The 55,944-nt window shown below is 69.6% G+C and carries 48 protein-coding genes and 10 pseudogenes (1 of these 58 cut by a window edge); 23 read left to right on the plus strand and 35 right to left on the minus strand.

What is annotated here, in order from left to right; translation table 11 throughout:
* Nucleotides 1–523 precede the first annotated feature (523 nt).
* The 3 genes and pseudogenes from ACIGDI_RS33880 to ACIGDI_RS33890 form a co-directional block, all read left to right on the plus strand.
* Nucleotides 524–1,257 (plus strand): annotated as a pseudogene (locus tag ACIGDI_RS33880) (transposase); the annotation flags it as partial.
* Nucleotides 1,258–1,378: 121 nt separating this feature from the next.
* Entirely contained in the window at nucleotides 1,379–1,732 is a 354-nt protein-coding gene (locus tag ACIGDI_RS33885; RefSeq protein WP_399904839.1) for a hypothetical protein, read from the plus strand.
* Nucleotides 1,733–2,204: 472 nt separating this feature from the next.
* Nucleotides 2,205–2,399 (plus strand): hypothetical protein, encoded by a 195-nt coding sequence (locus tag ACIGDI_RS33890; RefSeq protein ID WP_399904842.1) that lies wholly within the window; start codon nucleotides 2,205–2,207, stop codon nucleotides 2,397–2,399.
* On the opposite strand, the gene ACIGDI_RS33895 is transcribed toward ACIGDI_RS33890, so the two are convergent.
* The 3 genes from ACIGDI_RS33895 to ACIGDI_RS33905 are packed head-to-tail and all read right to left on the minus strand — an operon-like array spanning nucleotide 2,389 to nucleotide 4,678.
* Nucleotides 2,389–3,597: an alpha/beta hydrolase family protein gene (locus ACIGDI_RS33895; protein ID WP_399904845.1), complete on the minus strand. Its 1,209-nt coding sequence runs from the start codon at nucleotides 3,595–3,597 to the stop codon at nucleotides 2,389–2,391. The two genes, ACIGDI_RS33890 and ACIGDI_RS33895, sit on opposite strands and share 11 nt — an antisense overlap.
* Nucleotides 3,594–3,938 carry a winged helix-turn-helix domain-containing protein gene (locus ACIGDI_RS33900; protein WP_399368499.1) on the minus strand — a complete coding sequence of 115 codons (345 nt, stop codon included), beginning with the start codon at nucleotides 3,936–3,938 and terminating at the stop codon, nucleotides 3,594–3,596. The genes ACIGDI_RS33895 and ACIGDI_RS33900 overlap by 4 nt, the downstream gene beginning before the upstream one ends.
* The gene (locus tag ACIGDI_RS33905; RefSeq protein WP_399904848.1) at nucleotides 3,935–4,678 is read right to left on the minus strand and encodes a hypothetical protein; all 744 of its coding nucleotides are present in this window, start codon (nucleotides 4,676–4,678) and stop codon (nucleotides 3,935–3,937) included. Before ACIGDI_RS33905 ends, ACIGDI_RS33900 begins: the two co-directional genes overlap by 4 nt.
* Nucleotides 4,679–4,824: 146 nt before the next feature.
* Here ACIGDI_RS33905 and ACIGDI_RS33910 point away from each other — a divergent pair, with 146 nt between their 5' ends.
* Entirely contained in the window at nucleotides 4,825–5,175 is a 351-nt protein-coding gene (locus ACIGDI_RS33910) for a recombinase family protein (protein ID WP_399904851.1), read from the plus strand.
* Between the two features lie 128 nt (nucleotides 5,176–5,303).
* Here the strand turns inward: ACIGDI_RS33910 and ACIGDI_RS33915 are convergent, their stop codons facing one another.
* Nucleotides 5,304–5,525 carry a hypothetical protein gene (locus tag ACIGDI_RS33915; RefSeq protein ID WP_399904852.1) on the minus strand — a complete coding sequence of 74 codons (222 nt, stop codon included), beginning with the start codon at nucleotides 5,523–5,525 and terminating at the stop codon, nucleotides 5,304–5,306.
* Between the two features lie 101 nt (nucleotides 5,526–5,626).
* On the opposite strand from ACIGDI_RS33915, the gene ACIGDI_RS33920 reads away from it, so the two are divergent.
* The gene (locus ACIGDI_RS33920) at nucleotides 5,627–6,085 is read left to right on the plus strand and encodes a hypothetical protein (RefSeq protein ID WP_399904855.1); all 459 of its coding nucleotides are present in this window, start codon (nucleotides 5,627–5,629) and stop codon (nucleotides 6,083–6,085) included.
* A 186-nt stretch (nucleotides 6,086–6,271) separates the two neighbouring features.
* On the opposite strand, the gene ACIGDI_RS33925 is transcribed toward ACIGDI_RS33920, so the two are convergent.
* The 3 genes from ACIGDI_RS33925 to ACIGDI_RS33935 form a co-directional block, all read right to left on the minus strand.
* Nucleotides 6,272–6,592, minus strand: a complete 321-nt coding sequence (locus ACIGDI_RS33925) for a hypothetical protein (RefSeq protein ID WP_399904857.1) — start codon at nucleotides 6,590–6,592, stop codon at nucleotides 6,272–6,274.
* 199 nt (nucleotides 6,593–6,791) lie between these two features.
* Entirely contained in the window at nucleotides 6,792–7,652 is an 861-nt protein-coding gene (locus ACIGDI_RS33930; protein WP_399904859.1) for a hypothetical protein, read from the minus strand.
* Between the two features lie 144 nt (nucleotides 7,653–7,796).
* Complete coding sequence (locus tag ACIGDI_RS33935; RefSeq protein WP_399904861.1) at nucleotides 7,797–8,567, minus strand: transposase; 771 nt, start codon at nucleotides 8,565–8,567, stop codon at nucleotides 7,797–7,799.
* Nucleotides 8,568–8,647: 80 nt separating this feature from the next.
* Between ACIGDI_RS33935 and ACIGDI_RS33940 the strand changes: the two genes are divergently transcribed.
* Complete coding sequence (locus ACIGDI_RS33940; RefSeq protein WP_399904864.1) at nucleotides 8,648–9,151, plus strand: hypothetical protein; 504 nt, start codon at nucleotides 8,648–8,650, stop codon at nucleotides 9,149–9,151.
* 228 nt (nucleotides 9,152–9,379) lie between these two features.
* Here the strand turns inward: ACIGDI_RS33940 and ACIGDI_RS33945 are convergent.
* The 4 genes and pseudogenes from ACIGDI_RS33945 to ACIGDI_RS33960 form a co-directional block, all read right to left on the minus strand.
* Nucleotides 9,380–9,936, minus strand: a pseudogene (locus ACIGDI_RS33945) (ATP-binding protein); the annotation flags it as partial.
* A gap of 136 nt (nucleotides 9,937–10,072) precedes the next feature.
* Nucleotides 10,073–10,660: pseudogene (locus ACIGDI_RS33950) on the minus strand (Mu transposase domain-containing protein); the annotation flags it as partial.
* A gap of 202 nt (nucleotides 10,661–10,862) precedes the next feature.
* Nucleotides 10,863–11,429 carry a hypothetical protein gene (locus tag ACIGDI_RS33955; RefSeq protein WP_399904867.1) on the minus strand — a complete coding sequence of 189 codons (567 nt, stop codon included), beginning with the start codon at nucleotides 11,427–11,429 and terminating at the stop codon, nucleotides 10,863–10,865.
* A 58-nt stretch (nucleotides 11,430–11,487) separates the two neighbouring features.
* Nucleotides 11,488–12,456, minus strand: a pseudogene (locus tag ACIGDI_RS33960) (hypothetical protein).
* A 97-nt stretch (nucleotides 12,457–12,553) separates the two neighbouring features.
* Between ACIGDI_RS33960 and ACIGDI_RS33965 the strand changes: the two are divergent.
* From ACIGDI_RS33965 to ACIGDI_RS33975, 3 genes are all read left to right on the plus strand, one after another.
* Nucleotides 12,554–12,964 (plus strand): DUF6233 domain-containing protein, encoded by a 411-nt coding sequence (locus tag ACIGDI_RS33965; protein ID WP_399904870.1) that lies wholly within the window; start codon nucleotides 12,554–12,556, stop codon nucleotides 12,962–12,964.
* 25 nt (nucleotides 12,965–12,989) lie between these two features.
* Nucleotides 12,990–13,184, plus strand: a complete 195-nt coding sequence (locus tag ACIGDI_RS33970; RefSeq protein WP_399904873.1) for a hypothetical protein — start codon at nucleotides 12,990–12,992, stop codon at nucleotides 13,182–13,184.
* 81 nt (nucleotides 13,185–13,265) lie between these two features.
* Nucleotides 13,266–13,475, plus strand: coding sequence for a DUF6207 family protein (locus ACIGDI_RS33975; RefSeq protein WP_399904876.1), 210 nt, complete (start codon nucleotides 13,266–13,268; stop codon nucleotides 13,473–13,475).
* Nucleotides 13,476–13,730: 255 nt separating this feature from the next.
* On the opposite strand, the gene ACIGDI_RS33980 is transcribed toward ACIGDI_RS33975, so the two are convergent.
* The gene (locus ACIGDI_RS33980; protein ID WP_399904879.1) at nucleotides 13,731–14,216 is read right to left on the minus strand and encodes a Ku protein; all 486 of its coding nucleotides are present in this window, start codon (nucleotides 14,214–14,216) and stop codon (nucleotides 13,731–13,733) included.
* Between the two features lie 332 nt (nucleotides 14,217–14,548).
* On the opposite strand from ACIGDI_RS33980, the gene ACIGDI_RS33985 reads away from it, so the two are divergent.
* Complete coding sequence (locus ACIGDI_RS33985) at nucleotides 14,549–15,133, plus strand: GNAT family N-acetyltransferase (protein WP_399904882.1); 585 nt, start codon at nucleotides 14,549–14,551, stop codon at nucleotides 15,131–15,133.
* Between the two features lie 27 nt (nucleotides 15,134–15,160).
* Here the strand turns inward: ACIGDI_RS33985 and ACIGDI_RS33990 are convergent, their stop codons facing one another.
* The 5 genes from ACIGDI_RS33990 to ACIGDI_RS34010 all read right to left on the minus strand — a co-directional run bounded on the left by ACIGDI_RS33990 (nucleotide 15,161) and on the right by ACIGDI_RS34010 (nucleotide 20,318).
* Nucleotides 15,161–15,859: an alpha/beta hydrolase gene (locus tag ACIGDI_RS33990; RefSeq protein WP_399904885.1), complete on the minus strand. Its 699-nt coding sequence runs from the start codon at nucleotides 15,857–15,859 to the stop codon at nucleotides 15,161–15,163.
* Nucleotides 15,860–15,905: 46 nt separating this feature from the next.
* Complete coding sequence (locus tag ACIGDI_RS33995; protein ID WP_399904888.1) at nucleotides 15,906–17,528, minus strand: alpha/beta fold hydrolase; 1,623 nt, start codon at nucleotides 17,526–17,528, stop codon at nucleotides 15,906–15,908.
* 377 nt (nucleotides 17,529–17,905) lie between these two features.
* A complete protein-coding gene (locus ACIGDI_RS34000) occupies nucleotides 17,906–18,544 on the minus strand; it encodes a hypothetical protein (RefSeq protein ID WP_399904891.1) in 639 nt (212 codons plus the stop codon).
* Nucleotides 18,545–18,825: 281 nt separating this feature from the next.
* Nucleotides 18,826–20,034 (minus strand): IS701 family transposase, encoded by a 1,209-nt coding sequence (locus tag ACIGDI_RS34005; RefSeq protein WP_399904894.1) that lies wholly within the window; start codon nucleotides 20,032–20,034, stop codon nucleotides 18,826–18,828.
* A gap of 122 nt (nucleotides 20,035–20,156) precedes the next feature.
* Nucleotides 20,157–20,318 (minus strand): transposase, encoded by a 162-nt coding sequence (locus tag ACIGDI_RS34010; RefSeq protein WP_399904897.1) that lies wholly within the window; start codon nucleotides 20,316–20,318, stop codon nucleotides 20,157–20,159.
* Nucleotides 20,319–20,789: 471 nt separating this feature from the next.
* Between ACIGDI_RS34010 and ACIGDI_RS34015 the strand changes: the two genes are divergently transcribed.
* Entirely contained in the window at nucleotides 20,790–21,404 is a 615-nt protein-coding gene (locus ACIGDI_RS34015; RefSeq protein WP_399904900.1) for a hypothetical protein, read from the plus strand.
* Between the two features lie 57 nt (nucleotides 21,405–21,461).
* Here the strand turns inward: ACIGDI_RS34015 and ACIGDI_RS34020 are convergent, their stop codons facing one another.
* The gene (locus tag ACIGDI_RS34020; protein WP_399904902.1) at nucleotides 21,462–22,808 is read right to left on the minus strand and encodes a NucA/NucB deoxyribonuclease domain-containing protein; all 1,347 of its coding nucleotides are present in this window, start codon (nucleotides 22,806–22,808) and stop codon (nucleotides 21,462–21,464) included.
* Between the two features lie 627 nt (nucleotides 22,809–23,435).
* Between ACIGDI_RS34020 and ACIGDI_RS34025 the strand changes: the two genes are divergently transcribed.
* Complete coding sequence (locus ACIGDI_RS34025; RefSeq protein WP_399904905.1) at nucleotides 23,436–23,564, plus strand: hypothetical protein; 129 nt, start codon at nucleotides 23,436–23,438, stop codon at nucleotides 23,562–23,564.
* Between the two features lie 67 nt (nucleotides 23,565–23,631).
* On the opposite strand, the gene ACIGDI_RS34030 is transcribed toward ACIGDI_RS34025, so the two are convergent.
* Nucleotides 23,632–25,365, minus strand: coding sequence for an ISL3 family transposase (locus ACIGDI_RS34030; protein WP_399904907.1), 1,734 nt, complete (start codon nucleotides 25,363–25,365; stop codon nucleotides 23,632–23,634).
* Between the two features lie 83 nt (nucleotides 25,366–25,448).
* On the opposite strand from ACIGDI_RS34030, the pseudogene ACIGDI_RS34035 reads away from it, so the two are divergent.
* Nucleotides 25,449–25,715: pseudogene (locus ACIGDI_RS34035) on the plus strand (transposase); the annotation flags it as partial.
* Between the two features lie 46 nt (nucleotides 25,716–25,761).
* A complete protein-coding gene (locus ACIGDI_RS34040; protein WP_399904910.1) occupies nucleotides 25,762–27,846 on the plus strand; it encodes an ISAzo13 family transposase in 2,085 nt (694 codons plus the stop codon).
* Nucleotides 27,847–27,850: 4 nt separating this feature from the next.
* On the opposite strand, the gene ACIGDI_RS34045 is transcribed toward ACIGDI_RS34040, so the two are convergent.
* Entirely contained in the window at nucleotides 27,851–28,240 is a 390-nt protein-coding gene (locus ACIGDI_RS34045; protein ID WP_399904913.1) for a DUF6300 family protein, read from the minus strand.
* 102 nt (nucleotides 28,241–28,342) lie between these two features.
* Nucleotides 28,343–29,440 (minus strand): hypothetical protein, encoded by a 1,098-nt coding sequence (locus ACIGDI_RS34050; RefSeq protein ID WP_399904915.1) that lies wholly within the window; start codon nucleotides 29,438–29,440, stop codon nucleotides 28,343–28,345.
* Between the two features lie 817 nt (nucleotides 29,441–30,257).
* On the opposite strand from ACIGDI_RS34050, the pseudogene ACIGDI_RS34055 reads away from it, so the two are divergent.
* From ACIGDI_RS34055 to ACIGDI_RS34065, 3 genes and pseudogenes are all read left to right on the plus strand, one after another.
* Nucleotides 30,258–30,707, plus strand: a pseudogene (locus ACIGDI_RS34055) (ATP-binding protein); the annotation flags it as partial.
* A 226-nt stretch (nucleotides 30,708–30,933) separates the two neighbouring features.
* A pseudogene (locus ACIGDI_RS34060) lies at nucleotides 30,934–31,391 on the plus strand (MFS transporter); the annotation flags it as partial.
* 115 nt (nucleotides 31,392–31,506) lie between these two features.
* Entirely contained in the window at nucleotides 31,507–33,063 is a 1,557-nt protein-coding gene (locus ACIGDI_RS34065) for a hypothetical protein (RefSeq protein ID WP_399904918.1), read from the plus strand.
* Nucleotides 33,064–33,269: 206 nt separating this feature from the next.
* Here the strand turns inward: ACIGDI_RS34065 and ACIGDI_RS34070 are convergent, their stop codons facing one another.
* The 7 genes and pseudogenes from ACIGDI_RS34070 to ACIGDI_RS34100 form a co-directional block, all read right to left on the minus strand.
* A complete protein-coding gene (locus ACIGDI_RS34070) occupies nucleotides 33,270–34,241 on the minus strand; it encodes a hypothetical protein (RefSeq protein WP_399904921.1) in 972 nt (323 codons plus the stop codon).
* Nucleotides 34,242–35,461: 1,220 nt separating this feature from the next.
* Nucleotides 35,462–36,421 carry a WD40 repeat domain-containing protein gene (locus tag ACIGDI_RS34075; RefSeq protein ID WP_399904924.1) on the minus strand — a complete coding sequence of 320 codons (960 nt, stop codon included), beginning with the start codon at nucleotides 36,419–36,421 and terminating at the stop codon, nucleotides 35,462–35,464.
* A gap of 78 nt (nucleotides 36,422–36,499) precedes the next feature.
* Nucleotides 36,500–36,691 (minus strand): hypothetical protein, encoded by a 192-nt coding sequence (locus ACIGDI_RS34080; protein ID WP_399904927.1) that lies wholly within the window; start codon nucleotides 36,689–36,691, stop codon nucleotides 36,500–36,502.
* 1,068 nt (nucleotides 36,692–37,759) lie between these two features.
* A complete protein-coding gene (locus ACIGDI_RS34085; RefSeq protein WP_399904929.1) occupies nucleotides 37,760–38,992 on the minus strand; it encodes an XdhC family protein in 1,233 nt (410 codons plus the stop codon).
* Nucleotides 38,985–41,101, minus strand: a pseudogene (locus tag ACIGDI_RS34090) (xanthine dehydrogenase family protein molybdopterin-binding subunit). Before ACIGDI_RS34090 ends, ACIGDI_RS34085 begins: the two are co-directional and overlap by 8 nt.
* On the minus strand, nucleotides 41,098–42,090 hold the full coding sequence (locus tag ACIGDI_RS34095; RefSeq protein WP_399904932.1) for an FAD binding domain-containing protein: 993 nt from the start codon (nucleotides 42,088–42,090) through the stop codon (nucleotides 41,098–41,100). Before ACIGDI_RS34095 ends, ACIGDI_RS34090 begins: the two are co-directional and overlap by 4 nt.
* Nucleotides 42,087–42,644, minus strand: coding sequence for a (2Fe-2S)-binding protein (locus ACIGDI_RS34100; protein WP_399904935.1), 558 nt, complete (start codon nucleotides 42,642–42,644; stop codon nucleotides 42,087–42,089). The genes ACIGDI_RS34095 and ACIGDI_RS34100 overlap by 4 nt, the downstream gene beginning before the upstream one ends.
* A 155-nt stretch (nucleotides 42,645–42,799) precedes the next feature.
* On the opposite strand from ACIGDI_RS34100, the gene ACIGDI_RS34105 reads away from it, so the two are divergent.
* Together ACIGDI_RS34105 and ACIGDI_RS34110 are read left to right on the plus strand one after the other, a co-directional pair.
* The gene (locus ACIGDI_RS34105; RefSeq protein WP_399904938.1) at nucleotides 42,800–43,411 is read left to right on the plus strand and encodes a TetR/AcrR family transcriptional regulator; all 612 of its coding nucleotides are present in this window, start codon (nucleotides 42,800–42,802) and stop codon (nucleotides 43,409–43,411) included.
* Nucleotides 43,305–43,667, plus strand: a pseudogene (locus ACIGDI_RS34110) (hypothetical protein); the annotation flags it as partial. The gene ACIGDI_RS34105 and the pseudogene ACIGDI_RS34110, both read left to right, overlap by 107 nt.
* A 206-nt stretch (nucleotides 43,668–43,873) precedes the next feature.
* Here ACIGDI_RS34110 and ACIGDI_RS34115 read toward each other — a convergent pair.
* Nucleotides 43,874–46,156 carry a lantibiotic dehydratase gene (locus ACIGDI_RS34115; protein WP_399904941.1) on the minus strand — a complete coding sequence of 761 codons (2,283 nt, stop codon included), beginning with the start codon at nucleotides 46,154–46,156 and terminating at the stop codon, nucleotides 43,874–43,876.
* A gap of 161 nt (nucleotides 46,157–46,317) precedes the next feature.
* Between ACIGDI_RS34115 and ACIGDI_RS34120 the strand changes: the two are divergent.
* Nucleotides 46,318–47,527, plus strand: a pseudogene (locus tag ACIGDI_RS34120) (RNA-guided endonuclease InsQ/TnpB family protein); the annotation flags it as partial.
* A 153-nt stretch (nucleotides 47,528–47,680) separates the two neighbouring features.
* Here the strand turns inward: ACIGDI_RS34120 and ACIGDI_RS34125 are convergent.
* Genes ACIGDI_RS34125 through ACIGDI_RS34140 form a run of 4 tightly spaced genes read right to left on the minus strand, consistent with a single transcriptional unit; the run spans nucleotide 47,681 to nucleotide 52,762 of the window.
* Nucleotides 47,681–47,938 (minus strand): acyl carrier protein, encoded by a 258-nt coding sequence (locus ACIGDI_RS34125; protein WP_383664270.1) that lies wholly within the window; start codon nucleotides 47,936–47,938, stop codon nucleotides 47,681–47,683.
* Nucleotides 47,935–48,951: a threonine/serine dehydratase gene (locus ACIGDI_RS34130; protein WP_399904943.1), complete on the minus strand. Its 1,017-nt coding sequence runs from the start codon at nucleotides 48,949–48,951 to the stop codon at nucleotides 47,935–47,937. The genes ACIGDI_RS34125 and ACIGDI_RS34130 overlap by 4 nt, the downstream gene beginning before the upstream one ends.
* Nucleotides 48,948–50,441, minus strand: a complete 1,494-nt coding sequence (locus tag ACIGDI_RS34135) for an amino acid adenylation domain-containing protein (RefSeq protein ID WP_399904946.1) — start codon at nucleotides 50,439–50,441, stop codon at nucleotides 48,948–48,950. Before ACIGDI_RS34135 ends, ACIGDI_RS34130 begins: the two co-directional genes overlap by 4 nt.
* Nucleotides 50,441–52,762, minus strand: coding sequence for a lantibiotic dehydratase (locus ACIGDI_RS34140; protein WP_399904949.1), 2,322 nt, complete (start codon nucleotides 52,760–52,762; stop codon nucleotides 50,441–50,443). Before ACIGDI_RS34140 ends, ACIGDI_RS34135 begins: the two co-directional genes overlap by 1 nt.
* A 258-nt stretch (nucleotides 52,763–53,020) precedes the next feature.
* Here ACIGDI_RS34140 and ACIGDI_RS34145 point away from each other — a divergent pair, with 258 nt between their 5' ends.
* The 3 genes from ACIGDI_RS34145 to ACIGDI_RS34155 all read left to right on the plus strand — a co-directional run bounded on the left by ACIGDI_RS34145 (nucleotide 53,021) and on the right by ACIGDI_RS34155 (nucleotide 54,968).
* Entirely contained in the window at nucleotides 53,021–53,272 is a 252-nt protein-coding gene (locus ACIGDI_RS34145; RefSeq protein WP_399904952.1) for an MbtH family protein, read from the plus strand.
* Nucleotides 53,265–54,086 carry a 4'-phosphopantetheinyl transferase family protein gene (locus tag ACIGDI_RS34150; RefSeq protein ID WP_399904955.1) on the plus strand — a complete coding sequence of 274 codons (822 nt, stop codon included), beginning with the start codon at nucleotides 53,265–53,267 and terminating at the stop codon, nucleotides 54,084–54,086. The genes ACIGDI_RS34145 and ACIGDI_RS34150 overlap by 8 nt, the downstream gene beginning before the upstream one ends.
* Nucleotides 54,087–54,233: 147 nt before the next feature.
* Nucleotides 54,234–54,968, plus strand: a complete 735-nt coding sequence (locus ACIGDI_RS34155; RefSeq protein WP_399904958.1) for a Type 1 glutamine amidotransferase-like domain-containing protein — start codon at nucleotides 54,234–54,236, stop codon at nucleotides 54,966–54,968.
* A 122-nt stretch (nucleotides 54,969–55,090) separates the two neighbouring features.
* Here ACIGDI_RS34155 and ACIGDI_RS34160 read toward each other — a convergent pair whose 3' ends face one another.
* The gene (locus ACIGDI_RS34160) at nucleotides 55,091–55,696 is read right to left on the minus strand and encodes a LuxR C-terminal-related transcriptional regulator (protein ID WP_399904960.1); all 606 of its coding nucleotides are present in this window, start codon (nucleotides 55,694–55,696) and stop codon (nucleotides 55,091–55,093) included.
* Nucleotides 55,697–55,731: 35 nt separating this feature from the next.
* Nucleotides 55,732–55,944: the end of a LuxR C-terminal-related transcriptional regulator gene (locus ACIGDI_RS34165; protein ID WP_399904962.1), read on the minus strand. Its footprint extends 399 nt past the window's final position; only the last 213 of its 612 coding nucleotides appear in the window; the start codon falls outside the window, past its right edge — the gene reads right to left on this strand; it ends in the stop codon at nucleotides 55,732–55,734.

Genomic DNA, 55,944 nt, shown 5'->3' on the forward strand with positions numbered 1-55,944 from the left:
CCACCAAAACCAGAAACGCCGCCGACAGAACGCACCCCCAAGAGACGCCAAACCACCCACCCCACAACGAAGTCGGCAACCGTCAAACCCGCCGCAGCACCACACCCCCCCCAACCCCCGCACCACCGACCAACCACACCCCCGCAACACCCCCACCAAGCCCGCCCACGCCGACACCAACAAACCAAACCAGGCCACAAGACACACCAACACCAAGCCCACCGGGGCCGAGAGGGCGGATTCAACTGGTCGTCGCAACACCCTGATCTCGGAGGTGTGCGACGTGGCCACGGCGGACTGGAGTTTGAAGACCAGCGATGTTCCGGAAGGGCGCCGTCGGCAGTGGCGCGCTGACCGTGCCTTGCGGCCGGCGATGCGCTCGCCGGGGCGGCCTGACCCGTCTCGGGTCGTGCAGCGCCAGTTCTGGCGACTGATCGCCACGGGGATCACGACCGCGGAGGCGTCGCTGGCGGTCGGCGTGTCGTGGCCGGTGGGTGCGAGGTGGTTTCGTCACGCTGGCGGCATGCCTCCGATCTCGTTGGCCGAGCCCACGGGGCGGTACCTCACGTTCGAAGAGCGCGAGGAGATCGCGATCCTCTGGGCGATGAGCAAGGGCGTGCGCGAGATCGCAGCGCCCTGGGGCGTGACCCCGGGACAATCTCTCGCGAACTGCGCCGCAACGCCGCCACACGCAGCGGCAAGCAGGAGTACCGCGCGACGGTCGCCCAGTGGAAGGGTCAGCAGGCGGCCAAGCGCCCGAAGAGTGCAAAGCTCCTGGACAACGACCAGTTGCGGGAGTACGTGCAGGAGCGTCTCTCTGGGAACGTTCGCGGCCCTGACGGGACGGTCGTCGCGGGACCGCAGACGCCTGCCTGGAAGGGGCTGAACAAGCCGCACCGGCAGGACAGGCGGTGGGCGACAGCATGGAGCCCGGAACAGATCTCGCACCGGTTGAGGGTCGACTTCCCCGAGGATGAGTCCATGCGCATCAGCCACGAGGCGATCTACCAGGCACTGTTCATTGAGGGCCGTGGGGCGCTCAAGCGGGAGGTGGTCACGTACCTGCGCACCGGCCGGGCGCTGCGGGTTCCCCGAGCGCGGTCGCAGAACAAGCCGCAGGGGCATATCACCGCGGACGTCGTCCTCAGCGAACGCCCCGCCGAGGCCGAAGACCGCGCGGTCCCCGGACACTGGGAAGGCGATTTGATCATCGGGACGGGCCGATCCGCGATGCCGAAGGCGTTGCACCAGTCGTCGAGCTGACCACTGGGGAGCAGGTGTGGCATCAGCGTGGATACGCCGCCGAACTTCTGGATCAGCAGGACGCGGCCGCCCACGCCCTGACCATCACGGTCACTCCCACGATGAAAGGCACCTTGTGCAGACCACCGACGCCACCCCCTCCCGCCCGACCATCGTCGTGCTGTGCGGATCCACCCGCTTTTGGGACGCCCTCGCCGAAGCCAACGCCTACGAGACCGCGGCCGGCCGGATCGTCCTTGCCCCCGGCTGCGACATGAAACGCCCGCACCCGCTGTGGGCCGACTCCCAGCAGGCCGACCGCATCAAGGCAGTGCTGGATGACCTGCATCTGAGGAAGATCGACCTCGCTGACGAGGTCCTCGTCGTTAATCCCGGCGGCTACATCGGCGACAGCACCCGTCGCGAGATCGCCTACGCACAGCGTCCTCGGCAAGCCCCTCCGCTACACCCACCCCCCAGAAGGAGATGACCGCTGACCCACGCGGTGCTCCCGCTAGATGAGAACAAGGGCCTGGTGGCCCACGGTGTATCTGTGGGCCACCAGGCCCCTTTTGCGTTGCTTCGGCTTCTAGTAACGCGATGGCGAGCGCCCTCGCGAGCGACACCTCAACATGCGGCACCGAGCCGACATCCACGCGTCCACGAGCGTCGTGGTCGAGACGCCGGGTGGCCTCGCGCAGGGCATCATCCTCGTCGCTCGAGACAGTCCAGGCCCGCCGTCGGTTGTGGTCCCGACTTCGCCCTCGTGTCGGGCGCTGTGGGCTCGCATCGAATGGACTCTGGATAAGCTCCCCGTCTCCGGACCCCAGAGCACATTGGGGTCCTCGCGTTTGCCGGTAAGAACCGCGTCACCAGCCGCAAACGGCGGCAGCAACCGGGCGGGGACTCAAGGAGCCGAGCCTGCTGCACAGCTCGGTGCCGGCCTGGTGGACACCGGCGGAGTGCCTGCGGCGCGGATGGCGGCGCTGGCCCGGTATGGGCTGGGCTCGAAGGCCCCGACCTCGCGGGACCTGGAGGAGAGCCGGAAGACCGCGACGATGCTGGCCACGGTCCGGCACCTGGAGACCGCCTCCGTGGACGACGCCCTGGACGTCGGACCCCGCGTTGCGCGCGGTCCGACGCTTCTCATGGGATGAACTTCACCTCTGGGAAGGCCGCGCTCGGGCCGTCGAGCAGATGTCCCCGGCGGTGTCGCAGGTGTAGGTCGAAGAACGCGAGCGGGTAAGCCTGCTGGATCCGGACCCCCCGAGCCGGATCGAGGGTGCCGATCATGTCCTGGATCTGCTGGTTGGTCATGCCGAGGACCTTCCCCGCTTGCGGGATCAGTGTCGCGTCGTCGCCGTACGTCTTGTGGATGGCCCCGTCGGCCTGGATGTTGAGCCGCCAACCACGAAGGTGTGTCCAGAACTCGGCGACGTCCGGCATGGCGGCCCGGGTAAACGAAGCGGTCATCATCATGAACGGCCGGTCCAGGTCGGTGGAGATGGTCGGCTGCATCGGACCGTCGATACTGAGCCCGGCGCCAACACGCTGGTCGGCGAGCATAGTGAGCGCGGTGGCGGTGCCACCCTTCGACCAGCCGAACGCGCCGATGCACCTCGGGTCGAGGGCGCCGGGCAGGCCCTGGGGCAGTGGCCTGCCCTCGACGTCGGGGTTGTGCCCGCCGGCAAGGCCCTCGACGACGTCGAGCACGAACCGGAGGTCCGTGGCGAAGTCCCGGGGCCCCAGAAACGGCGGGACCACTGCCGGAACGGTGAGTCGACCGTCGGGGAACTCGCTGAACGCGTCGTACGTGTGGTCGACGGTGAGCACGGCGTAGCCGTGGCTGGCGAGTTCCTGGACCATGATGGTGTGGTCGCCGCGATGGCTGCCCGCGCCGTGCGAGTACACGAGGACGGGCAGGCGATGGCCCGTTTGGTGCACGGGTGCGCCGACGTGTGCGGCGGTGAGTGGGCCGAGGGCGGGATCGAGGGGGAAGCCGACGTCCGTCAGAAACGCCCGCAGCGCACCCTGGGTCACCCAGGGAGCACGCGGCAGGTCCTTCGTCTTGCAAGCGGGGTACCAGACGCTGGCCATCAACTCGCGGGGATGCCCCGGGCCGGCCACAGGATCCGGACGCGAGGTGTCGACGAGGTGGAGCGGCACCGTGCCCACCGGGTGCGGCCCGGTGGGGGCGGGCAGTGTGAGCTGTACCGGGCCGGTGGCGGCCGAAGCCGCCCATGCCTGGCGCGCTGCGCTGATCGGTACGGCGGCCCCGACGCTGGCAGCCAGCGCGGCTGTGAGCATGCGCCGGCGCGTCAGGTCCGTTCTCGGGCTGGCCGGTGTGGTGGTCACATGTCCTCCCCGGGGTTCTTGGTCGGTGTCTCGATCTGCTGGATGAGTCGCTTGAGCTGGGTGACTTCGTCGCGCAGCGCGCGCTCGCCCGCGGGGGTGAGGGAGAGCCAGGTGCGGGCGCGCTTGCCCTCGTAGCCCTTCTCGATCTCGACCAGTCCGGCCTTCTCCAGGACGGTGAGATGCTGGCTGAGATTTCCGGCGGTGAGGCCGAGTGCCGTGCGTAGGAAGCCGAACTCGACCCGGCGTGCCTGGTGGGCCACGGTGAGGATGCCGAGACGGACGCGCTGGTGGACCACGTCGTTCAGGCCGTTGACGGGATGCTGATCGGGCTCGGAGGTCATGAGACGTCGTGCCGACGGGATCGCTCGGCCAGGCCGAAGCCGAGGGCGCCGAGCAGGAGGAGCAAAGCCTGGAGGCCAAGGCGGGGCGCGGCGGACCAGGGGGAGGTGACGGGGATGAACTGGAAGAGCTGGAAGCGGGTGAGGAACGGCACCAGGAACAGGGCCAGGTACGCCAGGGCGAGCAGCAGCAGGGCACGGCTGCGCTCCACCCAGGACAGTACGAGCAGCGGCAGTCCGACGGCCGTGACGTTGCCGACGAGCATTCCGACGAACCCCGTCGCCTCGGAAGTGGGGTCGAGGTGCAGGCCCCAGAAGTCGATCGGGTCGCCGGGCTGCGGGAGCCCGTGACGGGTGGCCCAGAACGTGGTGGCGGCCACCAGGCCAAGCAGGGCTACCCCGGTGAGAATGTACGGCCGGACCGGGGTGCCGACACCCCGGTCGCGGGAGCGGCGGATGTAGAAGAACGTCGTCGCGACGTAGGCGAGGGCAAGCCCGAGGTCCCAATAGTACGGCGAACCCTGCTTCACCCCCACGGTGCAGCCCATGTCTGCGGCGGGGGCGGTTGCCGGGCAGGGAACGGTCTCGACGTGGAAGGTGAAGCGGTTGACCAGGATGCCGCCCAGCGTGAGCGCGCCGAGCAGCAGGAGAGGAAACCAGGTGCCGCGCTGAGCGGCTCGGACCTTGCGGGTCAATTCACCGAGACCGGCGAGGACTTCGTGAGGCGTGCCTTGCGAGGGCATCGAAGCGTCTGTCACCCAGTCAGCTTTGCATCACAAACCAGTTATGGCAAGAAATCTGTGTGCACTCCAAGATCGGATTCGGAAAACCCGTGTGGCCCCGGGTCGACCCCGCTGGCTTGCGTTGATGCCAAGGGGCCATCAAGTCCTTGCCCCAACACCTTCAGGCGCGCGCCACCGGCGGGCAGAAGCTCGACCGCCAGATCGATGCCCTCACCGCGGCCGGGTGCCGGCGCATCTTCGCCGACAAGAGGTGCGGCAAGGACGACCTCCGGCCCGAGCTCAAGGCCTGCCACGCCTTCCTCGCCGCCGGCGACACCCTGGTGGTCCCCGCGCTGGACCGCTACGGTCGCTCCCTCAAGGACCTGGTCACCATGGTTGGCGAACTGCGGCGCCGCGAGATCGGCTTCTGCTCGCTGCACGAGCGCCTGGACACCACCACCCCCGGCGGCCGGCTCGTTTTCCACGTCTTCCGCTCGCCGAGTTCATCCGTGAGCTGATCGTCTCCGGTGCCCGCGAGGGCTTGGATCCTCGTCGGCACCATTCCCGGTCTCGACCACCTCCGCGGCCGGTCCACGCCCCTGGTCTCCCGACATCCCGATCCGGCCCAGGCACTCGCCATCGCCCTTCAGGTCAGGGGGAGGACCGGCGCCGGGCACTCCGCCTTCTCGCCGATCTCGCTCCTGCCGTACCGGAGTTCCGCATCTCCGGGTCCCCGCTTTCCGACCTCGCCGCCGTCGCCCAGGACGACCATCTCGCTGCATACCTCGGTCTCGGCCAGGATCCGGACCGGACCACTCCGGGCCTCGCCGTGGTCCGCGCCTGCGGCGGCGCCGTCCGTGAGGGGCACACTGCGGACGGCCTCCGTGTCGAGATCGGGGGAGTCCCCGAACTTGTGGACACTGTGGCGGATTTGGTGATAGTTAGATGATCTGATCAAGGGGAGAGGTCATGCCACGAAGACTCGGACCGGTGCCGTCCACGCACTACGAGCATCTGACGTCAGACTCCGCCTATGGGTCATCCCGGATCCGGGTCTCCCAACCCCACCCCATCAACCTCGAACGTCCCGCCACCGGCGCCCACCGCGCCACCCTCGCCTGCGCCACCTGCGGCGACCCCGTCGAGATCACCGTCCTCAGTCTCGCCGCCACCAAGCTCTGGCGCCTCGGCTGGCTCCTGGCCTCCGCCCTCAGCCTGATCCTGGTCGTGACGTGCGTCCTGGGCGTGAAGAGCACCGTTCCGGACGGCGGCGCGCTGCCCCTTTTCACCCTCGGCCTGCTGTCCGGCATCCTGCTCTCCGTCTACGCCATCCTGCACTGGCGGCACGAGGACGGAGTCCGCGGCCCCGGCCTCCCCTGGCGCAGCGGCAGACACTATGTCCGCCACTTCTGGGCCGGCCCACGCTGACAGCGGAGCCGAGGAGATCTCCCGCAAGCCGTGGACCAGTCCGTTGGGGGGAAGACGGTTGAGCCGGGCGGTGGCCTCGGGCCCGTACGGATGCCTTCTCTTGGCGCGGCTGCCAGCCGCGCCGAACGGCTGCCTGGCCGGGGTCCGCCTGATCACGGACGGCTCACCGACATCACGCATTCGAGTTCAGTAACGGGCCTTCGATTCACGTCCCGGCTCGTCAGCGGCCATGCGGGCTGCGAGATAGACATTCCAGTCGTCTTTGGCATAGTTCGCCCACCTCTGGGCTGCGCTGGGGTGCATGCCGAACAGATCGGCAACCACGATGGGCGGGAGGCTGGTAACCGCTTCGATCATCACGGTGTTGCGGGCGGCGAGGACGGGTAGCCCGAACTGATGCAGCAGGTTGTGAGTGCCGACCGCGTTCCTTGGCCTGCCCGATGCCTTACCCGGGAAGAGGTGGCCGTCCCCGTTGCCGAACTGCTGGCGTATCCGTGAGTCGGTCACGGGCTGATGTCCTCGGGCCGGGCGAGCGGGTTGGCCAGCAGCCGGGTGGACTCCTCGAACGCAAGCTGCTACGGGTGCTCCGGCGATCACACCGCTACTGAGATTCTTCACGTGATGTCGCTAGTTCCGGCTGCTGAACAGCAACAATGCTCGACCCATGAACGGCTACGCCCAAAGATCACCAGTAGACACTCTCGGCTCAAGCATCCAGCACCTTACGAATCTGTCGTTGCGTCACCTTGTGCCGGACGCAGCCAAAAAGCCGCTCCAGTTCGGAGCGACCCGCTTGTTGAGGGACGCGGGCCAGGGCGCGTACGGCAGTGCCGGTCAGCGGGGTTCGCACGGGTGCACGTTCGACCAGGTCTCCAAGGGTGCGGATGGATACGGGATGCGGGGGCAACAAGGAGAGCAGCCAGGTCAACCCGGCGAGTGCAGGCAAGTTGTACGGGTCGTAGCCCCCGTCCCCGCGACCCCCGCCACTGGCGGTGAGGTCCAGCCAGGGCGTCACCGCCCGGCGGATCTCCTCGGTGCCGATCGGGGCGGTGAGGGCCAGCGCCCTGCGGTCCCAGGCGCGCGTGGGGCGCGCCACCGGCGCGAGCAGAGCGTGGCCGATGACGCCGGGCCAGGGCTCGCCAAGCGAGGGCAAGTCGGTGAGCAATGCATCGGCCCATGGCTCGCCGGGGTTGAGTACGGGGTGGCGAAGGCGGTCGAGCACCGGTGTCACGCATTCCGTGGGCCAGGCGTGCTCCAGCGCGGAGCGGCGAAGCAGGGCGACGACCGGTTCGGGTACGTGCCTGCCGGCGTCCAGCAGAGCCTGGCTGCACGTCCACAGCTCGTCGCTGATTCCACAGGACCAGAACTGATCTGCCATCTCCATCAGCAAGGCTTCCCATGCCTGGCACCAGTCGGCATCGGCGATGTCACGCGAGACTGCGGCGAGCAGCACCAGCCCGCGGTTACCGACCCCACTGTCTGCCGGTGTCGTTACTGCCTGCTCCACGAAAGACCGGGCCAGTGCAATGCGGTCTGCCTCTGACAGACCGCGCAGCACCGTCGTCACTCCGAAGCCCTCGTGCCATGAGTCCTCCGCAAGGAGCAAGGCACGCGACAGCTCGGCAAGGTCGCCCTTGCTTGCCAGCTCCCCTATGTAAGGGCTGTCCCGTAAATGATTTTGGACTTACCTGCTGACCGGCTCGTTCCTTGGTCACCCGGCGAGGGCGAGGTTGTGCAGGCGGGCGATGCCGAGCATCGCGTGGTGGACGCCGTCGCCTTTCAGGCGGCAGTCACGCAGGATCTTCCAGCTCTTCATGCGGGCGAAGACGTGCTCGACGCGGGCTCGGACTTTGCGGTGGGAGGCGTTGTGTTCCTCTTTCCAGTCCGGGAGTTCGGTCTGACCGGGCTCGCGGCGGTGCGGGATGACCAGGCCGGTGCCTCGGTAGCCGCCGTCCGCGATCACTACGGCCTTGCCGACTGCGGCCTTGGCGCCGGACAACTCCCATGCCTTGCAGTCGTTGCGGTTGCCAGGCAACGGTCGGCCGACAGCGACGACGAGCCGAGTGTCTGCGTCGATGACGACCTGGTGATTCGTGGAGTACCGATAGTTCTTCGACTGCTCGGCGACGGTGTGGTCACGGGTGGGAACCAAGGTGCCGTCAACGATAAGCACAGTGTCCCTGCGGAACCGCTTACGCGGTTGGAGTGCGAGCGACGGTGCAAGGTGGTCGATGATGCGGCCGGCTGCCGATTTCGAGACCCCGAACAGCGGCGCCAACTGCCTCAGAGTCAGGTGCGTCCGCCAGTACGCCGCGATCAGCAGAACCCGGTCCTCCAGCGGCAGGCTCCACGGTCGCCCCCTGCGGACCGCGTCCGCGCCTTCGCGTCGCAGTGCGGTCAGCAGCTTGCCGAACTGCCGCGGGCTCATCCCGGCGAACGGGGCTATCCAGGACGGATCCGACGCAGTGATCACACCAGCCACATCAAGATCATCCCACCGGATGTCCGTGCGGCCGAGGCCACATCCACCGATAACAGCAGCCGATGAGGGGGAAGCGGCGCATGGGTAGTCTCTTGAAGCGGGTCTCGGGGATCAACTGGAACGAACTCCGTGACGCACAACAGGCCCCGGCTGGAACCATCCCCCCTCTGTTGTCCCGGATCGCGTATGCCGATGAGGACACCGCACGTCTTGCCATAGACGAACTAGGCGACACTGTTTGCGCATTGGGCTTCGTAGTCGGCGAGGCGACGGCCCCGACGGTTCCGTTCCTCCTCGAACTGGCCGGAGCCCCGCATGTGCCCTGCAAGGCCGAGTTGTTGGACTTACTGGGAAGCATCTGCCGGGCCGAGCAATGGCACTCCGCCGCTGCGGTGGCAAGGGACAGCAAGTACTACACGAGCTACAGGGAGCAACCCGGCTGGGAGGCGGCCGCCAGGGCAGCAGTAACCGCAGGCCGGCCAGTCATCGAAGGTCTCGCCGCATCCGTGCGGCCGGAGGAGTCGGCTCCCGCACGCAAGCTTCTGCAGGTCATGGACGAGGTGCCGCCGTTTCCAAAGCTCTGAGCGGTCATTGCGGGACAGCCTTTAGTCAACTCGCGCAGCTGGGTCCCACGGTGACGTCACCAATTCCATGGCTGGAGCGTAAGGGCAGCCACCGACAACGCGAGGGGAACGCGATTCGAAGGACTTCCCTCCCCCGCGCCTACCCGATGATCTCTGGGCGAGTGGTTGGCGAGATCAAGCATTGATGCTGTTCCGGCAGCTGAGAAGGGCGACATCACGCGAAGAATCTCAGTAGCCGTTCGAGGGTGTGCCCGGCTTGTCGGCGGGTCCCTTGGGCCGCTTGTTGGGCCGGTAGCTGGGGCCGTTCATGATGACCTGGTGGCTGGAGTTGATCAGCCGGTCCAGCAACGACTCGGCGACGACCGGGGTGGGGAAGAGGGGATACCAGTCGCTCGGCGCCCTGTTGCTCGTGATGATCAGAGACCGGCCCTGCCGCTCGGAGACGAGTTCGTAGAGGTCATCGGCCTGGGACGCGGACAGCTGGCGCATGGCGAAGTCGTCGAGGATGAGCAGGTCAGGGCGGATCAGTTCACGCATGCGCCTGTCCCAGGTGCGGTCCGCGTGGCCGCCGGCGAGCTCGGCGAGGATGCGGCTGGTCTTGGCGAAGCGGACATGACGGACTCACCGGAGTGGAGCCAGCGCAGGGCCGCAAGGTCGCGGATCTGGGCGGCAGGCAGCTTCGGAAAGGCGTTGAAGTCGAAGCCCTCCAGGGTGGCCTGCTGCTCGAACTTGGCCTTGCGCAGGCGGCGTTCGAGCGCGACGGATTCACGCCGGGTGATCTCGTCGTGGCAGAGGACCTGGAGGAAGTCGAGGTGACCGAGTTCGCCCTTCTGGGCCTGGGTGAGGCGGCGTCGAGGGTTTCGAGCATGCCGGACAGCTGCAGGGTCTTGAGGGAGTCACGCAGGGCGGTGGTCATCACGCTCACCGGGCGGCCTCCTCGGCGTCATCGTGGCCCTGGTCATCGTGGGCGCCGCCGGGGATCTGGGTGGGGATTGTGGCCGCGAACAGGCCCTCGGGCCCGTGCAGGAAGGCGGAGGCTCCGCCGTCGCCGGTCTCGGGTTCCGGGTCGGTCTCGGTGCCGGCGACCAGGATGCCCTTGACAGTGCGGTAGGACGGGTCGCCGACCGCGATCGCCTTGCGGCAGGCGGCCTCCAGGCGCGTGTCGCCGTACTTCTTGCGCAGCCCGAGTACCCCCTGGGCGGCCCGGAGCCGGTAGAGGGCGTTGACCTCCAGGAGCTGGTCGATCACCTCCCGGCAGGCGTCACCGACCTGGGATGCCTGGCCGCGGCACCAGATCGGCGTCCGCATCTGGAAAGCGATCTTCTCCGGCGGGTAGTCAACCTTGTCGGTGCGTTTGCCCTGCTCAAGTGCCGCGTGGGTCTTGACCAGTTCACCGTCGTGGAAGACCTGCACGGTGACGGCGGTGGCGCGGACATCGACACGGCGGCCGATCAGTTTCCAGGGCACCGAGTAGAGGGTGCGGCCGACCTTGATGTGAATGTCCGGGCCGACCGGTTTCGTGCTTGAGTGGAAGTCGAGCCCCCTCGACCCGGGTGCTTCGACTGTTGGCTATGTCAGCTTGGGTCGACTGTCCCAGGGTGTACACAGCGTACTTATTTATGTAAACCCTGGGGCGGGTGTGAACGATCACCTTGAGAATCAATTCGAGGTTCAATAGATCCTTCCCCTTCACGCCGTTGGTCGTCCGTCTTTAGGCGGCCTGGACCGCGGCGATCGCCTGCTCGTAGGTGTCCCTCTGGGTGTCGATGGTCAGCTGCACGCCCTCTCCCTCCGTGGTCTCCTCGCCCATCCTGGACCCCACCGACGCAAGGCCGAAGGCGGTGCGGCGGAAGTCGCTCGCAGCCGCCCGGGCCCGCTTCGCGCCCGGCCACTCGGTGCGGTAGCGCCCTTGCGGCAGCCGGCGCATCACGAGTTCCTGGGCGACGTCGGTGATCGCCTCCGGGTCGGCGTAGCTCGTCTCGATGGGGATGAGGACGCTGGAGAGCAGGACGTCGTCGGGGTTGAGGCCGAGCAGGGCGTAGGACCAGCCTTTGTGTTCCTCCCAGTTCAGGCGGATGCCGCCGTGGCCGTGGGTGCGGCTGGAGTCCCACTGCAGGAGCATGTAGCCGGCCAGGTCCCACCGGATGCTGTTGATGTTGGCTCGCACCAGGCCGGGCGGGATGCCGCGGGCGAGCAGGGCGGCGTCGACGGCTTGGACGCAGGGCCAGTGCGGCAGTTCCTGGGGCCAGCCGGGGCGGCCGGGCGGGTCGAGCAGCACAGGCACTCACCTCCACAGGGCCGGACGGATCGGTGCGGGCCCATACAGATCGGTCGGGTCAGGAGGCGTGGCGGAAGACGGCGGCCGGACCGATGACGGCCGCGCTGCAGGCGGGCTTCGCGAGCGTTGTCCAGGCTGATCTGCGTGGCGACCTGGTCGGCGTCGACGAGGTCCTCGCCCTTGAGGACGAGCCCGGTCAGGCGTCCGCGTTGCAGGCCGGCGGCGTCCATCAGCTGGTAGGCGAGCTGGCGCAGGTCGTCGTCGTGCGCGGACGGCTCCGCGAGACGGCGGGTCTTCTCCCAGCGGCTGCCCCGGCGAAGCGCAGGGTGAGGGTCACGGCCTGGGCGGCCTGGCCGCGGCGGCGCAGCAGCAGATCCAGTTGGACCACGAGCTCGAGCAGGGCGGCGCGGACGGCGGCGCCGTCCAGTACATGGTGGTCGAAGGCGCGGCTGACGGCCGCGGCAGCGGGCAGCGCGCGCGGGACGACGGGGCGGGGGTCGATGCCGCGGGCCCGGTCGGCCGCCGTCCGGCCGGCCCGGCCACCGAGCAGACGCTTCACGGTGTCGGGTGAGACGGCGGCGAGCAGGCCCACGCTGTGGATGCCGTACTCGCGCAGCACCCCAGCCTGGCGAGGGCCAATGCCGTGCAGCGCTTCTACGGGCAGCGGACCCAGCCAGGTGGCGACATCGTCGGGGGCGACGGCGAGGACGCCGCCGGGTTCCGGCACCTGGGCGGAGGCGGTGGTGGCCACGGTGATCGACGGGCCGATGCCGACCCGAACGTCGACCCCCAGACGGGAGAGCGTACGTGCTCGCAGGACCTCTCCCAGGTGGCCTGCGTCGGTGCCGTGGTAGCGCAGGGCGCCCTTCAGCTCAACCAGCGCTGCGGTGGGCGGCAGTGCCTGCACCACCGGGGACAGCTCCGCGAGCTGCTCCAGGACCTGCCGGTAGGCCTCCTCCCCCAGCCGGTTCGGGCAGCGCACATGCATCACCGTCGACACCACACGCGTCGGCTGGCCGCTCGTCATGACCCTCACCTCCCACACCCCACGTTATCGAACAAAAAATCGAACACGCGAGAGGCGCGAAGCATGGATCATGAGCATAGAATCAAAAATGTGTTCGATGACCTGCCGCCCGACCTGGACCGCCTGCGTACCCTGCGCACCTGGCACGCTGTGGGTGCAGCGCATCGACGCCAAGATCCACGCCCTGCTGCGGCGCCAGGCCGAAGCCGAGCACGGCCGCCGCCACCGGCCACCGACGCCGGACTGGGTCGTCGAAGTGGGTATCGACACCGGACGGCCGCGTATTCAGTTGCACGCCGGAGACTGCTACATGCTCGGCTCCCGCCGTCGGCCCGTCGACCGCGACGAAGCCCGCCGGCTCCTGGCCGACGGCCTGCGCGCCTGCACCCACTGCCGGCCCGACAACCGGCTCGAGGTCCTCGACTTATCCCGGCCCACGACTCTCCGCGCCGCTCGAACCTCTGTGCCATGCCGCCCGATACCCTCCCCACTGGGCGCTGTGTGGTGATCACCCCAGGACAGGACCTTCCCCGATGACGACTCCCCCGCCGATCGCCGATCCCGACCCCTCCGCACTGACCTGCAGCGGCGACCAGGTCGGCCTGTGCGCGGGCTGCCAGCGCAAGACCCACCGCTACGGACGCGGCGGCCGGCCCCTGTGTCAGTGGTGCATGGACGCGGTGCAGGAGAAGTGGGGCACCAGCGTGCGCTTCAGCGTCCGCACCTGACCACCACCCTTGACCCGTACTCGGTCGGGTGAAGCGGAGCCTGTGCAGAACCCCGCCCGGGCCCGGTACGTCATGCCGGGCATGAGACCGATCCACGACGCGCACATCGCCGAGCCGGGCCTGGCCGTGATCGAGGTCGCCGCCTACGACGACGCCACCGCCTTCGCCGTTCAGGAACTGCTCGCCGCGCGCTGCGCGATCGCGCAGGCGGACCGTACAGTCCGCGAACCCGGCGAACCTGGCGTGAGGCTGCGCTGCTTCCTGGACCTGCGCCAGGAACCCGACATGTAGCCAGCCACCAGGCACCCGACCAGCAGGGCCGGGACGCACCGCGGCCCCGAACACCAAAGCGCTCGGGGCTGCAGATGCAGGCTGTGGTGGGAAGGGCGGTCGCCTACGCGGCGAAAGGCTCTGCAGGGCTTCAGCCGAACGATCGTCCCAGCAGGCAATAGGTGAGGCCCGGGGACACTGTCCCTTCACCACCACGCCTCTCACAACAGCCCTCCCCCGCCTGGCATTCCTGGCCAGCTGGAGGGGCATGCCGGGTCACGCGCTGCGCGGCTTGCGGCCGGTCGTCTTCTTCGCGGTTTTCTTGGCCGGGCTCTTCTTAGCCGTCGACAGGTCGTGGACGTCGGCGCCGCCCGTCTCGCCGCGAGAGGTGCGCGCCTTTTGCACCGACTCCTGCAGGGCGGCCATCAGATCCAGCACCTTGCCCGGCTGTTCTTCCGTCTCCGGGGCTTCGGGCAGCGGCTGATCTCCCCGCTTCGCCTCGATCACCTTCGCCAGCGCCTCGGTGTAGGTGTCGTGGAACTCCTCATCGTGCAGGTCCTCGCGCGTCATCGTGTCCACCAGCGCAAGCGCACCCTTGATCTCGTCCTCGTCCTCGTCCACGTCGACGGGCGGCGGGAGGATCTCGGCGGGGTCGCGGATCTCGTCCGGCCACCGCATCGCGTGCAGCACCAGGACGTCCTCGCGCACCCGCAGCAGACCCAGGCGCTCACGGCCGGACCATGCGTACTTGGCAACAGCCACCTTGCTGGACCTGCCCAGCGCCTCGACCAGTACTGGCGATCCCGGTTATCCATAGCTGCGGAATGGGCTGCCGGTCGACCGTACGCAGCGGCGCAGTGCGGGTGATCAGCCGCAGCTGTCCGTCGGGCGTCGCGACCGCGCAGCAATACCAGTGCTTCAGCAACGCCGCAGATGACGCCTTCGGCGGTGGTGCGGGAGCGGGCCTTGATCCTCCTCTGCACCAAGTTAAGCCAGGCGAACCCGGCAAGCAGAGGCATAGCAGACGAGGGCACCGAGGTATGACGGCGTTGATCATCATCTCGGCTGTATGATCCCGGAGCTACGGTGCAGTGGTGAGCAACGACTCTCTCCTGGGCCGCACCGTCCGCCTCATCCCACTCTCCATCGGCCATGCCGACGCGCTCTTCGCCTCAGCGTCGGATCCCGAGGTATGGCGATGGATGCCCCGGCCCCGCCCCGACTCTCTGACACAGATGCGGGCGTTGATCAGCGAGATGCTGGAGGATCCGGCTCGACGGTGCTTCGCGGTTCAACGCCTGGCGGACGAGACGGTAGTCGGCTCGACCAGCATGTATGCGCTTGATCTTACCGAGGGGCGTGCTGAGATTGGTGCAACCTGGTTCGATCGTTCGTGCTGGGGCGGCCCCTACAACGCCGAATCCAAGCTGCTGCTGTTCGGGCATGCCTTCGATGATCTGGGCCTGGTCAGGATTGCCTTGCGCACCGACAACCTCAACGTGCGTTCCCAGCAGGCCTTGACACGGCTGGGACTCGTGTACGAGGGGACGTTGCGCAGCCACATGCTGCGCCAGGACGGTACTCGTCGGGACTCGCTGTACTACAGCGTGCTTGCGGGCGAGTGGCCTGCCGTGCGCGACAAGCTATTCACCAGGATCGCGGCCAAGTCCACCGCCTGATCACACAGCTTGCCTGTATCTGCGGCATCAACGAGAGGTTGTGACTCCTTCATCGGGCTGGCGCGGGGTGTTGGCGGCGAGCAGTTCCTGCAGAAGGTCGGCGATGAGTTCGGGCTGTCCTACGAACGGGGAGTGGCCGGTCTGCCACTCGCGCACGTCGGTGCAGCGCGAGGCCATCTTCCGCTGCAGGACCGGGTCGATGGCCCGGTCCTGCGCGCAGACGACATAGGTGGCGGGAGTGTGCTTCCAGCTGTGGCGCTCTGGGATGCCTCGTCCGCAGCCGGGGGCTTGGGCACGCAGGAGGCCAACCGCCCAGGCGGCGAGAGGTTCGGGACAGTCGCTGTAGAGGGTGTCGGTGGCCCGGTCGGGGTGCAGGCTGGTCGAGCCGTCGGGCTCAGGGGTGATCGCGTCCTGGAGCTGCGGGGACGCGCCACCAAGACCAGCCGCGCTCTCGCCGACATCCGGCACGAAGGCCGCCAGATAGACCAGATATCCCGCCCCGCGCAGCCCCGTGATCACTGACCCGCCGTAGGAGTGACCGAGCACAATCGGAGGCTCTGGTAGCGAGTCGATGACAGCCTGGACCGCGGTTGTGTCAGCTGGCAACGAGCCCCGGTGGAGCTGGGGAATGACGACCTCAGTTCCTGCGCTCCGCAAGCGTTCCGCCACCAGAGCGAAGTGTTCGGGACGGTGATACAGGCCATGAACGAGCACCACGGCGGCCAACGCGACGCCTCCTCGGGTCGGTGTCGGACAAGTGATCCAGGGCCGGTCAGCCGTACCTCTGCAGCAGGCCGTCCACGTACACCTCCAGCCGTGCCCCGAGCACCTCGGACGTCAGATCGTCCCGCCCCAGGTCACGCCACGGCCCAGCCAGCTTCGCCGCGTCGGGGCAGTAGTGCAGGGCGTCGAGCAGCCGCCAGTACAGGTGGTCGGGGTCGTCGGCCAGGTCCCGGCCGCCGTGTGCCTCGTATCGCTCGCGGAAGTCCAGCCCGTACGCCGGCCCGTGCAGCAGCGCGAGCGCGGTCGAGCAGTGCGCCACGTCCAGGTCGGCAGGTCCCCACGAGGTCTCGACCCAGTCCACGACACCAGTGATCCGCAGCCCCCTCCCAGCTCCCGTGAAGAGCACGTTCCCGGGATGAAAGTCGCGGTGCAGAAAGCAGCCTTCGTATGGTGGCGGATTGCGGCGGATCACGTCCACGGCACGCTCCCACAGAGAACTGTTCGGGGCACGGACGCGCTCCGGGGACGTCCACGCCTGGTAGGTGCGCGGTCTTTCGTCCGGTATGACGCCGTGGACGCGGACGAGCTGGGCCGCGAGCAGGTCCAGGCGCAGGTCGAGGTCCTCCTCGTCCACGCGGACACGGCCCGGCAGCGCTGACATCAACAGGGTCGGGTGATCGCAATGTTCGGCCGTGGCATCCACAGCGACGAACCCGGGAGCCGGGATACCTTCCCGCCCGGCGAGCAGCGCCAGGACGCACGCCTCACGGGCGAGCAGTCCGGGGCCGTGGTGGCGGAAGAACGGCTTTACGAAGGTACGTTGCACCAAGTCCGTATCGTCGTCGAGCGTGAGCCGGCGCATCTGGGAGCTCCACCCACCGGACAGCAGGCACGAGTCGGCGACCGAGCGACCGTGGCCGAGCTGCTTGGCCACCCACCCACGCGTCGCCGTCCAGCCACGGTCGTCGAGGCCGGTCAACACCGCCCCGACGAACCCCCGCCGGTCCTCGGCGTGATCGCGGAACCACATTCCCAGCTGGTGCTGCGCGTCCGGAAGGTCGAGCCGCGTGTACTGGGCGCGCGCGGTCAGCGCGTCCTGTACGGCCTCGGTCACCGCGGTCGGGATTACGGCGTCCGTGCCCGGCACGGCGAGCACCGCCCGGCCCTCGTACGCCCGCAGCACCTCAAGCGCGGGCGCCTTACGCCAGCTGTCCGGCTGCCGGATGATGCCGCTGAACCGGCCGTTCCCGTCCCCGAAGGGCACGTCCCACGCCTCGGCGCTGTACACGGCGGGCGCGCACAGCCCCAGCGCCGCCACCCGATCCCCGTAATGCCTGACGAGATCGGCCACCGTCTGTCCGCTCATGCTGAACCCCACCAGGACCAGCGGCCCGTCCGCCCCCGCATAAGCATCGATCACCGCGACGGCCTGCTCGAACCGTCGCCGCAGGCTTAACTCGGTCAGTTTGCCGGTGCTTTCGCCGTGCCCGGAGAAGTCGAAGGCGACCCCTCGACAGCCGTGGGCCACGAACTGTCGCACCAGAGGGAGCAGTCGCTCCGTGCTGCTGGTGCCTGCGCCATGCAGCACCACGGCGGTGACCCCGGACGGATCACCGCCGTACACACCGCTGAGTTGTTCACCGTCGTGGTCGTGTGTGAAGTCGAAGAGCATGCCCCTATTCACTCACGTCGTGGCCTCCGTTCTTCGAGAGCGTCACCGCAAGCATCCGACCCTGGTCTCTGCTCTTCGAGCGGCGGCTGAGTTCGGCGGCGTACTGCGCGCGGAGGCCGCCCGCGGCGGCGGCCCAGCCAGTGGCCGCTCCGATGGAGACGCCAAGGACCTCGCTGAGGACGGCAGGGGGCATCTGCGCTGCGAGGTCGATCAGCGCGCTGTTGGGTCCGAGCCGGGAAGGCAGACCGTAGGACGCGAGGCGCTGCGCAGTTGGCGGGGGCTGCGGGGGCGGCCCGGGTGGGTGCCGGGCAGGAGCCAGGAGTGGTCAGTGCTCCGGCCGAGCGCGAGGGCGCTGTCGCGGTCTTCGGCGAGGTCGATCAGGAGTTGATCCAGCGGTGGGGGTACGGCGACAGGGTGGGGGCCGAGGGCGAGACGGACGCCTTGGTCGGTGGTGAGGACTTGGCCGGTGGTGAGAGCGGCGATCTTGGTGAGGGGCTGGCCGTAAAGGAGGACAAGGAGGCCGACGACGCGGTCGACAGCGGTGATGGAGTCGTCGTGCAGGAAGCGGTGGACCAGGCGCCATCGGGCAGTGTCCGGTACGGCCTGCCGCTGGGCATCGGCGGGAAAGTGACCGGGCGTCGGATGTGGTTGTGGCGGGCTGCCCACCGGACGAAGCCGCGGGCCTTGAATCGCATTACGGTGCCCTCGGCAAGCCATGTGTCGATGTCGTACTGGCTGCAGGCGGTAAGCGGGACTCCGTGCTCGCGCAGCCAGTGGAGGAACTGGCCGGACTGGGCGAGGCAGTAGCGGACGTTGGCCGCGGTGTGAGGTGACAGGGGGCGCTCGGGGTGGTGCTTGCGGCGCAGGCGACGCAGGTAGTGCCAGGTGACGAAGGCGTGCAGGAGCCGGCGCTCGACAGGATCGGTGGTGTTCTTGAGGTACTGGGAGACCCAGCGTTCCAGCGCGGCGAGTTGCTCGTCGCGTTCGGGCAGCACGTGGGTGGCGACGAGGATCATGCGGAGTTGGCGGTGCGGTCGGCCGGGGCGAGCTGGTCGAGCATGTCGTGGGTGACCGGCACGCCGGCGTCGTGGATCTGGTTGAGCAGCGCGGCCCGCCCTGGTTTGTTCAGCCACTCCAGTACCGAGGACGGCTTGCCGCCGGCCAGCGCGCGGAAGACGGGTTCTAGTAGTGCTTGGTCAGGTCGGTATCAGTTGTGGCATGTCGCGGTGACACGTGGGGCGGGCGCCGGTCCAGACCGCGAGGAGTAGCTGCAGTTCGCGGGCGACCTTGTAGAGGCTCAGGCCGGCGCCGTCTCTTTTGGGGACCGGGTGATGCGCTGGGGGGTGCAGAAGGCGTGCGCGACGGAGACCAGGGTGACGTGGTGGTCCCAGCCTCGCCAGGTGCGGCCCTCGAAGTGGGCCAGGCCCAAAACCTGTTTCATCTCGCGGTAGTCGTTCTCGATGCGCCAGCGCAGCTTCGCGGTGCGCAGAGAGTGGCCAGCGGAGTGTCGGCGGGCAGGTTGGACAGCCAGAACTGCACGGGTTCGGACTCGGTGGCGGGCCATGCGGCCAGCAGCCAGCGCACAGGTAGTTCGGGTCCGTCGGCTCTCTTGCGGATCTCGCGTCCGGCGGGCCTGATCCGCAGGGCCACGAACCGCGAGTACATCCGCTTCAAACCGCTGCGGCCGCTGCCCGGGCGGGAGCCTTCCCGCCACTGCACCGGCTTCGCCACCTGCTTGCCAGCCTCGATGACCAGCTTCTTCCCGGCCCGGGCCGGCTCGGGGTAAAACAGGCTGCGGCCGAGGCCCTCGACCGCCGTAGGGCGGGATGCAGGGCCTGGCTTCTTCCGGCTGGGCAGTGGTCGTGGTGGAGATGCCCACCACGTAGTCAAGCGCGCGTTCCTCCAGGCCGAGGCGGAAGGCTGCGGCATCGCCGTAGCCTCCGTCGGCGACGACGAGGGGCACCTCGATACCCCACGACCTCGTCTCGTCGATCATGTCCAGGGCCAGCTGCCACTTCTCGACATGACCGACTTCTTCGGGGATGCCGCACTTCGTGCGGCGGGCCGCCTTGGCCGGATCAGCCTTCGGTGAGGCGGGGTCCCAGCTCTCAGGCAGGAACAGGCGCCAGTCGACGGACGCCGACGCCGCGTCGGAAGCCAGGTGCAGCGAGACTCCGGCCAGGCAGTTGGTGACCTTGCCCGCGGTGCCGGTGTACTGCCGGGCCACGCAGGCCGAGGCGTCCCCGTCCTTGAGGAAGCCGGTGTCATCGACGATCAGCGCGGTCGGCTTGATCACCTGCTGCATCCGCCAAGCAAGGCGAGCGCGGACATGCGCCGCGTCCCACGGGCTGGTGGTGGTGAAGTTCGCCAGGGCCTGCCGGTTGCCGTCCTCGCCCAGCCGGGCGGCCATCGGCTCCACCGACTTGCGTCGGCCGTCCAGCAGCAGGCCCCGCAGATAGACCTCGCCCCACCGGCGTTGATCCGTCCGCGAGAACGGCTCGAACATCTCTGCCGCGAAGTCCTCCAGATCACACCGGACCGCGGCCAACTCCCCACCCAGCGCTCCCGGTCAACGACACACCCGATCAAACGGACACGCCACCGGCGAATCAACGTGACCAAGCACTACTAGAGACCCGACCGAAAAGGCTTGATGCCGTTGTCGACGAGGTAGCGCACTGCGTCGATCATCTGCCGGTGGCAGTAGCCCTCCGGACGCCCGCCACGACCCGAAAGCCAGCCCGGCACCGACAGCAGGTCCCTGACCACGGCCCACTCGGCATCGCTCATGTCCGAGCCGTATCAGGGCCGGCGCTGCGGCCGGTCGACCGCGTTTCCGAAACTGTGGGCAAGGCAGTCACACCCACGAATGGACGAACTGGACTCGGCGACCACGACCACGCGACACTTCGACAACAGGACCTCTTGCTTCTCGCTGGACTCGACATGCGCGAGCTACCAGGACGCCCTTCCTTCATGCACCCGCCCCGGACAACTCACCCGAACCAGGCCCCCCTTCGAACCTGCCCGACCGCGCGAGCGGATAGAGAACAGGCAGTCAGCGATCCAGCCGAGAAATTCGCAACCGTCGACAAGGCTGAAGCCGACCTTCGCCGCTGTCGGTCCGCTGCTGCGGCAGCATCGTGCCCGGCTTCCGGCTGCTCAGCGTCTCCTGCCCCGTGCGCCTCCCGCACTCTCGCAGGTCAAGGCTGGCCGACACGGATACTGCGCAACGGCTGCTTTCCTGAAAGGCTCCAAGGCATGCCAGAGATCAGCGGGGTTGGAGCAGTCAGCATCGAGCACAGCCACTTCTCAGTGGGCGAGCATTGGGAACGAGGCTTCGAACGCAGAGAGAGCGAGCCGGATTTCCAGACCGACGAACCAGTTGTCGCCGAACCCGGCCAGCTCGTCGTGACGTCGCGGGTTCAGGAGCACTCTGCGCCGGTCGTCCTGGCCGTCAACGACCAACTGGACGAGGCTCCTGGGCCGGCGTGGACACTGATCGCTTCTGTGGAGTACAAGCCGGTTTACACGGGCCGTATGGCAGTCTTTGACACGATGAACGGCCCGGCCGGGTCGGCCCGAGAATCGGTTGAGGTGTTCGGTCTGCAAGCTCAACCGGGCGAGCCGTTCATGGCCTTGGATCCGTCCCGTACCTACCGCGTGCAGGTGTGGTCACAGGGCCGGAGCGACTCCCGTGAACGGTTCGACGCTGCTATGGAGCGCGAGGAATGGGGGGTCCACGAGGGCTTCGAGGCGTATGTGATTGTCTTCGTGCCCTCTGGAACACAGGAACGGCCGACCCCCTCCGAATCCGGGAGTCGCCGGGAGCGTATGGCCCGTATGCATGGGAAGCCCCCGCTGAACATGCGCTGATCCACTTAGACAGGTCGGGGGCGGTCCGAAGGACCGCCCCCGTTTCGGCATGGCCGGTTACTTCACGAAGATGCCGTACTCGTTGTTGTGCAGGATCCGGTCACTGCCGTACCAGTCGGACAGCTCCGAGCCCGCCTTGCTGTTCTCGGCGCCCGGCACGTAGCGGACGGAGAAGTTTCCGTCACCCCGGCCAGCGCCTTCCTTGGTCGAGGCGAAGGGGAATTCGTCGCACTGGTAGGTGTCGTTAGGACGACTGAGACCCCGGCATGCCGCGTCCTTGGCGCTTCGGTTCTTGCGGGCCGTGTCGGCTGCGGCAGCGTCGTAGTTGGGCCAGTTGCGGTGCAGGGGCGGCCGACCGTTCCAGATGTCGCCCGGGATCACCTTGTTGGCCTTGCTCGGGTAAGTGGTCTGCGGCCTGTACAGCGCGTCGTAGACGTGGTTCGCGACGCCCTTGGTGTCGCTCTTGGCGCGGTCGTAGGAGAACGCCGGCATGACGCGGTCGAAGATCACTCCCTCGTCGTAGTACTTGCTGCCGAGAGACTTCGAGGAGTCAAAACGCAGACCGTTCTGGGGTCCGCTGCTCCACGGCGTGGTTGCACCGTCGCCGGTGACTTTCCAGTTGTGCTGGTACACGCAGGTCGCGATGTCGTCGGGGCCTGTGCCAGTGCCCTTGGCAGACACGAGGCCGTAGGCGATGTACTCGTCCCGCCAATCGCCAACGGTCGTCGTGAAAGGGTTCGAGGAGATGTCGGCGACCTTGCAGGAGCTGGAGGACGGCCATCCCGCCTGCGTCACCTCAAAGCTCATCAACGCGGAGTCGTTGAACACACCGGACGACGTGAGCTGGTCGGTGTGAACCTCGATGGTCGCGTCCCGCATGTTGTCGGAGCCGGTGCCGATTTCGGTCTCGCGAAACCGGACCATACCTTCGACTTCGCCCTGGCCGTTGAGCTTGATGGCCGTGTTGTAACCCCAGCGACAGAAGCTGAAGTGGTTGATCACCTTGCCGGCCGTTGTGTGTGCGTCCGGCATCGCTCGGCACTGTTCCTTGGTGAGGGCCGCGGCAGCGAGGATCCGCCTCTTCGCGGCGGCGGCACCTGTATCGGCGACGTACTTCTGACCGCTCTCCTGAGCGATCTTCTGCTCCTCGGCCTCGCTGGACGGTTGCGGGGCCTGCGGCGTCTCGCTGGTCTGCAGCCTTTGAGAGGAGACGAACGAGCGTTGCTTGGCCAAGCTCTGGTACTTGGCGCCCAACGGCAGATCGATGGGCTTGCTGGAGCGCAGCCAAATGACCTGCCCCTGACCGCTGCCCGCGCTGGGGGCAGCGTGCGCACTGGTCCCGGTGAGTATCGCGGCGAGGCTACCGATACCGAGAGCTATGGCGGTTAAGCGTCTGTTACGCATGGTGGGTTTTCTCCCATCTCGTGAACGGGGAGATCACCCCACCAGAGCTACAACATGCGAGCTATGCCCAACGCCACGGTTTGCACAGAGGCCCCACAGATTCGGTCAACTGTTCGATGATCGGGGGTGGTTGGAGCCTGTCCACATCTCACCCCTCCCGATGCCTGCCCGCCACAGCCTCAGCAACCGCCTCCCCTGGTCAGGGGTGAACAGGGTCCCGCCCATGCATGCAGAGACGGGAGGGGAGGCAGCGCGTGACCGCCATCGAAACCCTTGAGTGACACAACCGGCAGTCGAGATCAGCCACCAGGAACCGGACGCAAACCACCCTCACTTACCGAAGGGTCGTGTATAGCCTCTACCGCGCTCGTGTCCTGCGGCCAGTCAGCAGCCGCGTCCGGTGACCCCGACCGTCAGCCGCGCATCGTCGGCAGGCGGCAGGAGCGCATCGGTTTCCAGGCAGACGCTCCCGGCGAACACCGAGATCACGGGCATGTCCGTTCCCCGCGCCGGCCGGTTGGACAAGTCCAGTTCGTAGCACTCCCGGTTGGTGCCCGTCGCCTCGCAGAAGCAGGAGGAAGGCGTACCCGGCTGCGGCGGCGCCGACAGGGTACAGAACGGGTCCGCGTGGCAGCCACAAGAATGAACTCCACGGTGATGATGTCCGCCCCGATGGAACACTGCCCGACGCTGCACGAGCCGTCGCCGTCGCGGGCGGTGACCGTCGGCCCGTCCACCAGGGCCACCCGCCGATAGCTGCGCCGGTGCCGCTCGTTGAAGGCCGCCGCCGTCTCCTCCTCGCCGGGACAGCAGTTGAACACGGTCACGCAGTCCCCGCCGCACGCGCTGCCGGTGCAGCCCTGTAACGCCGGCCAAGCCAATGCATCCCGTACTCCGCCGCGCAGCACGTCGCCCCCAGGAGGATGCCGGTCACGGTGATGATGCGCGGCTGCACCCGGGCAGGGCCGAGCGCCCCGCCGCCGACCACAGTGTTCGTCACCGCCCGCTTCACCAGGTAGTCGTCGATCCCCTCGAAGGACAGCGGAAGGAACCCGGCGAAGTCGGCGCTCCCGGGGACGTCCGGGTCGTACCAGGGCGCGGGGCTGTCCGGGTCGTCCGGTGTCGTGTACGGGAGTTGCTCGAAGACCTCGTTCGTCAGGGTCTCGCAGTCGCAGATGGCCGAGCCGGAGTCCAGGGGTGAGCCGACGGTCTCAAGGTAGGCACGCAGGCGGGCCGTGTTGATGACCTCGATACCGCCTACGGAGAGGAAGTCGGTCAGCACGTGACACAAGCAGACGCCCAGCGACTGCTTCCCAGCGGCACCACCCGCACCAAACAGCCACACTCCGGCGATCGCTACGAGTTGACCGTCGGGCTTCGGTCCCGGATCGGGTGCGTGTCCGCGCCCGGTCCGGTAGCGCCGCAGATGCCGCTGAACAGCCAATTCACCACCGGGATAGCCGAGTTGCTTGATCTCGCGGTAGAGCTGGGCGGCGTTCCTGACGCCCTCGTTCCAGCGCTGGTGCAAGTAGCCGACGTACGGGTCGACGACATGCACTCGTTGGAGGCTCTTAGCCACGACATCGTCGGCGGAACGGGCGCTGACCAGTTTGCGGACGGTGGCTTGGTGCAGCCCGAGCTTCCGGCCGATCGCCGCCTTCGACATCCCCTGCTGCCACAGCTCATGGGCCGCAGCATGCTGCTCACGCAGCCGGATCACGATCTTCAGGTCTTTCACCGGCTGGACCACCTCGGGCTCCACCTCCACCTGGTCGGGGGTGGATTTCGAGCCGGGAGACGGTTCTGCCAGGCGGGAGCGATGGGCGTTGACCGTCTTCTCGACCGCCTGGCCGAGGTTGGCCCACAGGTGGTAGCGATCCGCGACCTGGTCGGCCTGCGGCGCCCCGACCCGAGCGCCCTCCCCGTAACCGCTGGAACGGTCCCGACAAATGACCTTCACCTCAGGGTGATCACGGAGCCAGGCAGCCAGGTCCTCGCCTTCGCGGCCGTCGTAGAGGTGCAGCGGCCGGTGGGTGGCCATGTCGATCAATACCGTGCCGTAGTGGCGGCCCTTGCGGAAGGCGAAGTCGTCGACGCCAAGGATCTCCACCTTGCCGATCTCCGGCTCGGGCAGGGACCTGACCAGCCGCAACAGTGTGTCCTTGCCTATGGTGAGGCCGACCGCGGACGCCAGTCGGGCTCCTGCCCGGCCGGCCAGGGCCAGCCCGATCTGGGTCAACACCTCGCGCAGCAGCGGGGTATGCCGGCTGTGCGGGGTTGTCAGTCCTGAGATCTGTTCGGCGAACGTCACCGCCATGCAGGCAGGGTTTTCGCAGCGGAAGCGGCGCACGCGTAACTCGATCACGACACCGAGCCCGCCCACGGAGACATCACGCAGCCTGCGTACGTACTGGCCGTGCACTCGGGCCGAGCTCTGACCGCACCCACAGGAGCCAGTCGTCGCCCGCACCCGCGCTCTCAGCACCACCCGGTCCGGTCGTCTCTCCACCTCCTCGATCACCAATGCGGACAGGTACGGAAACAGCCCCAGGAGCACATCACGAGAGCACGCGATGCATGATCGCGAACAGACGGAGCAACGTACTCAGCCGTCCGGATCACAAGATCGTCGACAGAACCAAGATCAGGGACGGGCAGGTCGCGAACCGTCCGGTCTACGTCGTGATGGCGGTGACCGTGGACGGCACCCGCGACATTCTCGGCATCTGGGCCGGCGACGGCGGCGAGGGCGCCAAGTACTGGCTGCACGTGTTCACCGAGCTGAAGAACCGTGGCCTGGACGACGTGCTGATGCTGGTCTGCGACGGACTCAAGGGCCTCCCCGAGGCCGTGGAGACCGTCTGGCCTCGCACGATTGTCCAACCGTGTGTGGTTCACCGAAGCCGTAAAGAATCAACCCGTTGCTTTCATAGGACAAGATCGTTGCTCTGGTATGAGCTTCGCCGCCGACGTTCTGGATCAGCTCGCGCTGCGGTTCCAGGTCGTCTTGCCGCATCTGAACGAGCGTCAACGACGTCTTATGCTGGCCCAGGAGGCCCGACTGCTCGGACACGGTGGGGTACGGGCCGTTGCGCGGGTGGCCGGCGTGAGCGAGAGCATGGTCCGTAACGGGGTGTTCGAGCTGGAGGCCGGTGGGGATCCGCTGCCGGACGGCTGCGTCCGGCGCCCCGGGGGTGGCCGCAAGCCCGCCGAGGAACAGGATCCTTCCCTGATTCCTGCGTTGCTGAAGCTGGTGGAGCCGGACGAGCGGGGTGATCCGATGTCGCCGCTGCGCTGGACCACCAAGTCCCTGCGCAACCTCGCAGAGGAGCTGACCCGGCAAGGGCACCCGGTCTCCGCTCCGACCGTCGGCCGGCTTCTGAAAGGGCAGGGCTTCAGCCTGCAGGCCAGCGCCAAGACACTGGAGGGCAAGCAGCACCCCGACCGGAACGCACAGTTCCGCTACATCAACGAGCAGGTCAAAGGGCACCAGTCCGGCGGTCAGCCGGTCATCAGCATCGATGCCAAGAAGAAGGAACAGCTGGGGCAGCTGCCGAACCCCGGGCGGCAATGGCGCCCAGCCGGCGATCCGGTGCAGGTGGAGGACCACAGCTTCTACTTCATCGGCCCCGACGTCGACGTGGCGATACCCTTCGGCATCTACAATCTGGCCCACGACAGCGGCTGGGTGAACGTCGGCACCGATCACGACACCTCGGTGTTCGCCGTCGAGTCGATCCGCCGCTGGTGGCGGGCCCGCGGGCGGATGGACTACCCGGATGCCGACAGACTGTTGATCACCGCGGACTGCGGAGGATCCAACAGCTACCGCTACCGGCTATGGAAGGCCGAACTCGCCGCGTTTGCCGCCCAGATGGGTCTCACGGTGACCGTCTGCCACTTTCCGCCGGGCACCTCGAAGTGGAACAAGGTCGAGCATCGGCTGTTCTCCCACATCACCATGAACTGGCGTGGCAGGCCCCTGACCAGCCACGAAGTCGTGGTCAACAGCATCGCCGCGACCCGCACCCGCACCGGTCTGCGCGTTCACGCCGAGCTGGACACCGGGACCTACCCGGTGGGAATCTCCGTCAGCCGCGAGCACTTGCACTCTCTGCCGATCACACCCCATGACCAACACGGGTCCTGGAACTACACGATCGCCCCGGTCTGCACTGCCGGCACTCGCGCGGTCAACACGAGCGATCGGGAGAAGAGCAGGTCGCAGGTTCTGGCGATGCTCGCCGATCCGCGTCTGAGCGGCATGACCTCATCAGAGTTGGAGGCACTGTGCGCCCGGCTGGCCCCCGCGCAAGCCGCCCAGGCCGAACAGCGCAAGTTCCAGCAGCGCGGCGGCCGACGTCTGAAGGCCCCCGGAGCACATGGCAGGCCCCTGCTCTCAAACGCCGACCGCATCCTCGTCACAGTGACCTACCTGCGCCGCGTCTGCTCCCAGAAGGTTCTGGTCGACCTGCTCGCCATCAACCCGGTCACGATCGGCCAGGTCATCAGCGAGACCCGCACACTCATAGACGCGCAGAAGATCACGATCTCGCAGACCGCGCACTATTTTTCCTCCGCCCAGGAACTACGCGACTGGGCAAATGACGGTGCGGCCACCAGCCGAATGGATCTCTCCCAGACCCTGTCCCACCCCGCACTCACCGGCATGCCCCGGCCGGACTTCCAGGCGCTGATCGACCGGATCACCGTGCCCTACCAGGCCACGATCGAACAACGTCGGCATCGCAAACGCGGCGGCGACCGGCGCCCCGGAACCCGTGGCGGCGTCTTCCGCCAAAAGATCACCGACGCGGACCGGATCCTCGCGACGGTCCTTTCCCAGCGAGATCTATGCAACCAGCAGACCCTGGCCGACCTGTTCGGTGTCAGCCGCGGCACCATCCGCAACGCCATCGACGATGTCCGTCCCCTGCTCGAACAGGACACATACGTCCCGACACTCGCCGAACGACGCTTCGCAACGGCCGCCGACGTACTCGCATCCGTCACAGAAGACAGCGAAACACCTTGTTGAATTCTTACAGCTTCACCTCCTGCGGAACAGCTTTCGTTATGCCGCCCGTCAGGACTGGGACAAGTTCGAGGGCCGCCTGACCCCGAGCAACAACTGACCACCAACAACCAAGATCAGCCGTAAATTGACACACCCCGCGACGCCACCGGATGAAAGCGTGGGCGGCGGGACGGTGAGCCTCACAGTCCGCGCAAAGCGCCAACCACACCCCGGTCCCCAGCGGCCCGTACCAGTGAAGGAGCAGCTGCCCGCCGCAGTCGGAGCAGGCCCGCTCCCTACGGTCGTCGTCACGGCGTCCCCCGGATGTATGCAGCCGAGTAAGTTCTTCGTCGCTGGTGTCGTCGAGGGAACCATCGAAGTTGCCGACGCGGAAGAACCTGCCGTCAGGGCGCACCAGGTAGCGCCAAGTGAAAGACAGACGGGCGCCTTTCGGGGTGGACGCAGGGCGGCGTCCCCGAGTGGAAGGGTGGGGGCCACCGCCCTGCGTGTGACCCGTTCAGGAGCGCGTCAAGGGGTCGAGCAGTCGGTGGAAGGCTTCGTCGCTGATCCTGCTGTAGATGGTCTCCGAGGGCAGGACGGACCCGGGACATGTGATGTCGTCCCCGTCGATCTGGCGGGACGCGACCTTGCGGTGGGTGCGCAGTTCATAGACGTCCACGACATAGTGGGCGACCTCGACGTAGAGGGTGAAGTCCGGCATCCGACCGGGGTAGACGGTTCCCACTCCGTTGTTGTAGGCGTAGTCGCACCTGGTGTCAGAGCTGCGACCGGCGACGTCGTGGTCCCGTCGTACGCAGGCGATCAGCTGCACTGCGTCGGCCGCTTGGGGGTTGATGGCGGACGACGCGGAAGCCGTCTCGGCGAGCGTGAGGTGGTGGTAACCCCCGTCCGTTTCCTGGTAGATGACGAGCGGACGGGGCGAGCCGCCGTATGCCGCTGCGCTGTCATAGGCAATACCGGGGGTCTCGCAGGCCGCGCCCAGTTTGTCGATGCTGGGCAGCGCGACCTCGTGCCGGGGAAGGAACTGCCACTTCGCCAGCCAGCCGAGCATGCCCGCCAGGACTATTGCGGCCACAGCGACGCGGACGCCTCGCTGGTAGTTGCGTGGGGCCGGAGCACGGGTCATGAGGGCGCGGACCAGATCGCTGCGTCGGCTGACCGTGCCGATCGCGATCTCCGCATTCTGGCCCTCAGCCTCGACGACCAGCACGTCGGATGTCTCGAGGCCGAGCCTGCGGGCTGCCTTCTGCCACTCTCGTACATCAGTCCAGGCAACGGCCCGTGCTGGGCGGAACTCGGATGTGACGACAAGTCCGCCCTCGCACACCGCGATCCACTGCCGGCCCCCCGGGAGCCTCGACGGAACGGCAGAGGCATAGATGAACAACCCGGCAGGTATGAGCAGGGCGAGAAGGACCGCCGCGACGGGATTGCGGACCAGCACCAGAACGAGGCAGAGGCCGCCCACGGCTGCTGTCAGCAACGGCGAGAAGGGTCGTGTCCACAGCGCCAGCCGTGAGCGGTGCACCCGCCGCACGGCGCCGAGCCCATGGCCGTTCGCCACTTCCTGCAGGCGCCGGCGCCTGCGCGTCACCAACCCGAATCGCCGCCCGTTCGGTCTGTCGCTCCCTTCGTCGCTTCGCGCCTCGCTCTGAGACCCCGTGTCTGTCACGCTGTCCTCCCCTAGTGCCGGACCCGTGTGAGGGCCCGGCCAAGTCGATCGAGAGCGGGCCCGGCATCGACGGACCGTCAAGGCAGGTCACTGCTGCACCCGGCAGAACCGGAGCGAGCACAGGCCGCGTGTACTGAGCGGACCTCTGCCCTGCAGCCGACCTGCGCTCTCGAAGTGTCATCTTCCAGGACCTGATTCTGCCGTCGCCACCCATGGAGGGTGCCGCGGAATGCGTACCACGTGGCACTACATCCCTGCCCTCTCCCGCCCTCGCCAAGAACTTGTGGGCCGACCGGTTCGGGGACGTCTAAGGCGCTTGCGGCCGTTCCTTCATGGTCCAAGGCCGGGAAGTTGAAGCTGGTCAGAGGGCTATCCAACTGCGGCGCTGTGGTCAGCAGGCGAGGGTGTAGGTGGCGGGGCCGGTCCTGTGGATGAGGCCGCGGTGGGCCCGTTGGGACATCTCGACGCGGAAACCGTTGATGTTGGTGATGCCGAGGCGGTGGGCGAGGTCGCGGGCGCGCCGGGAGTTGTCGGAGCGGCTGCGCAGGACAGCGAGAGTGAGCGCTCTGCGGCCGCCGAGGTTGCCCTCGGCCTGATACTCCCGACCACGCGGCGGCCGCCGCGGCCGCCCGCAAGACGGCCGCCGACAAGAAGCCGGCGGAGGTGACCGAAGTCGAGGAGCGGTCGCTGGAGACCTACGACCGGATCTTCGGCGTCATCGACGGCGGGCTGAGCACGGGTGAAGGGGCAGCGTGATGAGCACGAAGAACAGCACGAACCAGACCAGGACGGCCCGCGACGTCGGCTCAGAACTCATCTACCTGACCAAGCGTTGAAGGCCCAGGCCCTGCGGGACGCGGCCGCCCGACTGGCCGAGCGGGCCCGTGACGAGGGCTGGAGCCACGAGGAGTATCTGGCCGCCTGCCTGCAACGAGAGGTCGCAGCCCGCGACTCGCACGGTGCTGAGGGACGCATCCGCGCCGCCCGTTTCCCCTCCCGCAAGTCGCTGGAGGACTTCGACTTCGACCGCCAGCGGTCCGTGAAACGCGAGGTCATCGCCCATCTGGGGACGCTGGACTTCGTCGTCGGCAAGGAGAACGTGATCTTCTTGGGGCCGCCCGGCACGGGCAAAACCCACCTCGCGACCGGGCTCGGAATTCGGGCCTGCCAGGCAGGTCACCGGGTCGCCTTCGCCACCGCCGCCCAGTGGGTTGCCCGCCTCGCCGAAACTCATCAAGTGGGCAGGCGGGCTGCCGCCGACTCCTCTCACAGAGGGACGCCTCCAACGTGCGCCCCTCCCGGTCCTTGCGGCATCGCCTTCAGGGGATGCCGCAAAGACCGACACCACCATGAGCCCTGGACCTGCCCCTCGGCTGCGCCCACGGGGAGCATGTGCGCCTTCCACTTCCCACCGGACCGACGTCGACTCCACCCACGCGGGCAGCATCCTCGCCCGATGCTCGTCTTCAGCATGGGCATGGGTATGGAGTTCGTGTCGCTCACCCTGACCGCGCTGTCCAACGTCACCGTCCACGAGTCCGGCGCGGCCTCCGGGCTGCTCTACGCTACCCAGCAGGTGGGCGGTTCGCTCGGCCTGTCCATCCTGGTCACGGTGTTCGGCACGGCCGGCCGCGACGCGGCGCACACCCAGGTCCCCGCGTTCCTGGCGCAGGCCACCCCGGCCGAACGGCTGCGCTTCGGGCGGACCGGACATCTGCCGTCGCCCTGGTCCGACCAGATCCTCACCGCCGGTGTCTCGGCCGCGTTCGTGATGGCCGCCGTCTTCCACGTGATCGCCGCCCTGATCGCCGTCATGGTCGTCCAGGTACGCCTCGCGGACCTCGAACGCCTGCGGGCGGCGGCGACCGGGCCACCGGTTGACCACGATGTGATCACAAACGGAACCGGCCGCCCTATCGGCTCCTCACCATTGGCCGTACACTGCCAATTCATAAGCAAGCGGGCTGTATTGACGGGGGGAGCCCACCATGTCTGGGGATTTCTACGGCCAGAACAGATTCGTACCGCCCATGCCGTCGAGTCCTCCGCCCGCGCCGCCGGACGCAGGCCGGGCCGTCGCCGTCGCCCTGCTCAACCTCAGCGGTCTGGGCCTGGGTTACGCGCTGCTGCGCCGCTGGGTCCTGGCCGCCGTGTGCTGGGCGGCGACCGTCGTCCTGCTGCTGGTGGCGCTGCCCCCGGACGCCGACGGCGTGCCCGGGCTCGCGCTCGGCCTGTACGTCGTGTTCCTGGTGCTGGCCGCCGTCCACGGCGCCGTCGCCGCACTGCGCACGCGACTGGCCTGGCCGGGACGGTCGCCGATCGCGATCCTGCTGGGCGTGGCGCTGCTCGCCGTACCGGTGGGCGGGTCCGTGCTGTACGACAACGCCCGCCAGGAGGCCATCGAACAGGCCCTCCTCGACCGGCTCCAGAAGGCCGACGACCTGGTGACAGCGGCCGGCCGGGACTCGTTCGGCAGCGGCAAGTCCGACTACAGGTCGGCGCTCGAGACCTACCGGAACCTCGCGGTCCACCACTCGGGCTCCCGCGCGGCGGCCGAGGTCCCCGACCGGATGAAGACCTACTACGCGACGGTGGGCGCGGCCTACGGCCACAAGAACTACTGCGACGCCGTCGCACCGCTCGAGTACCTGCGCACGGTGCCCGACACCATGCCCAAGGACGCCATCGGCTCTCTGCGCACATGGCCCGACGACCGGCTCGCCACCTCGCTGTACGAGTGCGGTTCGCAGCGGATGTCCGGTGGCGACTCGGACTGGGTCACGCAGTACGGCAACCTGCTGGACACCTTCCCCGACTCCGAGCCGGCCGCGAAGGTCGCCCCCGCGGTGAGTTCGGCCGTCGACGCCGCCGCCAAGGAGGTACACGGCGACGACCCGTGCACCGCCGTCTCCCAGCTGCGCGAGCTGAAGACCCAGATCGGCGACCTGTCCGGCAGCGCGGGCGAGCAGTCGAGCGACCTCGACAAGGACGCCGACCGGGCGGGCGCGAAGGCCGACGCCGGTGACTACGACTGCGGCGTCCACCAGTACAAGCACGGCGACTTCGATGAGGCCCAGCAGACCCTCACCGACTTCGCCTCCGCTCACAAGCACGACAAGAACCGGGCCCGCGCCCAGAAGATCGCCATAGCCGCCGAGATCGCCCAGACCATCCCGGCCGCCGGCAAGAAGCTGCCCACCACCGCCTCCGGCGGCGGCATCTCGGTGACGGTGAAGAACGACAGCCCCGACGACATCACCGTCCTCTACACCGGCCCCGTCACCGGCAGTTTCACCCTCAAGGCCTGCGGCAGTTGCAAGGCCTACTCCTTCGCCGACACCATCACCCCCGGCTTCAAGCCCTGCTCCAGCGGCAAGAGCTACCCCCAGCGCACCATCAGCCTGCCAGCGGGCACCACCTACTTCGTCCACAAGCCCAAGAACCGCACCACCTCGTCGCCCGCCAAGGACACCGCCAAGATCAGCTCCGGCTACATCTACACCGAGTGCTCCTACACCACGCAGAGCCTCGGCAGCGGTCACTGACGGTCCGTTCCCGACCGGTGGCGCCGAGCGTCACCGGCCGGGGCGAACCGCCGGGTGTGCCATGAGCATGTAGTGCCCTCCTTCATCACGGGTCACGGTGCGATCACGTGCAGATCCGCGAATGCCCAGGGCCCTGGGCTCCATGCGTTCGGTGTCCGGGGCCGGCCGTCGAGGTGGTGCTCGCCGGCCGGCCACCGCACCGGCGCTCAGTCCTTGGTCTGCTCCAGTGTGGACTTGGTGTCGGACTTCAGCCAGTCACGGACCTGGCTGAGATCTGGCGGGCTCGTGTCACTGTCGTACGTCGTGCGGTACTCGGTGAACTCCATGGTGTACGTCATCCAGCCGTCCCGGGCGGCGAGAGTGGCATGGATGGATCCGCTGGTCGTGCCGCTGGTGGTGTCGTTGCTGACGAGATACGCCTCGTCACCGATGCCCTTGACGATCTCCACGTCGTAACCCGAGTGGCTCTTGCGGTAGTTCTTCCACAGAGCGGTGAACTCCGCCGCCGGATCGGTCTTCTTGTGCAGGTCCATCTGCATGGTGAGATAGGCATCCCCGTAGCTGGACGGGGTCTTCTTCAGGCTCAGGCTGCAGTAACTCTCGTCCAGCGCGTCGGACTTGAGGGAGTTGCGGAGCGGCGAGGAGTCGTCATCCGGGTACTCGTCCTTGAACGACGAGTAGTCCGCGCCTGTGCACAGGTTCGAGGGGGTGCTGTAGCCGCGCAGGTCGGCGCTGTCGCCCCGGCCGAGGAGGAACAAGCCGCCCGCCCATGCGGCGGAGGCGACCACCGCGCCGACGACCGCCCACAGCACGGCCCGCCCGGCGCCGCCACCGCCACCCGGGGCCGCTGGGACGGGCACGGGGCCGTAGTAGGGCTGCGCGGCATACGGGTTGCCCGGCGGGTGCTGGGGCTGGGGCTGGGGCTGCGCAGGCTGGCCGACCAGGGTGGGCTGGGCGTAGAAGTTCGGCTGGGCCGGTGTGGGCGCGGGAGCCGGCGGCGGGTCCGATCCCGGCGCACCCGGAGCCGCGGGCTGCGGATTCGGGGACTGCGGATTGGGGTGCGGATACGCGCTCGGGGTCGCCGGCGTCTCCGGCGTCTCCGGCGTCTCCGGCGTCTCCGGCGTCTCCGGGGTGCCTGGCTGATCAGATGGCTGCGAAGCCTCGGGTGGCGTGGACATGATGTGAAGATAGTGGGCGATAGGCGTCAAGTCCCATGGCATCCAGGATCGTTATGGTCTGGGGACGGATCTCGTACGGAGCAGAGGGAACCGAACGAAGGAACCGCGTCAGTCCGGAACCACCCCCCGTCGACATCCGTCCCGCCACCGAGGCGGACGTGTCCGCCGTCTGCGACCTCGTCAAACGTCGCGACCAGCACGAATCAACTCCCGTACGGAGCCGCAAACTCCGCAGGAGTGTTGGACGACTTCACCCGCCTGCGCGCCCGCTACCCCCGGCTGGTCGCCGAGGCCGACGGCGAGATCGCCGGCATCGCGTACGCCTTCCCCTGAAAGGCCCGGCGCGCCCACGACTGGACGGCCGAGGCCGGCGTCTACGTCTCCCACCGCCACCAGCGCCGGGGCCTGGCCCTACACGCATCTACTGAAAACGCTGGAGGCGCAGGGCCTTCAAGAGCGTGATCCCCGTCATCGGCCTGCCCAACGACCCCAACGTGCGCCTGCACGAGGCGCTCGGCTTCACCCCTTGCGGCACCCTGCGGACGGCCGGCTTCAAGCCCGGAGTGGCACGACGTCGGCTTCTGGCAACGAGAGTTCACACTGCCCGCCCCGCCCCGCCCGGCGCGTCCCGTGGCGGATGCCGCCTCAGATTACGGCGTTGCGCCTGATCGCAAGGTCGGCTGTGGATCTCGCTGCCGGCCGGACGCAGGAAGCCACTGACAATGCCTGGTGCGCAGGACCCGTCGCGCTGACCGTGCGTGGTCTCAATTGTGGTCTCGATTGCAACCGGATCCGCTGGCGTCCAGAGCAGTACGGCAGCGTCGGAGCGAAGGGTTGACCAGGCGCGAGGTCGGCAGTCCATCCCGGCAGACGACCTCGCCGACCTAGTCCTACAGAGCGATCGAGTCGCGCATCCCAATTGGCGGTCGAGTCGCCGCGGGGCTCCGGGCGGCCGACCATGTTCTCTGAGCCATCCGCCGACGGCCGAGCCCACGACCGTGACCCGCGATAGATGTTCGAAGCCCTCGCTCTGGACCAGCGCACTGACCGGATCCTGCCAGCGCGAACAACTGCAGGCCGCACTCACCGCTGCCCACTACGAACTACTCACCCTGCGACGCAAGGTGGGGACGCAAGCAAGCGACTGAAAAGGCCCGCTTCGTCTCGCTAACGCTGTGGCTCCGGCGGTGAGGTCAAAGGCCGACTGATGAGCTCGCAGCCTAGGCATAAAGGGCGATATCGCCCTCACGCGTCCCTGCCGCGAACACCACGGCCCCGTCCGAACGGACCAGCACAGCAAAACTGATCCCGGGCAGGACCGCGTCGACCGCATTGCCTGTCACAGGATCCCATTCCCACACCTTGTCATCGCCCGTGCCCGAGACGAACAGGCGGGAGGCCCCGTCCACGACAGCCGCCGTCAAGGTCGGATACTCCGACTCCGACCCCAGCCTTACAGGTGCTCCGAGCAACTCGCCTGTCGCCGCGTCCCATCGCCACAGGAGGCTGTCGCGGTCCACGCACACAATGAGATCAGATCCCGTGGAGAGCCTCAGAGGCACGATCTGGCGAACAGCATCACCGGGCCCGGTGATCGGGTCTCCGACCCTGACGCCAGTAGCCGCATCCCAGAGGAGGATGACGCCCGCCTCATCACCAGAGGCGATCACCGCGCGACCAGTATCGCTCGCGGGGACAACCGCGACAGCCATCACGCAGCCCATATGTCCGGCCAAGGGCGCGCTCAGCGGTTCGCCGGTGGCAGCATCCCAGCGATGAACGAGTTGGTGGACGTGGCCGGCACCTGCGAAGAACGAACGCCCATCGGGCAGTAGGCCGGCCGCCACGTCCCAGATAGTGGTGACCTGTTCCATGTGGGGGCTCGGCAACGACGTGCCCGTCAACACATCCAGACGCTCGACGCCGTCCTCCGACGCAACGGCGAGAACAGCACCGCCTCCTGCCGAGTGGGCAACGGCGCACTCACCGCCCCCGGCCCGGAGATCCACCTGCCAGGCCTCCCGGCCGCCTCGCGGGTCCCAACGGGAGACCCGGCTCGCGCCGTCGGAGAACGACAACAACGCCAGTTCGCCGTCCGACTCTGCCAGTACAGGCCAAGCCCCGTAGGCGCGGCCAGTGCGTATCACCGACGTCAACGAACGCTTCATGAACGGCTTCACGGCCTGACTCTACGACGCACCTCACGAACTCCTCAGCCCAGCCGATCCCAGCGGCATGCCGTCGACGTCGCAACCAGCTCAAATCCCGCTCATCACCGCAGCGACGCCGGATAGGAGGTGGTCGTATTCGGCGTCTGCCATGCGGCCGGTGTAGCCGCAGGAGGCGGCGTTCAGCCTCTTCTCCTTGCCCGTCACATAGGCAGAGGAGCGCAGGCCGGAGGTAATACCGCCCTTGCGGCAGATCGTCGACTTCAGATTCGCCTGCGTCACCGCCGGAGAGACCGCACCCGGCGTGCAGGTGCGGTCCTCGAGGGGCTCGCCGTGCTCGTAGCGGTAGTGATACGAGCCGGCGGGCGGCTGCTGCTGCTGCTGGACGGTGTAGTGCTGTTGCGGGCCCCGCGCCCACCGGGATCGCCTTCTCCCCGCCGGCCGACGCGGCCGATGCCCCCGCGGCGGGGCTATTTCTGGCGGATGCTGTCGGGTTGCCGAGCTGGACGGACGAACAGCCCGTCAGCAGGCAGGTGAGCGAAGCGGGCGGCAGAGCACGACGGCCAGGACGCATGACGATCCCTCACAGGCTGGCGACGGCTGAGCAGATGCTCCCCGACGATCGTCCGGTCCTTCAGTGCGAGGTATCGCGCAGCGAAGCGCGGTCGCACGCTCGCGATCGCTGAGCCCCGCAAAACGGTGCGAGCCCCCATCCCGGTGACGGCGGGATGGGGGCTCGCACAGTGGAGCGCCGGGCAGGCCTTGCACCTGCATCTCCCCGCAGGAAGCGGGGCGTCTTTCCTTAGACCACCAACGCATGTTCGAAGGCCCAGAGCGGGCGATCGACTCAAGATCGATCATAGCGTGTCCGTGGCGGTCGGCGCTCCTCGCAGCGGGGCCAACGCCCCCACCCGCCAGATACCCGCGAAGCTCTTCAGAGGGCCGACTGCGCCGGAGAGAAACACCCGCGGCGCCCGATCCCCTCGCGCGCCGCCCGGGCCTGATCCACCCACTCCTCTTCTTCTTGGCTCGGTGACCGCAGCCTGTACATCTCGTGCGAGGTCGCGCCATGCCTGCCACGCGGTCTCGTAGGCGGGCGGATCGCCGGTCGCGTAGAGCTTGCACGGTCGCGTGCGCCCGGTCGGCGGCGCATCGCATCTCCACGACCTCTTCGAAGGTGTGTGTCACGAAGGGACCAGGTCGCGGTCGCGAAGGGCGCCGAGCCGTGCGCTCAGTGCGCGTCGCCCCACTCCGGAGACGGCAACGTCAGGACCGCGCGTCGGCCGTGCGCCGTCGGGGCGGCTCGGAGCCTACGGTCCATGCGTACGTCGCGGCGCATGGCCTCGGCCGCTACCGCAAGCTCGGCATGGACGTTCGCATCGGCGCGGTGCTCCGCGTCCAGGGGCCGGGACTCGTCTCCGCGTCGTGCGTCTCCTCCTCGGGGTGGATCGGTCTGCCTGACCCGGTCAGGGGCGCGCCCGTTCCGCCTCGTTGGGTGGCGATGATCTCCGCCGCGATGGACAGGGCCGTCTCCTCGGGTGTGCGGGCACCGAGATCGAGGCCGATCGGCGATCTCAGCCGGGCCAACTCCCCGTCGGTCAGGCCCGCTTCCCGCAGCCGTCTTTCCCGGTCGGCGTGCGTACGCCGTGAGCCCAGCGCGCCAACGAACGCGGCCGGCCTCCGCAGGGCCGCTTCCAGCAGGGGCACGTCGAACTTGGCGTCGTGGGTGAGCACGCACAGCACCGTGCGCGCGTCGGTCGCGGTGCCGCGCAGGTAGCGGTGCGGCCAGTCGACGACGACTTCGTCGGCCTCGGGGAAGCGGTTCGTGGTGGCGAAGACGGGGCGGGCGTCGCACACGGTGACGTGGTAGCCGAGGAACTTGCCCACCCGTACGAGTGCCGCGGCGAAGTCGATCGCCCCGAAGACGATCAGGCGGGGCGGAGGCACACTCGATTCGACGAGCAGGGTCAGTCCACCGGGGCAGCGCGAGCCGTCCGCCGACAGCTCGACCGTGCCGGTGCGGCCGGCGTCCAGCATGGCACGGGCTTCACCTGCCGCCGCACGGTCCAGTTCCGTGTGGCCGCCGAGTGCGCCTTCGTACGAGCTGGCCCGGGAGGGCCGGGATGGCTCCCCTACCGCTTCGCTCGGCCGCACCAGCAGGGCCGTGCCGAGGAGATCGGCGGGGCCGCGTACGACGCGGGCGAGGGCTGCCGGCTCCTCCCGGACGGCAGCCGACAGGGCCGACCGGAGCACCGGTCTCCCAGGCGCTTCCGTGCCGACCGGGGTGACCATGATGTCGATGATCCCGCCGCAGGTCAGACCGACCGCGAAGGCGTCCTCGTCGCTGTATCCGAACCGTTCGACGACCGTCTCGCCGTGCTGCAGCGCCTGGACGCAGAGGTCGTACACCGCTCCCTCCACGCAGCCGCCGGAGACGGAGCCGATCACCGTGCCCTCGCTGTCGACGGCGAGGGCGGCGCCGGGGCCGCGCGGGGCGCTGCCGCCGACGGCCACGACGGTGGCGACGGCGAACGCGCGGCCCTCCTCCATCCAGCGGAGCAGGTCCCCGGCGAGATCAAGCATGGACGCCTGCCATCAGAACGCGGTCGGGGCGGATCGGCAGGTCCCGGTGGCGTACGCCGGTCGCGTGCCAGACCGCGTTGGCGACGGCCGCGGCGGCCCCCACGATGCCGATCTCGCCGATGCCCTTGATGCCGACCGGGTCGTCGGGGTCCGGGTCGTCGATCCAGTCCGCCTCGATGGCCGGAACGTCGGCGTGGGAGGCTACGTGGTAGCCGGCGAGGTCGGCGCCGTAGTGGCTGCCCAGGGCACGGTCGCGGACCGCCTCCTCGTGCAGGGCCATGGAGATGCCCCAGGTCATGCCGCCGACGAACTGGTTGCGGGCGGTGAGCGGGTTGACGATCCGGCCGGCCGCGAAGATGCCGAGCATGCGGCGCACCCGGACCTCGCCGGTGGCGGGGTCGATGGCGACCTCGGCGAACTGGGCGCCGAAGGAGTGTCGTTCCGTCCTGGCGAGGGCGGCGAGGGCCTCCGTGGTGTCGGACCGTACGGTGACCCCCTCCGGCGGGATGTCGGCGCCGAGGGCGAGCCTCTCCCGCAGCTCCTGTGCGGCGGCCATGACCGCCCACGCCCAGGAGCGGGTGCCCATGGAGCCGCCGGCGATGAACGCGGGGCCGAGGTCGCTGTCGCCGATGCGCACCCGGACGTGTTCCGTCGCGGTCTGAAGGGCGTCGGCGGCGATCAGGGTGAGTGCGGTCCGGGCGCCGGTGCCGATGTCGGCGGCGTTGACCCCCACCGTGAAGGTGCCGTCCGCCTCCGCCGTCACGGCCGCGGTGGACGGGCCGGCACCCGCCGGGAAGGATGCGGCCGCTGTGCCGGTGCCGAGCAGCCAGCGTCCCTCGCGGCGCAGGCCGGGGCGCGGGTCGCGGTCGGCCCAGCCGAACCTGCGGGCGCCTTCCCTGAAACAGGCGATCAGGTTGCGGCCGCTGAACGGCAGCCCCGACACCGGGCCCGCCGCGGGGTCGTTGCGGCGCGCAGTTCGATCGGGTCGAGACCGCACTTCTCGGCGAGTTCGTCGATCGCCGACTCCAGTGCGAACGATCCCGGTGCCTCGCCCGGCGCGCGCATGTACGTGGGGGTCGGCACGTCGAGCCGGACGAGCCGGTTGGCGGTGTGGTGGGCGTCGGCGCCGTACATGGTCCGGGCGGGGCCGGCAGCCGATTCGATGAACTCGTGCACGGTGGAGGTGGCGCTGAGCGAACGGTGCTCCAGCGCGCGCAGCCGGCCGTCGGCATCGGCGCCGAGCCGCAGGCGCTGCCGGGTGGGGCTGCGGTAGCCGGTGAGGGAGAACATCTGACGGCGGGTCATCACCACGCGGACCGGGCGCTGCAGTTCGGTCGCGGCCATGACGGCGGCCACCTGGTGTGCGCGGATGCCCTTGCTGCCGAAGCCGCCGCCGACGTGTTCGGAGCGCACCCGGACAGCGGACGGGTCGAGTGAGAACATCTGCGCGAGTTCGCTCGCGACCCAGAAGGTGCCCTGGTTGGAGTCGACGACTTCGAGACGGCCGCCGTCCCAGCGGGCGGTCGCCGCGTGCGGCTCCATCATGGTGTGGTGCTCTTCGGGGGTGGTGTACTCGGCGTCCACGACCACCGCGGAAGCGGCGAGTTCGGCCTCCAGGTCGCCCTTCTCGATCACCGCCGGCCCATGGCTGTCGAGCGGGTACGCGTCGGGGTGCTCGCTGGTGAAGTCGACGTCGTGCGGCTCCTGTTCGTAGTGCACGACCAGCGCTTCGGCGGCCTCCCGGGCCCGTTCGGAGGTGTCGGCGACGACCAGCGCCACCGGCCAGCCGGCGTGCGGCACCCGGTCGTGCTGGAAGACGGCCGTGGTCGGGTCCGGGACGCCCAGCACACCGACGTACCCCGTCTCGACCCGCGGGGCGTTGCCGTGGTGCAGGACGGCTACCACACCGGGCATGGCGAGGACGTCGGCGGTGTCGATGGAACGGATTCGGCCGCGGGTGACCGTGGACAGCACCAGCCAGCCGTACGCGAGGTCGGCGAACGGGATCTCGCCAGCGTAGCGGGCGGCTCCGGTGACCTTGTCGCGGCCTTCGACGCGGGTGTGCGCGGTGCCGACGGCGTTCTTGCGTGCCGTGGGGGTGGTGGTCATCGGGCGGCCTCCTCGGTCAGTTCGGTCAGCACGGCCACGACGAGGTTGCGCATGAGGGTCACCTTGTATGCGTTGTGCGGCAGCGGTTTCGCCGCCGCGAGTTCGGCGTCCGCGGCGGCGGCGAAGGTCTCGGCGTCGGCAGGCGCTCCGTGGAGGACGCGTTCGGCCGCCGTCGCCCGCCACGGCCGGGATGCGACCGCCCCGAAGGCGAGGCGTACGTCGCCTACGACGCCGTCCTGGACGTCGAGCGCGGCGGCGATGGAGCCGATGGCGAAGGCGTACGAGGCACGCTCGCGCACCTTGCGGTAGCGGGATCGGGCGGCCACCGCAGCGGGCGGCAGGGTGACGCCGGTGATCAGCGCGCCCGGCGGCAGCGCGGTCTCGCGGTGCGGGGTGTCACCGACCGGCAGGTAGAAGTCGGCGAGGGGCAATGCGCCGGGCCCGTCGGCGGTTTCGTACGAGACGACCGCGTCGAAGGCGGTCAGCGCGACGCCCATGTCCGAAGGGTGGATGGCCACGCAGTGCTCGGAGGCACCCAGGATGGCGTGGTTGTGGTGCTCGCCCTCGATCGCGGGGCAACCGCTGCCGGGCACACGCTTGTTGCAGGGCTTGGTCACGTCGGTGAAGTAGCCGCAGCGGGTGCGCTGGAGCAGGTTGCCTCCGACGGTGGCCATGTTGCGCAGCTGACCGGAGGCACCGGCCAGTACCGCCTGGGCCAACGCCGGGTAGCGGCGGCGGACCTCGGGATGGGCTGCGAGGTCGCTGTTGGTGACGGTGGCGCCGATGCGCAGGCCGCCGTCCGCCGTCAACTCTATGCCGTCCAGCGGCAGTTCGCGGACGTCGACCAGGCGGGCGGGCCGCTCGACGCCGGCCTTCATCAGGTCGACGAGGTTGGTGCCGCCGCCGAGAAACCGGGCGTCGGGGTCGGCGTCCAGCAGGGCCAGGGCCCCGGAGACGTCGAGGGCACGGTCGTATGCGAACTCCCTCACGCTGCCGTCTCCTCGGTCTTCGCTTCCGCTGCCCGGGCCACGGCCTGGACGATCGACACGTACGCGCCGCAGCGGCACAGGTTCCCGCTCATCCGTTCCCGGATCTCCTCGGCGCTCAGGGGTGGTGGTCCGGCCTCGGGGCGGACGTCGTCGGTGACGGCGCTGGGCCAGCCGGCCGCGTGTTCCTCGATCACCGCGATCGCCGAGCAGATCTGGCCGGGGGTGCAGTAGCCGCACTGGTAGCCGTCCAGATCGAGGAACGCCTGCTGCACCGGGTGCAGTTGGTCGCCCTCGGCCAGGCCCTCGATGGTGGTGATCTCGCGCCCTTCGGCGGCCACGGCGAGTTGCAGACATGACACCGCCCGGCGTCCGTCGAGCAGTACCGTGCAGGCGCCGCACTGCCCCTGGTCGCAGCCCTTCTTGGTACCGGTCAGGTTGAGGCGCTCGCGGAGGGCGTCGAGCAGGGTGGTGCGGTGGTCGACGGGCAGACTGTGCTTCTCGCCGTTGATGTTCAGGGTGATGTCGCTGGACGTTGACGAGGGGGCTGGGGCCATGTTCAGCCTTCTTTCACGTGTCCTGGACACGTCGGGGCGTCAGTCCGACGCTAGAGTGAACTCAAGCGGACAGTTGTCCGCTATCGGTCGAACGTAGTGGACAACTGTCCGGTTCTCAAGGACCGCTTTCGGACACAAGTCGGCGAGGAGGACGAGTGCGGCAGAGGAACGACCCGCACCTGCGCTCGGACGCGCAACGCAACCGCGAACGCATTCTGGAAGTGGCCCTCACCGAGCTTTCCCGGGCCGCCGACACCCCGCTGAGCGCGATCGCCAAGAAGGCGGGCGTCGGCCAGGGCACGTTCTACCGGAACTTCCCCAACCGCGAGACGCTCGTCCTCGAGCTCTACCGCCACGGAGTACAGCAGATCGCCGACACCGCGTCCGTGCTGCTGGAGACCATGGAACCCGACCGCGCGCTGCGGGCATGGATGGACCACCTCGCCCGGTTCGCGATGACCAAGGCCGGCCTGGCGGAGGCGATCCGCCAGGCCCTGAGCACCTCGCACGGGAAGGCGGCGAAACCGGGCCACACCCCAGTGACCGAGGCTGCCGGCCTCCTGCTCCACGCCTGCGAGGAGGCCGGTGCGATCCGTCCCGGCGTCACAGCCGACGACTTCATGCTGGCCATCGCCGGCCTGTGGCAGCTCGCCCCGCACGATGACTGGCAGCCGCAGGCGACACGCCTGCTGGACATCGTCATGGACGGACTTCGTGCGGGGGCACCCGGACGCCAAAGCTCGTCCGGCCCATCAGGCCGACGGTAATGTGAACGACCGGCCGTCTCCTCTCGACCTGCTCCACTTCGCACGCCGCGTCGGGGTGCAGCAGGTGACGGCGGCGCTGAGCCGGGTCGACGGTTGGATCGCTGCCGAGGAGCGGCGTGAGGCCGAGCGTCGTCAGGGAGAGGAGCGGCGACCGCCGCCTCCGGCTTGGCTGATCCAGTACGGCTTGAACCGGGCGAACCTCGACGCCGTGCACACCGGCGAGTGCTGGGCGGCGGCCAAGAGCGGTCGGTGCCGGCCGGTCAGCCGGGAGCAGGCCCTCGATGCTCTGCGGCAGTACGGTGGCGCCGCGTGTCCACTGCCGCCCGGACACGGAACTTGGGCTGCTCGACTGACGGCGGACTGGTGGCGGCGTGGAGGGCATGGCGCTTGTGGATGCTTGGGCAGGTCGCCGGCTTTGATGCCGGCGATCGCAGCCCGGAAGGCAGCTTCCTCGTCCTGGGCTCACTCCCCTTCCGTGTCGAAGGCGACGAACCGCAACTCCGAGGTGAAGCGCCGTCCTTCGTCGTCGGTGAGCCAGGTCTGTTCCGGGGTCGGGAGCATCTCCGTGAAGGTGGCCGTGCCTTTCGGATCCTTGCGGGCCAGGCGGCGCAGGGCCTTGGCGAGGATCGTCACGTAGACCGGGCTGTCGAAGTCGACGTAGAAGGGCCGGGACTCCGTCGGCGAGACCACGAAGACGTAGCGGGGCAGGCCGAGCCGGGTGCGCCACTGGCGTGCCCGGACGAAGCGCCGGGCTTCGTCCTTGTCGTCGGCGAAGACTGCGTCCACGGCGGGCAGCTGCCAGGTCTCGCGGGCGACCACCATGCGGTCGACGGTGACGCGGGGGGTGTGGGCGGCTCGCGGCAGCAGTTGGAAGAGGTCCATGGACAGCGTGGTCAGGACGTGCGAGAAGACGTCGAGCGCGGGGAAGACCGCGCCGTCGGGCAGGCGGACGACCAGGCCTCCGGCGCACTCCTCGACGAGAGCGTCGGCGCTGCGGACGGCCCGTGGACGGGCGGGGTCGGCGGTGAAGTCGGAGAGGGCGACCTGGTAGTCCTGGGGCCGCACCAGCGTCTGGCGGACGCGGGCGGAGAGGCGGGCGCGGTGCTCCTTGGGGATGAGCGGCAGCAGGCGCGGGCCGGGATGGTCCTGATCGGTCTGGGCGAACAGCTCGTCGACATCGGGGTGCTGGTGGGTGAAGAGCGACGCGCCCAAGGTGTTGGCGGCGAGGTGGAGTTCGCCGAGGACGAGGGTGAGGTCGCCGCGGGCGGCCGCCTCGGGACCGTCTGCGGCGATCATGATGTCAGGGCTGAGGTAGCGGGCGGCGGTCCAGCCTCCCCCGCCGCCGAACTCCCGCTGTGCGGCCGGCGCAATGTCGGTCGCCCGCCGGCTGACCCTGCGGGCGTCTTCGGGAACTGCGAGGATCCGCTGCCAGCGGGCGGCGAACTCCCGCTGCAGGTCGCCGGCTGCCGTACGGGCGGTGCCGTGCAGGACGGGCAGGCACGCGAACCAGAACGAGGCCAGGTCGACCGGACCGTCCGCGGCGAGTCGGCGATGGACCGCCCGGATCTCGGCGTCCACGGTCGCAGCGAGCTGCGAGGTGAGCCAGCCCGCGCTGTCCATCAGGATGCGCAGGGGTGACAGCGCCTCCAGCACGGCCGGGCCGAGGCGGGCGGTGGCGGAGCGCCTCGTGTCGCCGTAGACGAGCGCGCGGCAGGGGGCGGTGGACGCGGACTTCTCGCGGACGGCGGCCATGTCGGTGAGATCGGTGAAATCGCGCTCCAACTCCGCCAGGGCGGACAGGAGTTCGTCCTCATCGGTGGCGGCGGCCACTTTCTCCTTGCATGCTTCCAGCAGATCGAGGGCGGCGAGGCCGCGTCGCTTGAGCTGAGGGTCGCCGATGCTCAGCAGCCAGGCGCGCAGGGCGTCTTCGGGGTGGGTGTCCGCCGGGACCTCCAGCCGCCAGGTGATCCAGCGGCGCGCCACCAGGTCGTGCAGCGTCGCGGGGACGTCGGTGCCGGGCAGGTCGGCGGCGATGTCGCGGGCGGTACGGACCCCGTCGCAGCGGGCCAGGACGGCCGCCGCGGTGGCGGACACCGTCGCGGGCCGCCTGCCGGGCACGCGTACCTCGTCCCCGTGCACCACGACGAACGGCACCCGCCGCGGGGCGATCCAGCCGCGCGAGCGCGGGTCGGCGTCCAGCATCTTGGCGAGCGCGTCGATCCCCCAACTCGCCCAGTAGACGGCGGAGTCCGCGATCAGTCCGCGTCCGGGGTCGACCTGCGCCCCGGGCACCGCGGGATCCCAGCGTCCCCAGCCGACCGGGCCGAAGAAGCCGATGGTGTCGTTCTTCACGCAGAACCGCTGCCAGTAGTGCGCGACGAGCTCCTCACGCTGACGCGGCATACTGCTGCGCGCGTCGGTGTCCGGGTTCCAGCGCAGAAACGGGGCGATACCCGTGCGCAGCACGGGCCTGTTCTGCCAGGCCAGCGCCTGCCGGAACGCCGGGGTGCGGGCGATGTCCTGCAGGACGTGCGCGGTTTCCACGGCCGCCGCGGCCAGTTCGCCGGCGAAGGCCTCCCAATCGGGGCCGGACAGCGGGGTGTCGGGGGCGAACTTGTCCGCCGCCTCGGCAAGACCGGGGGGAGCCAGCCGCAGCACGCCGTCGGCCGGGAAGCCCGGGCCACGCAGCGCGAACTGGTTCCACAGGCGCCAGCGGCCGAGGAACGGGGCGAGGTCTTCGGTCATCGAGTCTCTCCTTCGTGGATACCCCCGGCTTCAGCCAGGGGAGGAAACGAAGTTCCTGCGAGGCAGGGCAGGAAGAGCCGGTTCGCCGCCAGGGCGAACCGACATTCACCAGATACCGGCCAACACCCGTGACCCATAGGGCATCTGATAGAACGTGAGGAATGGCGCGGCAGGTCAAGCGGGCGTTCAAGTACCGCTTCTACCCCACGGCCGAGCAGGCGGCGGAGTTGTCGCGCACGTTCGGCTGCGTCCGCCTGGTGTACAACAAGGCGCTGGAGGAGCGCACCCGGGCCTGGTATGGCGAGCAGCGCCGCATCTCCTACGGGCAGTCCTCCGCCGCACTGACAGTGTGGAAGAAGAACGAGGAACTCGCCTTCCTTACGGAAGTGTCCTCCGTCCCGCTGCAGCAGGCGCTGCGCCATCTTCAGACAGCGTTCGGGAACTTCTTCGCCAAGCGCCCCAAGTACCCCCGCTACAAGTCGCGGAAGAAGTCCCGGGCGTCGGCCGAGTACACCCGCAGCGCCTTCACCTGGCACGACCGAAAGCTGACGCTGGCGAAGGTGGCGCAGCCCCTGGACCTCCGCTGGTCGCGGCCGCTGCCCGAGGGTGCGGTACCGACAACGGTGACCGTGTCCCGGGATGCGGCGGGCCGCTGGTTCGTGTCCCTGCTGTGCGGGGACACCATCGCCGCGGCCCCCGCCACGCAGGCGGCGGTCGGCCTGGACGCCGGGATCACGTCGCTGGTGACCTTGTCCACGGGGGAGAAGATCGCCAACCCGCGGCACGAGCGCCGAGACCGTGCCCGTCTGGCCAGGGCGCAGCGGAAGTTGTCCCGCAAGGCGAAGGGCTCGGCGAACCGGGCCAGGGCCCGACGCAAGGTCGCCAGGGTCCATGCGCGGATCGCCGACCGGCGCCGGGACTTCCTGCACAAGCTGTCGACTCGACTCGTCCGCGAGAACCAAGTGGTCGTGATCGAGGACCTGACCGTCCGTAACCTGCTGAAGAACGGCAAGCTGGCGCGCGCCATCTCGGATGCGGCCTGGACGGACCTGCGGCTGATGCTTGAGTACAAGTGCGCCTGGTACGGGCGCGAACTCGTCGTGGTCGACCGGTGGTTCCCCAGCTCGAAGCTGTGCGGGGCCTGCGGCACGGTCGCGGCGAAGCTGCCGCTGCATGTCCGTGCGTGGACGTGTGAGCACTGCGGTGCGGTGCTTGACCGCGATGTGAACGCGGCACGCAACATTCTGGCCGCCGGGCTGGCGGCGACAGCCTGTGGAGACGGTGTAAGACCTCAACGGGAGTCCTCCCGGGCAGGGGCGGTCGTCGGTGAAGCAGGAATTCCAGCGGGCGACCGCTGGAATCCCCCGCCTTCAGGCGGGAGAGGCAGTCAAGACGGCACTCCTTGACGCGCGCGGGACGAGGTGGGCGGAGGGTGCGGCAGCGGGCCGGCCGGTGGCCCCGGCCCGCGCACGGGTGGAGGTGCGCGGGGCCTGGGGGTCCGGCCGTGACCACGGTGTCCGCGGTTCAGAGGCGGCCGAAGTCGGCGTCGACGACCTCGGCGAGGTCGCGCGGGGTGGGGTAGGCGAAGACCAGGGAGACCGGGACGTCGTCGCAGCCGAGGATCTCTTGCAGGCGGCCGGTGATCTGGAAGGCGGTCAGGGAGTCGCCGCCGGCTTCGTAGAAGTCGGTGTCCGCGGTGAGGTCGGCGTAGTCCAGGACATCGCGGAAGATGTCGACGAGCAGGTCGAGGGTGCTGGTGGCGGTGGCGGTGTTCTCGGTCATGGCGTGTCCTCCTGAGCGGTGGTGGGTGCGGTGCAGGTGTGCAGACGGGCGGCGGTGTTGCCGCCGGAGACGACGGCCACGGCGGTTTCGCGGCGGCCGGCGCGCAGGGCTCCGGCCAGGGCGACGGCGCCGCTGGGTTCGGCGTCCACGCCATGGCGGCGCAGCAGGGCTGCCGCGGCGAGGATCTCGGCCTCTCCCACGGCGATGAGGTCGTCGACCCGGTCGCGGATGATCGGGTAGGTGTGGTGTCCGGGCCGCTGGCCGCGCAGACCGTCGGCGACGGTGTCGCTCGGGGGCAGCTGGACGGGGTGTCCGGCGGCCAGGGAGCGGGCGTACCGCGGGGTGCGGGCGGGCTCGACGCCGACCACCCGGACCGGGTGTGGGCCGGCGGCGAGACAGACACCCGCCAGGAGGCCGCCGCCGCCGACCGGGACGTAGACCGCCTCGGTGTCGGGGGCGTCGGCGAGGAGTTCGGTGCCGACCGTCGCCGCCCCCGCGATCACCAGGGGGTGGTCGGACGAAGGGACGAGGACGGCGCCGGTCGTCTCGGCGAGTGCCCGGGCGCGGGCCTCGCGTTCGGCCACTCCCCCGCCGACCTGGACGGTGCGGGCGCCCAGGGCGCGGATGGCGGCGGCCTTGGCGGGTGCGGCGCCCGCGGCCAGGACGACGGTCAGTTCCAGGCCCAGGGTGCGGGCGAGGCGGGCGAGGGCGATGCCGTGGTTGCCCGAGGAGCCGGTGACGACGCGGTCGGCGCCCAGGGCGAGAACGGCGTTGGCGGCACCGCGGGTCTTGAACGAGCCGCCGGTCTGGCGGTGTTCGGCCTTCAACAGCAGGCGCGGGCCACACGCCGCGGTGATCGGCCCCGGCAGCAGGGGGGTGCGCACGACGTACGGGGCGATGCGCGCGGCGGCGGCCGCGAGGGCGGTGGGCCCGTGCAGGGGGTCCGCGACACGCGTGGCCGCAGACCGCATGTGGAGCATGCTCCGATGGCCGGTGGCGGTCGTCGTGCTCATGCGGGGCTTCCGGCGCCCAGGCGGCCGCGGTCGGCCTTGCCGCCGCGGGTGGTGGGCAGCGTGGCGTGGCGGTGGAAGCGGCGCGGCATCAGGTGCGGCGGCAGGGTGCGGGCCAGATGGGCGCGCAAGGCGGCGTCCGGCACCGTGGCGTCCCCGGTGACGTGCGCCGCCAGGTAGACGCGGCCGCGGTCGTCGGTGTGCGCGGTGGCGACGGCCCCGCTCACGGCCGGGTGGGCCAGCAGGGCTCCCTCGATCTCGGCAGGGTCCACGCGGTAGCCGCGGATCTTGATCTGCCGGTCGCCGCGGCCTTCGTAGCGCAGCCCTTGGGGACTCCACCGGCCGAGGTCGCCGGTGCGGTACATGCGGGAGCCGGGCGGTCCGTAGGGGTCGGGGACGAACACGGCGGCGGTACGGGCCGCAAGTCCGCCGTAGCCGCGGGCGAGTCCGGTGCCGCCGATGTACACCTCGCCCACCGCGCCTTCGGGGACGGGGGCGAGGTCGGGGCCCAGGACGCGGATCACGGTCCCGGGCCGGGGCAGTCCGACGATGTCGTCGTCCGGATCGGGATGGACCGCGACGTCGTGGCGGCTGGTCGTCATGGTGCACTCGGTGGGGCCGTACTGGTTCACGAGGCGGCCGGGGACGAGGGAGCGGCCGCCGGCCGTGAGGAAGGGACGCAGGGACTCGCCGCTGGACGCGACGAGCGTGACGCCGGCCAGCGGGTCGGGAAGGTCGCGCTGTCCGGCGAGGTGGGTGAGGAAGGACGGGGTGACGCTGAGCAGAGCGGTGACACGGTGCTCGCGCACGGTGCGGGCGAACTCGGCCGGGCGCAACAGCCGGGCGCGCTCCACCACCACGAGACGGCCCCCCGCCAGCAGCGGTGTGAAGGTGTCGCGGATCGAGGCGTCGTAGCCCAGTGGAGCCATCTGCAGAGCCACCGTGTCCGGGCCGAGGCAGAACGCCCGGGCGGTGTCGCGCAGATAGCGGTCGAGCGCGTGGTGCTCGACGAGGACAGGGCTCGGCTCGCCCGTGCTGCCGGAGGTGTGGCTGACGTAGGCCAGGGCCCGGGGATCGACGGGCGGGAGCGCAGGCTCCTCGGTGGCGCCCGCGGTCCGCGGTGCGTCCAGGTGGACGACGGGAACGCCGAGGTCGAGGTGCGCCGCGTGCGCGGTGGTGGTCAGCAGCAGGCGGGCGTGCGCGCTGCGGACGAAGGATGCCAGCCGGTCGTGAGGCTGGCTGACGTCCAAGGTGAGGAAGGCCGCGCCGCAGCGCAGGACGGCGGTCATGGCCGCGACGGCGTCCAGACCGTGTGCGACGGCGACGGCGCAGACGCTCTCCGGCCGCACACCGCGGGCGCGCAGCAGGCGGGTCAGCTCTGTGGTGCGGTCGTGGAGTTGCCGGTAGGTCACCGGGCCGTCAGGGGTGTCCAGGGCGACGCGGTGCGGGTGCCGGGCGGCGTGGGCGGCGAGGTCGTCGGCGAACGTGCGCATCACCGGCTCCCCTCGGCCGGAACGGTCTGGTCGACGGCGACGAAGCGCAGTTCGGAGGTGTAGCGCCGGCCGTCGGCGTCGGTGAGCCAGGCCTGCTCGGGGGTGGGCAGCATCTCGCTGATCTTCAGACGGGCGCCGGAGTCCTGGCGGGCGAGGCGGCGGGCGGCCTTGGCGAGGATTGTGGTGTACACGGGGCTGTCGAAGTCGACGTAGAACGGGCGGGGTTCGGTCGGGGAGACGACGAACACGAAGCGCGGCAGGTCGTGCCGGCGCTGCCAGTGGCGGGCCCGTACGAATCGTGCGGCCTCCGACTTCTCGTCGGCGAAGTCAGCGTCCGCGACCGGCAGTTGCCAGGTCTCGCGGGCCAGGATCATGCGGTCGACGCTGATCCGCGGGGTGTGATCGCCCTCGGGGCGCAGGGTGAAGCGGTCCATCACGCGCTGGGTGAGGGTGTTGGCGTAGGCGTCCAGGAGGTCGTAGCGGGTGCCGTCGGGGAGGATCACGGTCAGCCGGCCGTCGATATCCTGGACCGGCACATCGGCGCTCAGCACGGTGCGCGGCCGGTACGGGTCACCGGTCTGGTCGACCAGCGCCACGTAGTGGTCCTGGTCCCGGTCGAGCGAGGGGCGGCTGCGGGTGGACCACTTCAGGGGCAGTTCCTTGGCGAGCATGGGCAGCAGGCGCGGGGCGGGGAAATCGCGGCCGGTCTCGGCGATCAGTGCGTCGCGGTCAGGGTGCTGGTGGACGAAGAGGGAGGCGCCCATGGTGTTCAGGGCGCAGTGCATCTCCCCCAGGACCAGTTCCACGTCCCCGCGCGCCAGCGCCGTCTCGTCCTCGGCGACGACGAGCACGTCGGGGCTGAAGTAGCGGGCCAGCGACCAGCCATCCCCGGGCTCGTCGAACTCCTCGCGGACCCGGGCGGCGAGGTCGGCGGTGGTCAGCCGGACGCGGCGCGCGCCGTGCGGGATGTCGAGCAGGCGGGCCCACTTGGCGCGCAGTTCGCCCTGGACCGCGTCGATGAGGTCGCCGGCCTCGGGGTGCGGGGAGGGCAGGGTGTGCAGCCACAGGGTGGCGAGGTCGACGGGGCCGTCGGCGGCGAGCCGGTCGTAGGCGGTGCGCAGCCGGTCGCGGATGCCCTCGGCGAAGCGGTTGGTCATCCAGCGCGCGGCGGTCAGGCACAGCTGGAGGGGCTCCAGGTGGGCGAGCAGGGCCGGTCCCGCGGTGGCGGTGGCCGCGCGGCGCGTGTCGGAATAGACCAAGCCGCGGCAGGGTGCGGTGCGGGCGCCCTTGGCGCGCTGGGCCTCGGTGTCGGTGAGGGCGGCGAACTCCGCCTCCAGCGCGCCGATCGCGGCGGTCAGCGCGCCGGCGTCGTCACCGGCGTCGCGCACGGCGTCGCGTCCGCCTTCCAGAACGGCGAGCTTGGCCAGCGCACGGTCGCGTGCGGCCGCGTCGGGGACCCGCTCCACGATGGCACGCAGGGCGCGGTCGGGGTGGGTGGCCGCCGGTACCTCCAGGCGCCAGTGCACCCAGCGCTTGCGCGCCAGCTCCCGTACGAGGGCGACGACGTCGTCCTCGGGCAGGTCGAGCGCGGCGGCGATCTCGGCCACCGGCCGCGTCCCGTCGCACAGTTCGAGGACCGCCGCCGCGCGCTCGTCCACCGGCTGTGCGGGCCGTCCGGGCACCTGGACGGTGGTGCCGGCGACGCGGACGATGGAGACGCGGCGCGGGGGGATCCAGCGCATCAGCGCGGCGTCCTCGGCCAGCACCTTCGCCACGGCGTCGATCGCCCAGCCGGAGAAGTAGACCTCCGCGGCGGCCAGGAAGGTGTCCCCGGGGCTGCTGGAGACGGCGTCCGCCGCGTCCAGGTCCCAGCGTCCCCAGCCGACCGGGCCGAAGAAGCCGATGGTGTCGTTCTTCACGCAGAACCGCTGCCAGTAGTGCGCGACGAGCTCCTCACGCTGACGGGGCATGCTGCTGCGCGCGTCGGTGTCCGGGTTCCAGCGCAGAAACGGGGCGATGCCCGTGCGCAGCACGGCGGGGTTCTGCCAGGCCAGGGCCGCCTGGAAGCGGGGCCCGGCGGCGACCTCCTGCAGATGGCGGGCGGTGTGCACGGCCGCGATGGCGAGTTCGGCGGTGAAGCCGTCCCACTCGGGGCCGGACAGCGGCGCGTCGGGGCCGAACTTGTCGGCGGCCTCGGCCAGTCCAGGCGGCGCCAGGCGCAGCACGCCGTCGGCGGGGAAGCCCGGGCCGCGCAGCGCGAACTGTTCCCACAGCCGCCAGCCTCCGCCCGGCAGCAGGACAGGTGCGTGCTCGTCCGACATCGCGTGCTCCTTCCGGAAAGGGGGGTGCGGAAAAGCGACCGGCCTCGGGGCGGACGGTGGTCCGCCCCGGGTTCGCCGGGTTCTCCGGCCGCAGAGCACCCTCCCGCGCGGCGGTGTGGTGCCGACAGAGAAGATCCGGCAGCAACACGTGCCGCGGGGTCGGCGCGTTCGTCCCTGACCCCGGCCTTCGCTGCCCGGGCACGCTGTCGGCGTCGGCCGTGACCTGCGGCCGGCCCCATCACCCGCGGGAGGTTCACCGTGACGCAAACCGACTTCGCGAACGGCGCGGACGCCGAGGAGGCCCGCCCGGACACCGACGAGGAGTACCTCGTGGTGCGCAACGACGAGGAGCAGTACTCGATCTGGCGGGCGGACCGTGAACTGCCCGCGGGCTGGCACCCGGAGGGGCGGCGCGGCGGCCGGCAGGAGTGCTTGGACCACATCGGCGAGATCTGGACGGACATGCGTCCGCTGAGCCTGCGCCGACGGCTGGCCGAGGCAGATGCCTGAGCAGCTCCCGGGCAGGCTCCCGGGTCCCTCGGCGCACGACCCGCCGGCCACCGGCGCGTGCGGGCCGCCGGCCGCTCCCGCCTCGCCCGTGGCGCTGCCGCAGCGCCTGTGTCCGGCCGTGCTGGACCTGTCGGGGCTGCGCGACAGCCCGGCCGCGCGCGGGCCCCGTGCCCTGCGTGCTCCGCTGGAGCTGTACCTGGCGCGGGTCGCGGAGCAGGACGCGCAGACCCTCCGGCACGCCGGTGAGGTCCTCGACGCGGAGGAACGGGCCCGCGCCCGCGCCTTCCGCCACGACCGGGACCGCGACGCCTATGTGGTCGCCCACGCCGCGCTGCGGGGAGTGCTCAGCGTCGTCACGGGGGTCCGCGCCGAGGCCCTGCCGCTGACCCGCGAACCGTGTGCCGGCTGCGGCGGGCCGCACGGGCGGCCCGTCCTGTCCACGCCAGGGGTGCACTTCTCGCTCTCGCACAGCGGCGGGCTGGTGCTGGTAGCGCTCGCGCCGGCGCCGGTCGGGGTCGACGTGGAGGAACTGGCCACCGTGAAGGTCATGCTCAGCGCGCAGTCGGCACTGCACCGGGCGGAGGCGGACGAGCTGGCCCGCCTGCCCGCCTACAGCAGGCCGGCGGCCTTCACCCGCGCCTGGGTCCGCAAGGAGGCCTACCTCAAGGGGCTGGGCACGGGGCTGGTCCGCGACCCCGCGCTCGACTACCTGGGCACCGGCCCGACGCCCACCGACCCGGCCCCCGGCTGGGCGGTGCGCGACCTTCTGGTCCCGTCCGGCTACGCGGCCGCGGTGGGCCTGCGCACCTGCTGAACCCGCACGGCACAGCGCGGCGGGGACCGGTTCGAGCACCGGTCCCCGCCGCGCTGCCGGCAGTGCGTCCCGACTCGTCCGATCTGCGCACCGCCTTCACCGATCGCCCACGCTTTCCGCCTGGTCGACCGGTATACGATCACGCGCGTGACGGCACCCGAACCCACCATCGTGGCCACTTCAGGCGGTGTTCGCCCTGGCCGACGCACGCGGGTGCTCTTCGACGCCCTGGTCCAGCACGCGGTCGACCTCTCCGGCGTGCACGGCAGGCGTCCGCGCGTCCTCCATGTCGGCACCGCCGCGGGAGACTCCGAGCTCGTCACGGCGCGGGTCGCCGAAGCGGCCCGGGTGGCGGGCTACGACCTCACTCCGCTGCAGCTGTTCCCCATGCCCAACGTCGACGACATCGAGGCCACGGTGCTCGACCACGACGTGGTGTGGGTGGGAGGCGGATCGGTCGCCAACCTGCTCGCCGTCTGGCGGGTGCACGCAGTGGACGACATCATGCGGCGCGCATGGCGGGCCGGAGTGGTGCTCGCCGGCGTCAGCGCGGGCTCGATCTGCTGGTTCCAGGGCGGCACCACCGACTCCTTCGGGCCCGAACTGCGCGCGGTCACCGACGGACTCGCCCTGCTCCCCTACGGCAACGGCGTGCACTACGACTCCGACGAGGGCCGCCGCCCGCTGATCCACCGCCTGGTCGCCGACGGCACCTTCTGCGAGGCCCACTGCACCGACGACGGGGTGGGCCTGGTCTACCGCGGTACCGAACTCGTCGAGGCGGTCGCGGAGTTGCCGAGGAAGGCGGCGTACCTGGTGCGGCGGGAGGACGGCCGGGCCGTGGAGGAGCGGATCGAGCCGCGTCGGCTGCCGGCGGCCTGAGCAACCCTTTCGCACGGCTGCGCGGACACGACCGCGCGGGGCGGCGGGCCGGCACCCGATGCCGTCGGCACCAAGGTCCGTGCGTTCCCGCGCCCCGCGTCGTCGACGGGCGGTGCCAGGACTCAGACCAGGCCATGGCGTACGGCGTGAGCGACCGCGTGCGCGCGGTTGCGTGCCTGGAGCCGGGTCATGAGTTCGTAGATGACGTTCTTGACGGTGTGTTCGGAGCAGCCCAGCAGCCGGGCGATGTCGGCGTTTCCGTGTCCCTCGGCCATCAGGCGCAGGACCTCGGTCTGCCGCGCGGTCAGGGCCGGCGTGCGGGTGGCGGGCGCCGCGTCCGGGCGGATACCGGTGCTCAGCACGCCGGACAACTCCGGGTAGGGGATGCTCGGATGAGGATGCGCCGCCCGAAGGACGGCCTTGAGCAGAGCGTCCTCGGTCAGTTCCGCGGCGCCGATGACGACCGCTCCGGCACGCAGGGCCCGCCGACGGCCCTCCGGGCTGACGGTGTCGCATACGAACAGCACCGGCCCGCAGGTGCGCGCCGCGCGCAGCGCCTGACCCGCATCGGCGGCGACGATCACCGTGACCGTCAACGCGGAGGCGTCCGCTCCGCACCGCAGTCCCGCTCGTTCGGCCAGGGCCCGGACCCGTTCCGAGCCCGGGCCCTGCACGAGGCGCACCGCGACGGCGGGGGTAGCGGGCGGCGCCGGCAAGGTGACGGTCATGGCAGAGGCAGCGTGCGGCGCCGTCAACGTGGCGGTCACAGCAGGCCCGCCCGCAGTGCGTAGGCGACCGCGTGGGCGCGGTTGCGTAGCCTGAAGCGCTGGGTGATGTCGTGCACGACGGTGGTCACCGTGCGCGGCGAGTACGCGAGCCGCTGGGCGATCTCGGCCGTCTCGTGCCCCTCGGCCACCAGACGCAGCACGGAACGCTCCCGCTCGGACAGCATGCCTTCGCTCCACCCCCCGGAGCC

Origin of the sequence: Streptomyces sp. NPDC085900 (assembly GCF_044540925.1) — a bacterium.
GTDB lineage: Bacteria > Actinomycetota > Actinomycetes > Streptomycetales > Streptomycetaceae > Streptomyces > Streptomyces gilvifuscus.

What these genes read in the sequence shown, in the direction of transcription:
- ACIGDI_RS34020 (WP_399904902.1), bottom strand. Translation starts at nt 22,808, where the DNA reads ATGCGTAACAGACGCTTAACCGCCATAGCTCTCGGTATCGGTAGCCTC.
- ACIGDI_RS34100 (WP_399904935.1), bottom strand. Translation starts at nt 42,644, where the DNA reads ATGGCCCCAGCCCCCTCGTCAACGTCCAGCGACATCACCCTGAACATC.
- ACIGDI_RS33970 (WP_399904873.1), top strand. Translation starts at nt 12,990, where the DNA reads ATGACGACTCCCCCGCCGATCGCCGATCCCGACCCCTCCGCACTGACC.
- ACIGDI_RS34130 (WP_399904943.1), bottom strand. Translation starts at nt 48,951, where the DNA reads ATGAGCACGACGACCGCCACCGGCCATCGGAGCATGCTCCACATGCGG.
- ACIGDI_RS33920 (WP_399904855.1), top strand. Translation starts at nt 5,627, where the DNA reads ATGCCACGAAGACTCGGACCGGTGCCGTCCACGCACTACGAGCATCTG.
- ACIGDI_RS33940 (WP_399904864.1), top strand. Translation starts at nt 8,648, where the DNA reads ATGGGTAGTCTCTTGAAGCGGGTCTCGGGGATCAACTGGAACGAACTC.
- ACIGDI_RS34135 (WP_399904946.1), bottom strand. Translation starts at nt 50,441, where the DNA reads ATGCGCACGTTCGCCGACGACCTCGCCGCCCACGCCGCCCGGCACCCG.
- ACIGDI_RS33900 (WP_399368499.1), bottom strand. Translation starts at nt 3,938, where the DNA reads ATGACCTCCGAGCCCGATCAGCATCCCGTCAACGGCCTGAACGACGTG.
- ACIGDI_RS34065 (WP_399904918.1), top strand. Translation starts at nt 31,507, where the DNA reads ATGTCTGGGGATTTCTACGGCCAGAACAGATTCGTACCGCCCATGCCG.
- ACIGDI_RS33965 (WP_399904870.1), top strand. Translation starts at nt 12,554, where the DNA reads ATGACCTGCCGCCCGACCTGGACCGCCTGCGTACCCTGCGCACCTGGC.
- ACIGDI_RS34160 (WP_399904960.1), bottom strand. Translation starts at nt 55,696, where the DNA reads ATGACCGTCACCTTGCCGGCGCCGCCCGCTACCCCCGCCGTCGCGGTG.
- ACIGDI_RS34150 (WP_399904955.1), top strand. Translation starts at nt 53,265, where the DNA reads ATGCCTGAGCAGCTCCCGGGCAGGCTCCCGGGTCCCTCGGCGCACGAC.
- ACIGDI_RS34015 (WP_399904900.1), top strand. Translation starts at nt 20,790, where the DNA reads ATGCCAGAGATCAGCGGGGTTGGAGCAGTCAGCATCGAGCACAGCCAC.
- ACIGDI_RS34005 (WP_399904894.1), bottom strand. Translation starts at nt 20,034, where the DNA reads ATGTTCGAGCCGTTCTCGCGGACGGATCAACGCCGGTGGGGCGAGGTC.
- ACIGDI_RS34115 (WP_399904941.1), bottom strand. Translation starts at nt 46,156, where the DNA reads ATGACCGAAGACCTCGCCCCGTTCCTCGGCCGCTGGCGCCTGTGGAAC.
- ACIGDI_RS34000 (WP_399904891.1), bottom strand. Translation starts at nt 18,544, where the DNA reads ATGATCCTCGTCGCCACCCACGTGCTGCCCGAACGCGACGAGCAACTC.
- ACIGDI_RS33905 (WP_399904848.1), bottom strand. Translation starts at nt 4,678, where the DNA reads ATGCCCTCGCAAGGCACGCCTCACGAAGTCCTCGCCGGTCTCGGTGAA.
- ACIGDI_RS33995 (WP_399904888.1), bottom strand. Translation starts at nt 17,528, where the DNA reads ATGCTCTTCGACTTCACACACGACCACGACGGTGAACAACTCAGCGGT.
- ACIGDI_RS34125 (WP_383664270.1), bottom strand. Translation starts at nt 47,938, where the DNA reads ATGACCGAGAACACCGCCACCGCCACCAGCACCCTCGACCTGCTCGTC.
- ACIGDI_RS33975 (WP_399904876.1), top strand. Translation starts at nt 13,266, where the DNA reads ATGAGACCGATCCACGACGCGCACATCGCCGAGCCGGGCCTGGCCGTG.
- ACIGDI_RS34070 (WP_399904921.1), bottom strand. Translation starts at nt 34,241, where the DNA reads ATGTCCACGCCACCCGAGGCTTCGCAGCCATCTGATCAGCCAGGCACC.
- ACIGDI_RS34010 (WP_399904897.1), bottom strand. Translation starts at nt 20,318, where the DNA reads ATGAGCGATGCCGAGTGGGCCGTGGTCAGGGACCTGCTGTCGGTGCCG.
- ACIGDI_RS34140 (WP_399904949.1), bottom strand. Translation starts at nt 52,762, where the DNA reads ATGTCGGACGAGCACGCACCTGTCCTGCTGCCGGGCGGAGGCTGGCGG.
- ACIGDI_RS34040 (WP_399904910.1), top strand. Translation starts at nt 25,762, where the DNA reads ATGAGCTTCGCCGCCGACGTTCTGGATCAGCTCGCGCTGCGGTTCCAG.
- ACIGDI_RS34085 (WP_399904929.1), bottom strand. Translation starts at nt 38,992, where the DNA reads ATGCTTGATCTCGCCGGGGACCTGCTCCGCTGGATGGAGGAGGGCCGC.